A 56,391-nucleotide genomic window follows, 5' to 3' on the forward strand; every position below is an offset into this window, starting at 1 on the left:
TTTCGCTGAGAGGACCCATGCTCCGGGTGCTGATGTTCCTCGTGCCACTCGCGCTGAGCGTGTACGCGTTCATCGACTGCATCAGCACGAAGGAGGATGACATCCGCCACATGCCCAAGCCGCTGTGGGCGATCCTCGTGCTGGTGTTCCCGCTGGTCGGCTCGATCTCCTGGCTGATCGCGGGCAAGAAGCGCAGCCCTGCCGCAGAGGGGTGGGGCGGCGTACGGGACCGCCAGCAGCAGCGCCGGCAGTGGGTGGCTCCGGACGACAACCCAGAGTTCCTGAAGTCGCTGGACCCGGACGACGACAAGGACAACGGCGAGAACGACGGCAAGAAGAAGGACGACTAGCAGGACGAGGGCAGTAAGCGCCTCCGCGCCACGAGCCCTCAAGCCCTCATGTCCATACAGCTTGTACGCCCCTGAGCCGTCCGAAGCGGACAATGCGCCCCTGGGCCGGGACAGTCCCGGACCGGACACTTGTCTCGCATGACGACTGCTCCCGCCGGGCCGGCCGGCACGATCACCCCCGAGTACGGCGACAAGGTCATCGCCGTCGAGACGGCGGGCTCGGAACCCATCCCAGACGCCGAACGCCACGGCGGCCCGCTTCAGTTGCTGTGGACGTGGGCCTCCCCGAACATCGAGTTCGCGACCGTCTACATCGGCGTGATCTCGGTCCTCTTCTTCGGCCTGAGCTTCTGGCAGGCGACGGCCGCACTGCTGCTGGGCACGGCGCTGGGGGCGCTGACGCACGGGATCCTGTCGCTGGACGGCCCACGCTTCGGTGTCCCGCAGATGGCGATAGGCCGCTTCTCCTTCGGCTACCGGGGCAATCTGCTGCCGTCGGGCGTGAACGCACTCGTCGCCGGTGTCGGCTGGTTCGCCGTGAACAGTGTGAGCGCGGCGTTCGCGCTGAACACCCTGACGGGCCTACGACCGCTCCCCTCCCTCTTGCTGGTGGTCGTCGCCGAGATCGTGATCGGCTTTATCGGCCACAACTTCGTGCACGCCTTCGAGAAGTACGCGTTCCCGGCACTCGCGGTGATCTTCCTGCTGGCCGGCGTCTGGACCTTCAAGGAGGCCGACCTGTCCGGCGGCGGCACGGGCGGCGGCATCGGGGGCTTCCTCCTGGCGTTCAGCGCGGCGTGGGGGTACGCGGCGGGCTGGAACCCTGGCGCGTCGGACTACTCGCGTTACCTCCCGCGTACGGCGAACCGCCTCAGGACCGCGCTGTACCCCGCCGTCGGCCTGTTCGTTTCCATCGCAGTGGTCGCGGTGATCGGCGCGGCGTCGGCGACGATCACCGCCCCTGAGGGCGCGACACCGACGGCGGCCTTCACGGGCCATCTCCCGGGCTGGCTCAGCGACTTGGTGCTGATCGCGATCATCCTGGGCGCGATCTCGGCGAACGCCCTGAACGTCTACTCCTCGGCCATGTCCATCACGTCGCTCGGCCTGAAGCTGCCCGCGGGGCTGGGCCGCGGCGCGATCGTCGTGCTGTGCGGGGTCGCCGGTACGGCGGCGGCGTGGGCGTCACTGGCGGACGCGGGGCATGCGTACGAGGCGTTCCTGCTGGTGATCGCCTACTGGGTGGGGCCGTGGCTGGGGGTCGTACTGGTCGAGCGCCTGCTCCGGTCCCGTACGCCGCACGAGGAGCTGTCGGCCCGCCTCACGGACCGGTCGTACGCGAACTGGCCGGGTCTGGCTGCGCTGTTGGCGGGCATCGTGGTGTCGGTTCCGCTCTTCTCCAACCAGGAGAAGTACGTGGGGTGGGTGCCGCAGCGGTGGCCGTCGTTCGGGGACGTGACCTGTCTGGTGGGGTTCGCGGTGAGCGCGGGGGTGTACGCGGTGCTGCGCGCACGCACGGTCACAACTCGTCAAGAGTGAGCGCGAGATGATACATCGTGCCCGGTGAGGGACAGACCTCGGGAAGTTTACCCAGGGAACTTGCCCAACTTTTTTCAGCCTACCCGAGAGTAATAACCACCTTCGTTCTTAAGAGCGTTATTCGAACGCGCCCTATAAATGCAAGGTCCGGGCGCCAGGGTGCGTAGGAATGTCGACTCATCTATTCGAACGCACTCTACACATCCTCAACTCGGCGCCCCCTGCGCACTCATGACGGGGTGTTGACCCACACGAGTGATAGGGGTTCCGAGCCCGACACCCGGTAGTCTCCTCCTAGCTCCTCGCTGTACCGGTGCCCGTGGGCGCCGTACGGGTTCACAAGGCCCGGTACCCAACAGAGAGGAGCGAGGTCCGTGGCTAGCCCTGACCAGCCGAGTGATCGGGACGACGCCGTCCCCCCTGACCCGCAGGATCCGGACCGACCGGCACCGGAGACCACGGGCCGGGACAGCGCCGATCCGCCGCACGGCACTCCAGAGGCGGACCGCGGTGACGCGCCGCGCAGTCGGGCACGCGTGGCCGGCGAGTGCCTGTACTGGCTCGTCCGGTTGATGCTCGACCTGTACGACAACGGCGGATGAGGTAGGGACCTCACCCGCCGTCAGTTACCGAATAGTCGGCACGTGGGCCCGCGGTCAGGTTCCCGCCTCGACGCGGGCCCACAGTCACTTTTCGGTAAGTCGTCACGGAGCACAGCACTCCGGGGACAGTCCCACGGTAGAGATCCCCCCAGAAAGCCACCCCCCGGCGCGCCCATCCTCGCGCTCCGGGCGTGCCACGAAAACCCAAAACAGTTCTGAACGGTACCACGCCATGGCGATTGAGCTGCAGAAAGCCATCAGAGCGGCCCTCGGGAAGAATCCGTGCGCACAATAATGGCCGTGAACGGTACCGCGCGGCTAGCAGAGGTAGTTGACGAGTTAACAAGAGGAGCGAGTGACCGTGGCTCGTGGCACGACGGACTTCGACGGCGAGGCCTTGCGCACGGCACGCCTGACCCTCCCGGTGGACGGCGAACTCCTCAGCGCGGAGGCCGTTGCCAGACGGCTGGGCACCTCCAAGAGCCGCATCCTCGCCTACGAGAACAACACGTCCAAGCCGGACCCCAAGCGCATCGCACAGCTCAGCGACCTCTTCAACATCCCCGCCCGCAGACTGCGCACGAAGCGCGCCCTTGCCGACCTGCACGGGCTGCGCTGCCAGAGCGGACTCACCGTGGCCGAGGCCGCCGCGAAGGTCGGTATCAGCCGCAGCGCTTACACCAACCTCGAACGGCACGCCCTGCTCCCCGTCCGGGATGACGGAACCGTCCGCATGAACCTCGCCCGCGTCTTCGGCGTGACCCCCGCGGTCATCGACCGCGCCCTGCACAAGCATCCCGCGGCGGCGGCCCGCCAGACAGAACTGGCCGAACAGCTCCGCATCGCCTTCCAACGGGCCCACCAGGAGCACACCCGCGCGGTCATCGACGTCGACGACCCCCTGCTCCAGCGGATCGCCCCGCTCCTGCAGCGGCCCCCAAGGGTCGCCTGCCGCCTCGTCAACGCCGAACTCGACACCTACCGCGAGCTGTTGCGGGACCACGCACGCATGAAGGTCGACGAGGCCTTCGCCCAGTCCTCCGCCGACGCGGCCGGCGCCCGCAACCGCCGTATCCGTCTCGAAGCCCTGATCGAGCTGGCCGAACCGGCCGCCGCGAAGAACCTGAGCAGGTTCCTGTCGGAGGCGATGAGCGTGCGTCAGTGGCGGCTCATGGTCGCCCTCACCAGCGCCGGTCTCGACGGCATCGCCCTGTCCAGCATCTCCCGCTACGCATCGGCCGGGGACCTCACTGTCCTCCAGATCCGCCAGTACGCCACGGTCCTGCAACGCGGCGACCAGACGTACGCCACCCCCACCGGGAACGGCCTCAGCACGGTCCGTTCCAACTACGCCCGCTACGGCCTGCTGTACCCGCGGGTGCCCGCACCCAATTTGAGCCGTTACTGGGACCAGCGTCGGCGCCCGAAGGCAGTGGTACGACGGTCGGTCAGCGCAGAGCCGAGGTGAATGCCGACCAGGCGGAGCGGCTGAGGATCAGGACCGGGCCGTCGGGGTTCTTGCTGTCACGGACGGGGACGACGGCGGGGAAATCGGGGGCTGCTTCGATGCACTCGCCGCCGTTTGTGCCGCTGTAGCTGCTCTTGATCCAGGTCGCCGCGCTGAGATCCAGACTGCTCATGGTGCTCGTACCTCTCCATCAAGTCGCCGATCAGAGCGGCTGATTCGCGGGCCGACAGAGCATCCGCCCTGAGCACATCATAGGTCTGACGGTGTCGGGCGAAGAGGGTCGGATCGTCGTTGAAATGGCCACGGTCCAGCGACTCGGAGTACACCCACTGGTGCCCGTCCGGCAGGGTGATCAGCCACATGGTCGTGTTGGGTCGGTCGATGTCGGGGCTGTCGGCGGGCACGACCTGAATGCGGATGTTGGGGCTCCGCCCCGCGGCCAGCAGATGGGCGAACTGGTCCCGCATGATCGCCGCGCTTCCCACCATGGTGCGCAGACAGCTTTCGTCGAGCACCGCGACGAACAGGGGGCCGTCCGGGGCGAGCAAGCGCTGTTGTCGGCTCAGTCGCGCCCTGACACGCTCCTCCACTTCGCCAGCGTTCACAATGTGGCGGGAGAACAGCGCGTGTGCGTAGTCCGGCGTCTGCAACAAGCCCGGCATGACGTGCGTCTGGTACGCAAGCAGAGCAACGGCCTCGGCATCCATGCGGGCCCGCCGCTCGAACCAGTCCGGATGCTCCACCTCCGGATACCAGTCGATCTTCCCCCACAGCCGCAGCAACACCCCACCCGTACCCAGCAGTTCGTCGCACTGCTTGGCAAACGTGTCCTGCGGCACCCGCGTACCCGCCTCGATTCGGGCAATGTGCGAACGGTCGCACGGAATCTGGGCCGCCAACCCCGCCTGCGTGAGCCCTGCGGCCTCGCGGTAGTGCCTGAGCACCTCGCCGAACACGGCCGCCGTACTGGCCCCCGCACCCCCTTCGGCGTTGCGTCGGCTCATGGCTTCCCCCTGTGACAGTCGTTCAGTGACACGCGTTTGCCGTTGTGACCCGGCGTTCCCCTGAGCAACGCTCAGTACACACAGAGTAGTTGGCGATGCGCGGAGTGAGCATGGAATCCATGGCTTTCGAGACGGGGATGCCGGTCTACGACCCGGCGACGGACAAGGTCGGGGAGTACCAGGGCAAGGTGGGCCCCCGCGCGATGCTGCGCCCGGTCGGCGGGGGCCGGGAGTGGGAGGCCGACCCGGCACGGATCCGGCCGGCGACGCGGGAGGAACGGCTGGCGGCGGAGGTGCGGGCAGCCAATGCACGCTCCCGAGGCGGCGCGATGACGGCTCCCGACCTGGAGGAACTCGGGCGCCCTCCCGCGCCGGTGGCGGGCTGTGCGGAGTGCGAGGCGCTGGCCGTGCGCCGGGCTCAGGCGCGGGCGGAGTTCGACGGCAGCGCGGAGACGGACGCGAACGTGTTGCTGCGCCAGCACCAGCGCAGGGAGCATCAGGACGCCTCCGACGGCCGCCGGATCTTCCGTTTCGTGCCGTACTCGCTCGTGCAGGACGCGTCGGCGCTGCCGGAGTACGAGGCGTCGTGCGTGTCAGGGGACGAGGCCGACTGCGGCGCCGCGTCCGGGCCGTGCGGCCACCCGGCCGACGTCGAGGAGTGGCAGCGCAGGCACACGCAGGAGACGCGGCACACCCGGTACCGCCGCAGCTTCATGGACTACGCGGTGCTGGAGAGGAAGCCCGTCACACCTGACCGGGAGCCCGCCTGACACCGAGCAGCCCGAGAAGCTCGTCGAGCATGCGATTGAAGAGGGGTACGGGGTCGTCGAACGCGGTTGCCAGGTGGCTGTAGACGGCCATGCAGGTCAGGCCGTAGATCTGACGCCAGCAGGAGATCATCAGGAAGACGACGCCGAGCGGGAGCTCGGATTCCTGGCCCATCAGACGTCGATAGGCGGCCAGTTGGCGGCTCAGGACGGGGTCGAACCCGTCGTCGGGCGGACAGGCCGGGACTCCCCTGTCTTGCAGCCGGGCGAACAGGGCCGCGTACAGGCCGCCCAGTTCCCGCAGCAGCAGCGAGTCAAGGGCCTCAACGGAGGCGGCCAGCCGGGCGTAACCGGATCCCATCAGCAGGTCGAACTCGGCGGGATGGGCCAGGGACCAGTCGAAGAGGGCCCGGGTGGCCGCGTAGAGCTGTGCGCCGAGATCCTGTGGATCCTCTCGGCCGGCCGCTTCGGCCACGATGGAGACGAACTCTATGAGCAGGTCCTCGTAGACGGCGAGGGCCAGGCCCTTCTTGCCGTCGAAGTACCGGTAGAGGGCGGGCGGAGTGACGCCGATGCCCCGGGCCACGGCGGACAGGCTCAGCCCGTCGACGCCGTGCGCGGCGGTGAGCCGGCGGGCCTCGGCGCGGGCTTCCCGCTCCAACTCGGCACGGAGCCGGTCACGCCGCTTCATGTCGCTTCATCCATCGTCAACTCTCCACAACAGCACGACACTTCATGGTGCGAATCGACTTGCCCTGAAAGCATGTTACGTAGTTAATGGTCTTCACCAGGTGACGGGTATCACCCGGAAGTCAATCAACCTCAGGGGGACTTGATGACATCGTCAGAGCCGGCGGGGCACTTCGACATCCCGCCACCGCCAGCCGCTCCACCGCAAGCGTTACGCGGCGTCGATCTGCGGGTGAGCAGACGCCTGCTGTGGGTCGGCGGGGCCGCCTACCCACTGGAGAACATCACGCGGGTGTACACCTTCACCCTCACACCGAAGCGCAAGGAAGCCACCCTGACGTTCCTGAAGCGCGTCGGGATCATCCTGTCCGTGGCGTTCACCCTGACGATCCTCGGCGCCGTGACGGCGCTCGGGAGCCAGAGCGCGGCCGGCGGGATCATCACGTTCGTCTGGATGGGCGCCGTGGTCGCACTGGTCCTCAGCCTGGTGGAACTGATGTCCGTCCTGACGGCGCCCACGCACTACGTCCTGGGCGTCGAGACGAACGGCCCGTCCATCGCGATGGTGACCAGCTCCGATCCGCGCCATCTGGACTCGCTCGTCGGCACCGTCGCGCACGCGATCGACAACCCCGAGGCGGAGTTCCAGGTCAGGGTGGACACCCTCTCGATCAATCCCAGGAACTACTACTTCGGCGACAACGTCAACATGTACGGCGGCACGGGCAACGTGGGGATGGCGAGCGCATGAGCACGAACAACTACTACGGCGACAACGTCAACATCCATGGCGGGCACGGCCACACCGGCATGATCAAGAACCAAGTGACGACCGCCACACCCGTGTCTCCCGAACTCCAGGCAGCGATCGAGCAACTACTCATGCTGATACGAGAGTTGCGCGCACAGGTTCCCCAGGTCAGCGCGGAGATCATCGACGACTCCCTGCAGGTCATCACCACCGACGCAGCCACACCGCCGAGGGAGCGACACCGCGCGCTCATGGCCATCACCGGCGTCGCCACGGCGGTCGGAGCCGTCGGTCAGCCGGTCGTGGACGCGGTCAACCAGATCCTCGCACTGCTGAGCGCGTAGCAGGCATCCGAGGCGGCCGGGCGCCGGCGGCACGTCCTGCGCCCCGGCAGCGTGGTCTCCTCTGGACCCTGGACATTCGGCGGCGAATTTTGGCACCGTGAGGACCATCGACCCGGAATCGAATACATACTCGATTACGCTTGGGGACCCCTCATGGCCGCGCACCCGCACACCGTCGCCTTCTATGCCGCCCAGAGCACCTTCTCCGATCCCGGCGAACTCGCCCACGTCTACGCCGATCTGCCCACCGATCCCACGGAACTTGCCTGTATCGCCCGTGACTTGACGATCCACCGGTTGGAGGACGAGCAGTTCGGCCACACTCATCCGACCGACCGGCTGCACAACGACGCCGAGACCCGCTATATCGACGACATCCTGCGGATCGTGGTCGAGCGGAACAGTGCCCCGCTCTCCCAACGGCGAGAACTCGGCGACCGGTTCGTGGGGACCTGCCGCGACTTCACGTTGCTGCACGTCTCGTTCCTGCGCCAGGCGGGCATCCCGGCCCGTCTCCGGATCGGCTTCGCCGACTACTGGGGGTCGAGCGGCTTCCATTCCGACCACGTCGTCACCGAGTACTGGGACGAGGAGCGCGGCTGGTTGTTCGCCGACGCCCAGCTCGCCGATCCCTTCGTCACCGACCACTGGAAGGTGGACTTCGACCCGATGGACGTCCCCCGCGACCGCTTCCTCGTCGCGGGTGAGGCATGGCAGGCGATACGGGAGCGCGGCGCCGCCCCGGAGACCTTCGGGCTGCACCCTCCCGCCGAAGGTCCGTTCTGGGGCGAGCGATACGTGGCCGGCAACATCCGCCTCGACCTCGCCGCCCTCAACAAGGTCGAGACGCTGCTGTGGGATGTATGGGGCGAGGACGAGGGAGAGCCCGGGGAGCCGTTGCCGGAGGCGTCGCGTGAGTTCTACGACCGTGTCGCTCCTGTCGTCTGCGGCGAGGTGTCCTTCGAGGCGACACGGAAGCTGTTCGCCGAGAACGACGTCCTGCGCACCCCGCGGACGGTGACCTGCTTCGCGCCCTTCAACGGCCCGAGCCTCGTCACCCTGCGCTAGGGCCTGTCCGGCGGATCAGGCCGGCTGCAAGGAACGGCACCTCATCGACGCAGGTGAGCGGGGCCTGGTGCGTCCAGCTGCAAGGCGGAGGAGGGCGCCGACGCGATGGGGGGTCCCCCGCGCGAGGTTGTTCGAGCGTGGGGGAGTCGGCAACCGACGACAACGCCGCTGGGGGTCCCCCCTCTGGGGGAGGGCGTGCCAGGCCCCGCGACGCCGGCATGATCCGCCGGACAGGCCCTAGGCCACCGTCCGCAACCCGCCCACCGAGGCGGCCCTGGTCCCCCGCACCACCCGATGCGCACAGGCCGCCGCCAGCAACTCCCCCAGCAGATCCGGATCGCCGATCTCCAGCCCGAGCAGCGACTCGATCCGCTCCAGCCGCTGATAGAGCGACTGCCGGCCGATGTGCAGGAGGGCGGCGGTGCGGGTGGGTGAGCAGCCGTGGCGCAGGTGTACCTCCAGGGTGCGGACAAGGTCGCTCGGGTGGGCCGCCTCCCACTCCAGCAGCGGGCCCAGCGTGTGCTGGACCATCCCGGCGAGGCGCTCCCGGTTGGCGTCCACGCCGCCCCGGGTCAGCTCCCGTTCGAGTGCCAGCGCACGCGACGACGTCACCAACGGCCCCTCGGGTATGCCCGGTTCAGCGGGCGGAACGGTCAGCGCCAGCTCCAGCGTCGTACGGGCCGCGCGCAGGGTGTCGCTCCAGCGCAGCCAGCCGCCGCCCGCGTCGACGGCATGCCCGACGGCGACGGTCAGGCCCGGCTCGGCGGCTGCCGCGCGGAAGGCGTCCTGGACCGCGCGTACGGGGTCGCGGCGGGGGCGCGAGGCCCCGGGGAGTGCCAGGAGCGCCAGGACGTCTCCCGGGAAGGCGGCCCGCAGCACCCCCGCCCCGCCCAGCAGCCGTACGGCACGGTCGACGACGCCCACCTCGCGCGTGCCGTGCGCGGACACGCCGATCAGCCGGGCGCCCGGCCCCGGATGGAAGCCCACGAGGGCCGCCCGTGCCTCCACCTCCGGCTGGTTCAGCGCCGCCCGGTCCGCCAGGTCCGCCAGCAGGGCCGCCGTATGGTCTTCGCCCCACGGCCGTACCGCCGACCGCCCGGACAGCCCGCGCGCGACGATCGCCCGGTTCGCCGCCTCCGTGATCCGTACGAAGGGCACCACCCGGTGCAGGGCCAGCAGCGGCAGCCCCACCCGGCGGGCCTCGTCGATCACCTCCGCCGGCATGTGCGGCAGGGAGCGGCCGACCTCCACCGCGAGGCCTGCGGCCGCGCGGGCGGCCAGCTCGCGGACGTACCGGCGGCGTACCTCCTCGTCGGGGTTGGTCAGCCCAAAGCCATTGGTGAGGAGCAGCTCGCCACCGTCGAGGAAGTTGGCGCCCTCGTACACCTCGCTGGAGTGGACCCAACGGACCGGGCGGTCCAGTGCGGACTCCCCGGCGAGTAGCTCGGGACCTGCGGCGCGGACGGGGTCGAGGTCAAGTACTTCGCGGAGGGTGAGTGCGGGCACGGGGACCTCCAGGGCGCTGACAGTTCGTCCGCGGGCGGGCTGCCGGGAGATTACTTTCCGCACGTTGCCCTCGTGTTTCCGCCACAGCAGAGTGGAGGCATGGATCTACCGGACGGCATCGATCACACGGACGGCATGGAACAACCGGACCTGCGCATCTGGCTCGCCACCGCCGTCGCGGAGGCCCGTGCCGGGCTGGCAGAGGGCGGCATCCCGATCGGCGCCGCCCTCTACGGCGCCGACGGCACCCTGCTGGGCCGCGGCCACAACCGGCGGGTGCAGGACGACGACCCCTCGATGCACGCGGAGACGGCGGCGTTCCGGGCGGCGGGGCGGCAGCGGTCGTACCGTGGCACGACGATGGTGACCACCCTCTCGCCGTGCTGGTACTGCTCCGGGCTGGTCCGGCAGTTCGGGATCTCCCGGGTCGTGGTCGGCGAGGCGGCCACCTTCCACGGCGGGCACGACTGGCTGGCCGAGCACGGCGTGCAGATCGTGCTCCTGGACGACGCCGAGTGCGTCGCGATGATGCGCGACTTCATCGAGAAGAACCCGGCTCTCTGGAACGAGGACATCGGTGTCTGAACCCCGTATCCCCACCATCGACCTGCGGCCCTGGCTCGACGGCGACGCCGAGGCCCGCGCGGCCATCGCCCGCACCGTCGACGAGGCCCTGCGGACCGCCGGCTTCCTCCTGGTCACCGGGCACGGGGTGGACCCGGTCCTGCGCACCCGCATCCGGGAGGTGGCCCGCGCCTTCTTCCTCCTCCCGGCGGACGTCAAGCAGGCCTACGCCGTGAAGGTCGGCGGGCGCGGGTGGCTCGGTCCCGGGGCGGAGGCCAACGGCTACTCGGAGGGGACCGAGACCCCGCCGGACCTGAAGGAGTCGCTGAGCTTCGCGACACACGAGCCCTTCGACGACCCGGTGATCAACGCCGAGTGGTACGCGCCGAACGTGTGGCCGGCCGAGGTGCCCGGGCTGCAGGCGCTGTGCGAGGAGTACCTGGCGCGGATGGCCGAGCTGGAGAAGGAGCTGCTGTCCCTGCTCGGCGAGGCCCTGGGCCTCGAACCGGACTTCTTCTCCCGGCACATGGACCACCCGACGTACGGCTTCAACATCAACTGGTACCCGGGGACCGAGGTCGTCGGGGAACCGGCGCCGGGCCAGTTCCGCATCGGTCCGCACACCGACTTCGGCACGGTGACGATCCTCGACCGGCAGGCGGGGAAGGGCGGGCTGCAGGTCTACACGGACGAGGGCGGGTGGGAGGACGCGCCGTACGACCCGGACGCCTTCACCATCAACATCGGTGACCTGATGGCCCGTTGGACCGGTGACCGGTGGCGGTCGGGCCGGCATCGCGTGCTGCCGCCGCCCGCCGACGCGCCCGCCGAGGAGCTGATGTCCCTCGTCTACTTCGGGGAGTGCACGCCCGGGACGCTCGTGGAATCCGTGCCCGCGCCGGTGGGGCGGGTGGCGTACGCGCCGGTCTCCTCGCATGTGTACCTGCGGGAGAAGCTGGACTCGATCACCGTCGACTGATCACGTCGGGCTCACCGTCGACTGATCGCAGCGAACCGTTTCTGAGCAAGGGTTGCCTCGTTGGGCGGGATACCACCCTTTCGGGTGTCCCCCGCCGCGAACGGAGCCGCCTGTGCGAATCACTGACATCCAGCGCTGCGAGGTCCGGCCCGGACGTCTCGTCGAATGGACGCTCAGCCCGGCGACCGTCGCGACCGCGACCGACCTGCCCGAGGACACGCGGCCACCGGCGTACATCCAGGAGTCGCACATCAGGACCGCCCGGTCCGTGCGCGACGGCGGTCTGTTCGTGCCGACCTGGCTGGGTGCCGCCTTCGACCTCCCGGGCGGGGCCGACCTCGACGCGCTGCAGGAGGCGCTGCGCGGCTGGACGCTGCGGCACGAGACGCTGCGCAGCGGCTTTCGCTGGTCCGGCGAGCACGGCGACGAGATGCGCCGGTTCACGCTCGACCCCGACGCCGTGTCCCTGCGGCGCGTGGAGGTCGGCGACTTCACCGACCCGGCCGCGCTGGTCGGGCACCTCCAGGACCGCTTCGACGTCACGGCGGACGCGTTGCGCTGGCCCAACCTGATCTACACGGCCGTCGTCCGGGACGACTCCACCAGCGTGTACATGGCCTTCGACCACAGCAACGTCGACGGCCACTCCATCCACCGCATCCCCGGCGAGATCCACGAGCTGTACGCGGCGGCCGTCGCGGGCCGGGCGATGGAGCTGGAGCCGGTCAGCAGCTACGTCGACTTCTGCGAGATCGAGCGGACGGACGCCGACCGGATCGACGACAGCCACGACATCGTGGCCCGCTGGCGGGAGTTCGTCGGCCGCTGCGACGGCCGGCTGCCGAACTTCCCCATCGACCTCGGCCTGGACCCCGAAGCCGGTCTGCCCACCCAGAAGTTCCTGCGCGAGCAGCTCACGGACCCGGACACCGCCGCCGCGTTCGACGCGCACTGCCGTCCCTACGGCGGCAGCGCGGTCGGCGTGCTGGCCGCCACCGCCCTCATCGTCCACGAGATCGGCGGCGAGCCCGTCTACCGCACCGTCGTGCCCTTCCACACCCGGGTGAAGTCCCGCTGGTCGGACTCCGTGGGCTGGTACGTGGGCGGCGCCCCCATCGAGATCCCGATGTCCGAGGCCCGCGACTTCCCCAGCGCCCTGCGGACGGTACGCGCCGCGCTGCACGCCAACCGGCACATGGCCCGCATGCCGCTCGCCCGGGTGCTGCGCCTGCTCGGCGCCGACTTCCGGCCCACGTCACCCGACCTGTACTCGATCGTCTCCTACGTCGACGCGCGCGGCGTCCCCGGCTCCGGACACTGGGCCGACCAGAAGGCGTACGGGCTGATCAGGGTGTCGTACGGCGACCAGGTGTGCGCCTGGATCACCCGGCTCCACGAGGGCCTGTGGTTCGCGGGCCGGTACCCGGACACCGACGTCGCGGGCAAGAACATGCGGCTGTACGTGGAGCGGTTGCGGGACGTCATCGCCTCGACGACCCGGTCGGCGGCGCCGCCGGTTTCGTAGGCCGGTTTTCGTAGGCCGGTTTCGTAGGCGTCCCGACATTTTCGTAACCCAACGGACATCACGCGATCTAGTCCGAACCAACTCCCCCTCCTTACCCTTGAGTTGAGAGCCTTTGGGGGGAGGTGCGGGTGGGCAGACGGTTGCACGGGCGTGGTGCCCTCTTCGACGCGGACCCCGCCGGTCTCGCCGCACGGCTCGTGGGCCTGCGTCCGCACCAGCACCGGACCACGAAGGCCGAGCATCCGCAGGAGCTGCCGTTCGTGGTGCTCACCGGTGCGCGCGGCCTCGGAAAGTCGGCGGTGCTGCGGGAGCTGCGGGACGCCTACAAGGGGCACACCCCGGTCGCGCTGATCGACTGCGAGCGCGCCGAGTTCGCCGCCCCGCCGTCCGGGCGGCCCGCCGAGGCCTGGTCGCCGGTGTCGCAGGCGCTGCTGGTGATCGCCGAGCAGCTCGCCGAGCCGGTCACCGGGGCCGGGCGGATCCAGTTCCCGCGGCTGATGTCGGGGTTGGTCGCGGTGGCCGCGGGCGGCTGGCGGGACGCCGACTCCGAGCGCATCCGGCGCGAGGTGGAGCGGATCCTGCTGCTGAACGAGAGCGGGTCGTGGGTCGCCGGGTTCGCGGGGCGGTGGGCCGGGCGGGTCGCCGCCAAGGTGGTCGCGGCGGCGACCGGTGGCGGGCCCCTGCTGTCGTCCGCCGTGGAGGCCACGCTGGAGGCCATCTCCGACAGCGTCGTGCACCGGCGCCGGCAGCGGGCGTCCACCTGGTACCGGGACTACCCGAACGCGGGCGGCAACGCCCGGCGCGGTCTGATGCTGCTCTCCGACCACTTCCGGGCGGGCGGCACCTCCCGCGAGCACGCCGAGCGCCATCTCGTACGGGCCCTGCTCGCCGACCTGGGCGAGGCGTACGCGGGGGTGCTGCCCAGGATGCAGCGCATCGGCCGGCCGCTCGTCCTGCTGGACAACGCGCAGTCGGCGCCCGGTCCCGGGCTCGTCGAGGCCGTGCTGCGGGACCGCTCCGAGGGCCTTACCGACCAGGTCGTGTTCGTCGGCGGCCTGCGCGGCGACCGCCGCCCCGCCCTGCGCAACGCCGTCCGCCGCGCCCTGCCCGAGGTCGCCCGGCGCAGCGACTGGACGCCCGACCCGGCCGCCCCCTCCTCTCGGGCGCTGCTCGTCTCGCTGCCGCCGCTCAGCCCCGACGACACCCTGCACATCATCGGCGCCGTCTGCGCCGAGGTCCGGGTGCCGCCCCAACTCCCGCACGCCACCCACCGCCTGACCGGCGGCAACCCGCTGGGCATCGCCCTGCTGGCCGAGTCCGCCGCCCAGCACCTGCCGGACGCGGCCTCCCTCGGCGAGCTGCTCACCGCGCCCGTACGGCTGCGGGAGGACCAGGACTCGGAGCCCACGTATCTCGCGCTCCTCGACCGCCTCGTCCCCGCCGACCGCCTCGCCGAGCTGACCGTCCTGGCCGCCGCCCACGACCACGACTCGGCCTGTGCCCTGGCCGACGAGCTCCTGCCGGACGACTTCGGCCCGGCGGACGTACGGGCGCTGCAGACCCGGCTCGTGGCGGAGGGACTGCCCGAGGTGCCGGGGCAGTTCGTCGGGGACCGCTTCGTGCGGACCCTGCTGCTGCTCCGGCTGCATCATGGCGACGCCGACCACGCGCAGTGGCGCACGGCGCACGAGACGCTGATCGCGTACTACGCCGCCGATGACGGCGAGGGCGCGGACGGCCGTGTGCCGTACCGGCTGCACCACGAACTCGCCCTCGGGGCGGACGAGTCGGCGGTGGCGCATCTGCGGGACACCTTCCACACGGTCGACACGCGCGCGTGGCTGCGTTCGCTGCGCTTCATCGCCTCCGCGCCCTACTTCCACGCGCACGACAGCGAAGGCCACGACTTCGACGGCCGGGACGATCGCCGTACCGCCGTCGCGCTCGGCCGCACCGACGCCGACCACGAGCCGCCGACGGGCGTCGACGCCGCGCTGCACCTGCGGACACGGCGACTGCTGCACGCCGTATGGCAGCTGACCGACCCCCTGACGCTGCCCGACCAGAAGGTGTGCGACCGGCTGCGCTTCGAGCTGGAGCAGCTGTCCAACCTGCGGCCCGCGGGCAACGCGCTGCTGTGGCGGGCCTCGCGGGACTGGCCCGAGGACGCGCTCGCCGGACGGCCGCTCAGGGTTCCGGACGAGGACGACGAGGACGGGGACGGGGAGGCGTGATGGCGGTGAGAGGTGTCGGGGTGTGGCTGCGGGAGCACGTCTGGGAGATACCGCTGCGCCGGTACGTCGCCCTGCTCGTCGGTGCCGGGGTGGTGGCCGGGGCCGTCCTCGGCATACGGGTGCTCCTGCACGACGACCGCTCGTGCGCGCCCGGGGTGATGATGCCCGAGGGCAGCGACGAGTGCGTGGGCGTGTCGACGACCGACTACGCCTTCGGCCGGGACCGGCTGCGGGACACCGTACGGGCGATCGACCGGGAGAACCGCTCCATCAAGGGCGACTACGTCACCGTCGCCCTGTTCGAGCCCTTCACCGCGACCGACCCCGACAACCTCAACGACACCCTGCACGAGCTCCAGGGCGCCTATCTCGCGCAGTACCAGGCCAACCACGACTCCAACGGCGAGTCCCCGGCGATCCGGCTGGTGCTGGCGAACCCGGGCGCGACCGGGAAGCACTGGCAGCACACGGTCGAGCAGCTGGAGCGGATGGCCGACGGGCCGGAGCGGCTGCGGGCGGTCACGGGCATCGGGCTCAGCACCGCGAACAACAAGCTGGCCGTCGAGGAGCTCACCCGACGCGGGATACCGGTGGTCGGCACCTCCATCACGGCCGACAACCTTGCCAACGGCCAGAACGGCAAGGACCCTTACCCCGGGCTGGCCCGCGTCTCCCCCACCAACACCGACGAGGCCCGGGCCCTGACCTCCTTCGCCAAGGTGAAGGCGGGCGAGGCGGTGCTGGTCTACGACAAGCCGGGCGATCCGTACACGACGACGTTGCAGGAGTCGTTCGAGAAGCTGCTGAAGGGGTCGCCGTACCAGCCGTGGGCGTTCACCCCGCCCGACGACCGCAGCCAGGAGGGCTCCACCGCCAACGACTTCCGGCAGATCACCCACCTGGTCTGCGACACGGCCGAGGAGACCGACACGATCCTCTTCGCCGGGCGGCACACCCAGCTGCGCCAGTTCATCAACGCGCTCGGCGAACGCGGCTGCCAGGACCGGGCGTTCACCCTGCTCACCGGGGACGAGGGCTCGTACCTCACCGGCGACAAGGACCTCGACCGGGACGCCCTGAAGCACAAGCTCTCCGTCCGCTACACGGCCCTCGCGCATCCGGACGCCTGGCTGACGAAGAACCCGCCCGCGACCGGCGGCTCCGCGGAGGACGCGAGGCGCCTGGCGGACCTGGCGCGCGCGGCGCAGGAGCCTCAGGCGGAGGGCTCCGGGGCACAGGGCGGGCAGCGGGTCGGGCCCATCGGCGAGGCCACCCTGGAGGACGGCCAGCTGATCACCGCCTACGACGCGATGACCCTGACCTACCAGGGCATCCGCGAGGCCAAGCCAGACGGCGAGGACGCCCCGACGCTCGCCGACGTCCACGACCAGTGGGAGCTGATGACGGGCTCGCAGCGGGTGAACGGGGCGAGCGGCTGGATCTGCCTGGACAAGCACGGCAACCCGTACGACAAGGCGGTACCGATCGTCGAGGTGACCTCCGAGGGCCGGGCACGCTTCGTCACCCTGGCGTGGCCGGAGGGCAAGCCGCCGGCGAAGGAGTGCCTGCCGCCGGCGTCGTAGCGATCACGCTTCCCAGGTGTCACGGGCCCGCTTCGAGGTGTCACGGTCCCGCTTCGAGTACGTCGATCAGCCGCTCGAAGCGCGCCCGCCACCGCTCCTCCGACTCCTCCCCGCCCCGGAACTCATGGGTGAAGCGCAGCGCGCTGCCCGCGTCCCCGTCCCGCTCCAGATGGAACCGGAGCCGGCCGCCGCCCTCCACCGTGTACTCGACGACCCGCTCCACGTCCCACGCGGTGACCCGCCCGGACCCGACGTCACGCAGCGTGACCGCACCGCCCAGCCGGGGTTCCAGGACGTCGACGGGCGTGAACCACGCCGCGAGCCCCTCCCGGGTGGCCAGGGCCGGCCAGACCGTCTCCATGGGCCGGGGAAACCGCACCAGGAAATGCAGGATGTGCGTGTTCCCACGGGCCTGGCCGGCGCCCTGTTCGATGGAACCGCTCATGGGACCAGCGTGACTCGGGCGGGGGCGATCCGCGACCCTTGGGCCCTGTTCTTCGGGCGTGCGGGCGAGAGCGTGATCAGGCGGGCCGGGGCGGCACGACCGCCGCGCGCAGCGGGGCGAGGAGCTGATTCGTCTCCGCCACACCTGCGGGTGAGCCCATGTCCGGGATGCCATGGCCCGGCACCACGGCGAGAGGCTCGTCCGCACACCGGTCGTGGAAGAGAACCGATGCGAGGCGGGGCCGGTTGCGCCGGGACTGCCAGATCAGGCCCATGGCCTGCGGTGTCTGGGCCCGGATCTCGCTCGCCCAGCGACGCGTCTTGGCGTAACGCTCGCCCTCCGCTTCGAGCAGCCACGAGTCCTGGCAGACGGCCGCCAGGTCCGCCTCGGTGATCAGCGAGACGAGGATCAGTTCGCACTGGGTGCGCAGCAGGGTCAGCGACTTGCCCCGTACGGCGGCGTACGGGACGAGACGCATCCCGGTCCCGGGGTCGAACTCAAGGGAACGCAGCAGGGTCTCGGCGAGTGCGGTGGTGGGAGTGTCGGCCAGGTAGAGGTACTGGTACGGGTCCGACTCGGTGGCGTCGAAACGGTTGCCGCCGAAGTGGGCGTCCACCGGCATCGGGTTGAACTGGTCGCCCGGCCGCTTCGTCTTGTGCATCCGCCACAGCAGCGTGCCGGCGGGAAGCAGGCGACTGTTGGGCCGCATCACGAAGTCGGACGGGGGAAGGGTGCCGGTCATCAGTCCCCCTCCACCAGTGCCGCGGCCGCGCCGACCAGCTGCTCGTCAGGGAGTGCTCCGAGCAGCGAGGCGGGCCTCGCGCCGAGCCAGGTGTTGCCGCTCAGCCACCAGTCGGCGGCGCCCCAGGGGTCGATGCCGGCGAGGAGGATGCGGTTGATGCGCAGGACGACGGGGATCGGCCCGCCGGCCGCACCGGCGAACTGGAAGGCCGGGTAGCGGTCACCGCGTTCCACGTCGTCGAGGCGGATCAGGTCCGGCGGCGGTTCTTCGAGGCCCGCGGAGTGGCACCGTGCGTGCGCGACAGGGCGGTTCAGCGCGGGCTCCGCCAGCAGACGGGCCTGTACCGCGCGGATGATCTCGGCCGGCTCCGGGACGGGCGGCGTCTGCGAGAGCCGCCCGAGGAGGTCCCGCGCGCTGGTCACGGTGGCCGGCCCGATCACGGCCCCGATGAGCCGCGGGGGGTCCAGAGCCGAACTCACCGGGTGGTCGAACGGCAGCCGAAGCAGGGCGAGTTTGACGCCTTGCAAGGCCTTACTCACCGCCTTCAGGTCGGCCTCCGACGCCTCGGCCAGCGCACCCAGCCGCTCCAGGAGCAGCGCGTACTGTTCGTCGTCGAGGGCCTCGCGGATGCTGTCTCGGTGTTCGCCGACGAGGCCGAGCAGCTCTTCCGGGGTCATGCGGCTCCCTCCTCGGACGCGGTCCGGGCCGCCGCTGTCGTCGCCCGTCCCGGGCCGGGGTGTCCCTGGTGGATGAACGCCGCCCAGACCGAGAGGCGTTCGAGTCCCGGGCGCCGCATCTCGCGCAGCAGCTCGCCGGTGAGCGAGCCCGGATTCGTGCGGTCCGGGTCGAGCATCCACAACTGCGCGGCCCTGAGCGCGTCCGCGGGCCCTTGTCCCTCGACGGCCAGGTAGTGGTGGAACACCGCCATCATCAGCGCCGAGGCCCCGTCCTGAGCGGTCCAGCGCGATCCCACGACGTTGCGTGCCCCACCCGAGACGAAGGCCGTCGTCAGGGTCAGGGCCTCGTCGTGGTCACGGGTGCTGAGGTCGGTCTCGCAGGCACTCAGGACCACCAACGGGCCCTGCGGGGCGGGTGCTTCGTCCCACGGCCGGTCGAGGAGCCGGGTCACGGTCAGCATGCCCAGGTCCGGCTCGGCCCCGGGACCGCCCTGCTCGGCCGGCAGTGCGTCGGCGCCGTCCGGGAAGGCGAGATGCAGCGCCGACACCGTCGGGCGCACTCCCGCGGAGCCGTGCGAGGCCACGTGCAGCAGCGTGGGCGATTCGGACAGCAGCGCGCACACCTCGTCGGGCGTGCCGGTCGCCGCCGGTTCCACGGGCGGTTCGTAGAACTCGCCGTAGAGCCGCGCCTGCGGGTAGAAAGCCTCGTAGAGCGCCGTTGCCTCCCGCTCGGCGTGGGTCAGCTCCTGCCGGGGATCGGCGATCAGGACCGGGGCTGCGGCCGCGTCGCCCTGGGCGCGCTTCACCGTCTGCAGCAACTGGCCACCGGACGCCGCGTAGCTGATGACGACGCTCTGGAAGAGGTAGTCGTGGGGCGCCGCCGCGGGCAGGCGTGCCGCGTGCCAGGGCACGACCCCCAGCCGCCCGCACGGCACCAGGACGATCCTGAGGGGGCCTGGGCGGGGGTCGCGGCGGCGTGCATTGGCTTCGAGCCGCTCTTGCAAGCCGTCGAGAACCGGTTCGAGCCCGGCGCGATACGCCCAGTCGCACAGCTCCGACAGGGCCTCCTCCCACGCCTGTTCGGCGGCCGGATCGCCGAGGTGCCGGGAGCGTTCGGCGGCCGCGTCGAGGTAGCGCTCCAGCGGTGCGCTCCCCGTGCCCGACAGGAGAGGGAGCCCTCCCACCCCGACGCTGTGGTCCGGGCCCACGACGAGGCCCACCCCTGGGGCCTCGCCCTCGCCGGGAATCAGGTAGACGAGCGCGTCCGCTCCGGCCTCGGCGAGGCCGTCCGCCAACTCGTGCACGGTGGGTGTCGTGAACAGACCCTGCTGCCGGTGGCCGAGCGCTTCCAGGGCGCGGTGGCGCAGCGTGCTCGGCAGTTCCCCGGGCGGGCCGTCTTCGGTGCCGCCCTCCGGCGTGCCGGCCTCCCGCGTGCCGGAGGTCCGCCATGCCGCGGCGAGCTCCTTGTGCCCGCGTGCTTCGAGAAGCTCCGGTACGGCTCGTGACGTGGACGCCGCGTGCAGCACCAGGGCGCGGCCCAGTTCCAGCGCGGTCAGCGCATCCTCCACGCGGTTCTGCGAGGCGGCCCAGACGGCGGTTCGTAGGCCGCGTTCGGCGCCGGAGCGTGCCGTCAGCAGGCCGTGTTCGGCGCCGCGCTGGAGGATGACGTCACCCGCCAGCGTGTGCAGCGCTTCCAGCGCGGTGTCCGTGGCCGCGGCCTGAGCCGTCGTGTCCTCGGTGTGATGCCACCGGGCACGGTAGGCCTCCGCCAGCTGCCACAGCGCGTCGGCGGCGAACCAGGGTTCCCGGCCCTGCCGTATCTCGTCGCGGATCCGCTCCAGTTCACCGATGAGCGGATCGAGTGTCTCCGGGTCGTGGGTGTTGCGGTACCGAAGGGCCTGGGACTGCCAGGAGAACCACTGCTGCCCCCTCGGTGCGTCAGGGGGTGCGGGGGTGTGGTTCCGGAGCAGTGTCGCGTCGTTGGTGACCGCGGCGCGCAGGGCGTCGGGAGCGATCGCGCCCTGGTCGAGCCAATTCCTGAGGAGCGGGGGCAACGAGTCCGCGGCCGCGATCACCTCTTCGAAGTGGTCGGCGCCGAGGAGCATCATGTCGCCGTCCTTCGTCAGCCTGCCGAGCGTCACGCATGCCTGGGCGAGGCCCGCCAGAACGATGGGACGGAGCTTGTGGTCCCGTGGGGTGTCCGCTTCGAGTGCGGTGAGTTCGGCGTGGACGGCGCGCGCGGACTCGACGTCCTCCGACTCGTGGGCGGCGCGGAGCCGGAGGCTGAGGGGCATCACGCGCAGGAGAACCGCGAATTCCCGGTCCACCGGATGCGCGGGATCCGGTGTGAACAGGCCGTTCTGGTCACCGAGCGTCTCCATGTACCTACGGCCGAACGCCTCGTCGTCGATGTTGCCGCCGACCGTAGGCCCCAGCTGGAGCAGGGTGGCGATGAGCATCTCCATCTGGGGTCCCAGTTCATGGCCGGGCGGCATCCGCTCGTGCCCGTCGCGCAGTCGGCCGATGGCCCGGTTGAGCTCCTCCGCATCGCCGCTCTGGGCCGCTCGCAGTGCCTCGAACAGTGAGGGGACGACGGCGTTCACGGCGATGAAGGGCTCGGTGCCGCCGGGGGACGGATCGGGGGCGGTGGGGGTTGTCGTGTGTGCGGACGGTGCCGGCTTCCCGGGCGGGTCGGAGATGCCCGACAGCAGATCCGTCATGCGCTGAAATTCCTCGCTGTGCGCGAATCCACCGGACATCGAGTCCATGAACCGGCGCATGGCCTGGACGGGCGAGTCGGGCCCGGCCAGCTGCCCGAGCACGGTGCTCGTCTGCCGCAACTGCGCGCGCTGCTCCGGTGGCAGAGGCAGCTCCTCGACCTCGTCCAGCAGCTCCCGTATCTCGGCCACGGCCTCCGCCATCCCCGCGGGGCCCAGCTTGGCGTGCCAGTCGAGCAGGCCGGAGAAGGCGGGCGGCAGATCGCTCCGACCCCCCGTCTGCGGCAAGGGCAGCACGAGGGACAGCAGCGACAGCGCGGCCCAACGCCTGTCCTCCGCGTCCGTCGCCGCCCCGGCCGCCGTCCTCGGGTCCCGGGCCTCCCGCAGCAGTCGCTGGGCCCGCTCCCTGTCCTTCGGCACACCGCCCGCGGCGAGGTGACGCATCGTGAGGACGGAGCCGAGCTGGACGGTCACCGCGGCGCGCAGTTCCGCGTCGTGCTCCAGCAGCCGCATCAGCTCTTCGAGTTCGGTGATCGAGCTGTCGTACAGGTCCGGGGCGCCGGCTCCGGGGCCGGGCGGGGGCAGGCGCAGGGCCCGCTTCATGGCGGCCATCACCCAGGCGCGCAGCGCCCTGACGCCCCCGCTCTCCCCGCTCTCCCCGCTCTCCCCGCTCTCCATGTCGGTCACATGTCCCCCTCGGTCTGACAGGCATCGCTGCCTGCTTCTCTCAGTTCTTCTCGCATTTCCCGGCGCAAGGTGCGCAGCCGGGCCCACAGGGCGTCGATGTCGGCCTTCGCGGCGCCCGGTGAGTCATCAGGGCGCGGTATCCCGTCGGCGAGGCGCCGCAGCCTGCCGTACAGCGCGCCCAGACCGTGGCTGACGTCGCCCGCGACGCCGAGGACCGGCTCGGACAACCGCAGCTGGGCCTCCGCGTGGACCTCCCGGTGCAGATCACGGGCCTCGACTAGCCGGCGCCGTACATCTCCTGGGTCCTCGGTGCCGCCGAGCGCGTGGAACTGGTCGGTGAGGGCGGCCAGGTACTGCCGCGCGGCCGTGTTGAGCGCGACACAGGTCGAGCGCCGCGCCTCGGCCTCGCTGCGCCGAGCCCGCAGACGTTCCGCACGCGCGTGCTCGCGCTGTCGGCTGCGGTCCGCGGCGCGCTGGGTCAGGAGGGCGGACAGCAGGGTGCCGACGACTCCGATGAGCGCCACCGCCGCGGCGGTCACGCTACCGACGTCCACGCTGCCCCGGCCGGGGTGCTCGCACCTGGCTGATTCCGCCCATCTGACCAGCGAAGCAGCACGCTCCGCGCGGGGTGAAGCCCTGTCCCAGAGATCGCCCGGTTCACAACCGGCATGCGCCCGATGCGGCCGGGGACTCACTTCGGCCTCCAGCACACCGTGTAGGCGAGCGCCGGAAAGTCCGAGGGCCTCCACGTGGTCCAGCCGTAGCTTCCGCAGAAGGCGCGCGCGCCGTACTGGCTGGTGCGTCCGGTCACCACCACGTTCGAGGCGGCGCAGGAGCCGACGTTGGTGAAGGTCGCGTGCTGTTCGCTGCCGGACTTGAAAAGGCATTGGTTCTGCTTCGCGTATCCGGCGTCGTCGGGGTAGTTCATGGACAGGCAGAGCAGCACGTCCAGTCCTGAGTCGGATGCGACGCCGAAGCGCTTCCATTGGTTGTAGTGCGGCCAGGAGTCGCACTTCGAGTGGTCGCTGGTGCCTCGGTAGACGGCCAGCACCTTGAAGTTCCCGGTCTGGCAGGTCTGCGTACTCCATGGGCCGGTGCCGTGGGAGCCGTAGACGCAGTCACCCTGGTCCGCGTGGTAGGCGGTGCCGCCGGGACTCTGATAGCTCAGGCACAGCACGCGGTCGTGGCGCGCGGAGGACACGCTCTCGTCGCTGTCGGTGACGTCGTCACAGCTGGACAGGTCGGTCGTGTCGGAGTAGATCCGCACGACCTTGAACGCCCCGTCCGTGCAGTCGGTCGCGACGAGGTCGGCGCGGCCGGTGGTCCCGTTGTCGTAGAAGCAGGACCCGACCTGGGCGTCGGCGATGGCGTCGGGGGTCGGCGTTGCTGACGGCGTGTCGGGTTCGGAGGTCGCGGGTTCGGAGGTCGCGGGGTCGAGGTCTGTGGGGTCGGGGTCGGTGAAGGTGAGGTCGGTGGGTGTGGAGTCGGGCACGGTCGGGAAATCCGACGCGGCCGAGGAGACCGACTCCGAAGTCGACCCGGAATCACCCCCGTTGGAGTGCGTGACGGCGAGAGCGAGAAGCGCGACGAGTACGACTGCGATGCTCGCGGCGAAGCCGGCTCCGGTTTTGGATGTGGGTTTGGCTTTGGATGTGGGTTTGGTTCTGGCTGGACTCCTGGCGGGGGCGGTCCCTGCGGGCATGGGGTTGCCCGGCGCGTGCGGGGTTCGCTGAGTTCGCCGGGTTCGTCGACCTGTCGCCGACGCCGACGCCGACGCAGGAACGGTCGACGCTGTGGTGCCGGCTGCTGCGAGGGTTTCCGCCCACTGGGCCGGAGTCGGGCGCCTCACCGGATCGGCATCGAGGCTGCTGCGGGCCAGTGCGGCGAGTGCCGGGCTGACGGGTGTCAGCACGGTGGGGTCGGTGGCGGTCTGGTCACGGGCGATGAGGCGTACGGCGAGCAGCGCCAGCTTGTAGATGTCGCTGGCGCAGGTCGCCTTCTCCTCGCCGTCGGGGATCTGCCAGTCGGGGGTCTCGGCCTGTGGGAGGACGGTGTCACCCCGAAGGCGCATGGCATCGGCGTCGATGAGGAAGCACTCGGGGTGCGGGGCGGTGGCGAACAGCAGGTTCTTCGGGGAGAGGTCTCCGACGGTGATGCCGAGGCCGTGGAGCCGGCTGAGCGTCGTGGCCAGGTCGCCCAGGAGGGCGAGACGGTCCCGGACGCTGATGGTCAGGCCGATGCCGGCCACGTAGGCGTCGTCGTTGAGGAGATACTCCATGCTGGCGAGTCGCTGGGTTCCGGTCGCTCCGCCGAGGTTGCGGAACGCGAACCGGAAGCGTGCGGGAACGGCGCGCATGAGGAACCCGCAGGTGTGCCCGTGCCGTTGGACCACGGCCGCGGGCCATGCGGTCCTCTCGCACAGCCACTTGGCGTCCGCCGCCTTCAACTCGCCGATCAGCTCGGCCCTCGACGCGAGCGCGTCCGCGCGCAGGGCGGGCAGTACGGCAGGGCCGTACTCCTTGTAGACCACGTCCCAGCCGTCGCCCGCCGCCTCGTTGATCTTCCGGTTCGTGACTTCGTGGACCGTGCCCTGGCCGCCCTGGCCCAGTTGCTTTCCCAGGGTGAGCTTGTGGTGTTCGACCATGGGGGCCGGCGAGGGGCTCACGGCTGCCCCTCAGGTGTCGTGGGCCAGATCGTCAGCAGGGTCCTGTCGTCGTCGAAGGTCTCCCGGGAGAAGTCCAGCAGGTGCGCGAGCCACAGAGGCGGCGGCGGGTGCGCGAGGTGACGGGCGAAGAGGGAGCCGACCTGGCCGTCGCCGTCGCCGAGCGGGTCGGCGAAGCCGTCGGTTCCGATCAGCAGCGCCTCGTGCGAGGACAGGCGCCTGCTGGTCCGCTCAAGCGGATCGGGTACATGGGGCAGGGGCGTCACCGTGCTGGACACCAGGAGGACGTCCGACCCTGTCTTGGTGGAGAACAGGGGCAGGAACCGTCCGCCCGAGCGGTCCAGGGCCCATGCGCCCGAGTCCCCGATACGGCACAACTCGACCAGTGGCCCCTCGGGTTGAGGGCGGACCACGCCCGCCACGAGCGTCGTCGCGTACAGGCCCGCCACCTCGCTGAACTCCGGGTCCCGTCCGCCAAGGCGCCACCGGGTCAGCTCCCGCAGCCGATCGGCCGCGTGGCATGCCACGTCACGCAGGTCGAGGGGCCCTCCTGCCTGGTCGAGCAGGTGGAGCATCCGCTCCAGGGCGGCCCGGCAGGCCGCTACGGCGCCCTGCTCGGAACTGGACGCACTGGAGACGCCGTCGGCGACCGCGAAGACGATGCTGCCGGTGGCGGTGTGGACCGTCGCCCGTGCGGCGTCCTGACGCGGTTGCCGGTAGTAGCGGTGCCTGGCACCGCGGACCGACGCGAACCGCAGGGCCAGCTCCGCGGTCGACCAGCCGTCGCATTCGGTGTCCGGGAAGTCGAAGTCGTACTGGCCAGGAGGCAGCGCCTCGAACTCGGGCCCCGGGGTTCCGATCGCGATCGGGTGCCAAGGCGCGGGCTGAGCCGGGTCTACCGACGCGTTCTGTGTCCCAGCGGACGTGAGGGCGTTCTCCGGGTTCACGGTCACACCTCGTCGATCGCCATGGTGAACTGGTCCGGCCGGTTGACCACGAGCTGCGGGTTCGCGGAATTCAGCGCGTGCCCGGAGGCGACGAGGCTGGCGGTCAGCGAGTGGAAGAACTCGGAAATGGCCCGGCCGATGTCGGTCCCGGCCTTCGCGACGAAGGCGAATTCGGGGCGCGTCGCCACTTCGAGCATGGTGTCGGCCCGGGCATCGCCGATGCCGCAGGCGATGATGTTCGGGGCCGTCGGGGTCTGCTCCTTGTCGGTCAGCCTGGCGTGGGGGCCGCGCCAGGACCCGCCGTCGGTGGGCTGTCCGTCGCTCAGGAGGAACACCACGGGGCGGTGCACCTTGTATCCCTCACCGCGCAGCCACTGCACATCAGACGGAATCCGATGCAGCAGATCCTCGAACACGGCCTTGTAGTTGGTGACCCCACGGATCGTCACCTGGGGCAGGCTGCCCTCGGTACGCATGTCGGCCACGGCAAGCCGCACCTGCACGTCGTCGGAGAACCCCAGCACCGCAAGCCGCAGCTTCGCCGCGACCATCGGCTCCGCCCGAAGTCCCTCACACAACGACACCAGGCCGTTGGACAGTTCCTCCAGGTACGGACTCATCGAGCCCGACTCGTCCGCCAGCACATAGGCCGGCAGCAGGACGCCCTTCGTTTCGGACATCTCGAATTCCCCTCTTGCGTGAATGATTGGTCAGTTCCCGAGGTTGGGTCCGCCGCCGGCCGGGACGTTCTGGATGGTGACCGGGAAGAAGAGGGGCCAGGTCGATCCGTCCGGCTGCTGGATCATGGCCGTCATCGTGATGGCCCTCGGAATGGTGCTCTTGTCGTTCTTGTACTCGGGGGTCACCTCGTAGAGCACGGCCAGCCCCTTCTCCAGGCCCGCGTAGGGCCCGACCCGCATGACCGCCTTGTGCACCAGTTGCTCGTAGGGCCGCATACCGAAGCTGGTGGTGTTCGTTCCGCGCTGCCAGCACGGGACGAGGTTCCGCTCCTGGTCCTGCCGCGCTGTGCCTCGGCCTCCGAGCTCCCTGGAGATCAGGTGGCAACGGGCGCGCTTGCCGGCGGCCTTCTTGGCCGCGTCCGCCCAGCCGGTGATGTCGCCCGTGGCTGTGGTTCCCTTGTCGAGGGACTTTGTCAGACAGGCCGTGGCCCCCTCGGCCCTGACACCGCGCGTGCCCTTCGGGGGCCCCTGGTTGATGTGGTCCACACCCTTGGTGGTGTACTCGATCCATCCGTCGCCGCTGTTCTCCCCTCGGGGGCGGGTCAGGCAGTCGGCCTTGCTGTTGCGGCGAGGCGATGTGGGGCTGCCGCCGGGAACCGGGGCCGGCCGGACGGGTGTGACGTTGGAGATGACGTAGGTCTTGTCGTCGATCGTGACCTGGGCCGTCCCGCCGTTCGCAATGGCGGCCCTGAAGGCCGCCTGCCTCGGCGTGCTGACCGCACCGGGCCTCCGGACCTCCAGCGCGGTGTACTGACCGTTGGGCCGGCGGACCAGTCCGTCGTACGTGCCGGACGGGCTGCCCAGCTGTGCCGCCTGGGCGGCGGGGAGTGCGCGGACGGCGCCGGGCGTCAGGTACGCGGTGCCCGGCCGCATGTCGACCGTGGTGCCGGTGCGCTTCGCGTACGACTGCAGCGCGGCGTTCTGAGAGAGCCTCGACGGAGTGTCGCCGCCGCCGGCGGTGTCGGCTCCCTGTTCCGTGGTCTGGTCGGCCTGCTGCGGCGGGACGGCCGCGTCGCCGCCCTGGTCCATCGTCGCCGCCGGGTCCGGCGGATCGGCGGCGAGGCTCTGCAAGGCCTCGGCTATCTGTTGCTGCAACTGCTGGCCCTCGGCGTCAAGTTGCCGCTCCTTGCCCTCAAGCTCGCTGACCTTCGCGTCATGTGCCCTGGTTTCGGCGGCGAGTTGGGCCTGCTGGGCACTGAGAGCGGACTGCCACTGGCTGAGTCGCGCCTGCTGGGCCCGGAGGCTGCTCTGCTCGGACCTGAGCTGGGACTGCTCGGCCCTGAGCTGGTTCGCTTCGGCCTCGTAGGCGTTGGCCGCGGCGGCCTGCGCGGGCAGCTGGAATCTGTTCGGCTTGCTGTTGTGGGCGTCGATCTTGGAGGACAGGGCATTCGCTCGCGTGTTGAAGGCGTCGGCCTTCTTGTTCACGGCGGTGGCCTCGGCCTCGGCGGCCTTCTTCTTCTTGTCCAAGGCGGCGGCGACCTTGGTGATCTTCTCCGCTGCGGCGACGACTTCCCGCCCCTGCCGCGCCAGCTCCGCTTGCTTCCGAAGGTGCTCCTCGACCTCCTCGACGAGGGTCGCCGATGAGGCCGCGATGCCAGAGGACGTAGTCATCGGGGCGGTGCCGGACTGAACCGCGACGGCCGGAACACCGGTGGCCGCGGCGCTCGCCGGTGCTCCTGTGATGAGGATCTGCGCCAGTGCCGCCACCAGCAGGAGACAGGCACGGCGCAGTGCCCTGCGCCTGACGCGTGCGGCGATCCCGCGCGTGGGCCCGGTCATCCGGTCACCTTCCCGGAGAGTGCCTCGGCGATCTTCGAGACGGCCGGCCGACCGTTGCCCGCCTCACAGACGCCGACCTGGATCAGGCTCGTGCCCTTCAAGTGCGCCTGGCGGTAGCAGGCCCATCCCGAACCGGCGTCCTGTGTCGCGGTCCATACGACGGCTGCCGGGGTGGCGGGATACGTGGTGTAGGCCCAGGTCGTGGTACGCCCGGCCTGGTCGGTGCGCGTCGCGGAGGTGCACCGGGTGAGACCGGTGGTGAGGGTCCGGAAGGCCGCGCGAGCCTTGGCGCTGTCCGGGAACACGCCGATGACCTGGTTCACGGCGTAGGCGCCGGCGCCCCCGGCGTCCTGGTAGGTCGCCGAGAGGAACGCGGTCCACTCGTTCCCGTAGACCGACTGGGTCGCCGGCCCGACCGCCACCGCACACTTCGCCGCACTGGCGGTCATCGCGGCCGGCGGCTGATTCGACCGGGGACCGGACACCAGGGTCGTCCCGGCCAGGCGGCTCGCCTCGTCCGGAGTGAGGAGCGCGGCGTGAACCGTCCCGTCGACCAAGTGCAAGGGAACGGGCGCGGGTTCGCCGGGCCAGTACCACCAGCCGATACCGGCCAGCGTGAGGCACGGCAGCACGGCGGCGAGCGGCAGCCGCCATCGACGTAGCGCTGCTCCGATGCGGCCCCGAGTGCGGGGTGCCTGCGGTGCGGACGGCCGAGGTGTTCCGGTCGAGGCGCTCGGACCGGTGCCGGTGCCGGGCCCGTTCGGCCTGGCTGCCGGGGTTGGCTGCGTGGTCGTCGGCGTGGGCGGGGCGGGCGGGGTGGGCGCGGTCAACTGGGTGGGTCGCGCCGGTGCCTTGGGAGCCGGTGCCTTGAGAGGCGCAGGTCGTCCCATGGGGGGCGGTGTGGCCCGGGGGGTCTGCTGCCAGGTGGGAAGTTCCGTCTTCCCGGATCCGCCGCGCGCTCCGGCCGTAGGAGCCCCTTGCCAAGTGGCCTGGTCGGTCGACGCGCTCGGACCGGTCGCCTCCTGCTCGGGCTCGGGCACAGTCACTGCGTCCCTCCGCTCTGGCTCTTGTTCAGCAGCAGCAGGCCGGTGACGATCCGGTAGATGCCGTACAGCGCCGGGCCCCAGGCGACGACGTACACGCCCCCGCCCTGGGCCTGGGAGTAGGTGATCGTGGTGATGAGCACGCCGCCGATGAGCCATGCGGCGCCGAAGCCGAGGGCGCGCTTGCCCTTCGTTTCCCAGATGGCCCGCTGTTCGGCGGTAACGACCTGGTACGGCGCGGGAGCGGTCGCGTACGGAGGCTGGGAGGCGGCCGGGTCGGTCTGCCCGGCGGTGCTGTTGCTGTTGCTGTCGGTCATCGTGAACTCCTAGACGATCGGGCGGTTGTGCGCGCGGAGGGCCGCGACGATCCGGTCCACGAAGGCGTCGCGGCCCTCCGACAGGACCAGCGGAATGAGCACTGACGTGCCGTCATGGGCTTCCAGCCGGTAGCCGACGACCTCGCCCACGGCGGACCGGTCGCCGCGCCGGTGGTGGACGCTCCTGAGCTGGGCGACGTTCGGCCATGCGACGGCGCGGAGGCCGGACCTGCGCCGGTGCACGATCCCGCCGGCGTACAGGTAGTGCGCCTGAGCACCGGCGACGAGACCGCGGATGCCGTGGACGACCCCGGCGACGAACATGAGCAGGAAGCCGAGGTGGACGGCGCGCAGCACCGAGTACGAGAAGGAGAAGGCCGACGCGTCGGAGAGCGGCCCGTGCAGCACGAACATGAACGCGAGCGCGATGGCCGCCATGACCGCCCCGGTCGCCAGTGCGCGTGACGGCGAGCCCGCCTGACGGACGGTGATGTACTCGCCGAGCCCCTGTTCGGCCGCCAGTCGGTCGACCTCCGGGGGTGCGGTCTTCGCGGGAAGTGGTGCGGTGGCAGGCTGCTCCGGACCCTGCGCGGTGTCTGTCATGCGGGATGTCTCCATTACGTCGACGGCTGAGACGACTCTGCTGCCGCCCGCGGCCTCACGTAACCTGAGGGCTCTCAGGGTCTCCGCGATCTCGGGTGCGGATGACGTGGATGACATGGGGCGCGCAGCATGGAGACGGTCATCGTTCAGCTCCCGGAGCCCTCGGGGGCGGCTGCCGTGCGGCACGGCCGGCCGCGGCAACTCACGCTCGGACCGGGGCAGATGGCCACGTTCGGGCGCGGGTCCGGAGAACGGCCGGTCGACATCGCCCTCTTCGGCGAGGGTGTCTCGCGCTACGCGGGGGAACTCACCGCGAGCGGCGACCACTGGCGGCTGACCAACTTCAGCCCGCGCACCACGTACGTGGTGGAGAACCTGGAGGGCGGCGGCGAGTACGTGAAGGTCGCCCCGCGCCGAATGGGCACGCCCATCCCGTTCGAACTCTCCCGCGTCGTACTGCCGTTGACCGACGGGTTCGTCCGGTTCACCGTGTTCGCCCCGCGTCACACCTTCCTCGACCCGGGACCGGAGGCTCCCACGGGCCTCTCGGCCGAGCTGACCCTCATGCCCTTCGTGCTCGATCCCACGGCCAAGTACTTCCTGGTGCTGCTCGCCCTCTGCGAACCCCGGCTGCGCGACCCGTCCAGCCTCGCCATCCCCAGCGTCAACGACGTCGTCAACCGACTGCGTACGCTGCCCAGTTGCGCCGACCTGACCGTGCCGGCCGTCAACTTCCACATCGACTACCTGGCGAACTCCAAGCTCAAGGTGCGCGAGCGCACCGGCACGCAGGACAGTCCGCGCCTCGACTGGAAGCGCGAGGCCCTCGTCTCACTCGCCCTCCGCTTCGACCTGGTCCAGGAGAAGCACCTGCAGACCTTCTGGGACTCGACGCGTGAGTGAGGGCCCTGCTGCCCTCGGCCTGCCCGCAGAGCGAGTGACGCTCCGTCAGGCCTGTGGTGTCCGACGGGGTTTGTTGGTTGTTCCCGTTCGAATCTGGCAGACTTCTCGCCCTTGACGGCTGTTGACCGGGTGAGCTCTGGGGGACGGTGTGTGGGATCGGGGCACCGTGCTCGGTGGGCGCTACTCGCTGGCCGCACGGATCGGTGGCGGTGCCATGGGCGACGTCTGGCGGGCCGACGACACTGTGCTCGAACGCCGGGTCGCGGTCAAGATCCTGCGCCAGGAGCTGCTGGACGACGCCAGGTTCGCCAAGCGTTTCCGCAGTGAGGCCCTGATCCTCGCCGCGCTGGACCACCCCGGCATCGTCGACGTCCATGACTACGGTGAGAACGCCCTCGGCGACGGAAGCCGGGTCGCCTACATCGTCATGGAACTCGTCGAGGGGCGGCCGCTCGACGAACTCCTCAAGGAGAGCGGGCCGTTGCCGCTCGCGGAGGCGCTGGCCACCACCGCCGAAGCTCTTGAGGCGCTGCACGCCGCGCACCGGCGGCAGGTCGTGCACCGTGACATCAAGCCGTCCAACCTGTTGGTCTGCGCCGACGGCCGGGTGAAGGTCACCGACTTCGGCCTCGCCCGCGACCTCGCCACCTCCAAGATCACACCCGAGCACGCCGTCGTCGGCACCGCGCGCTACATCGCCCCGGAGCAGGTCGAGGGCCACGGCACCACCCCGGCGGCCGACCTCTACTCCATGGGTGTCGTCTGCTACAAGATGCTCACCGGGAAACTGCCCTTCGACGGTGAGCATGCCCTGGAGGTCCTGGTCAAGCACGTCCAGGAGCCGGTGCCGGACCTGCCCGCCGACTTCCCGCAGCCTGTGCGCGAATTAGTCGCCACCGCCCTCGCCAAGAAACCCGAGGACCGTTTCCCCGACGCCGCGACGATGGCCGCCGCGGCCCGTGCCGCGGTCCCTGCGACGCCGATCGGCACGGTGGCCGAGGGCGCGGTGGCCGGCGGCGAGGTCGTTCCCCCGGAGTCCGGTGACGCGGCCGAGGCCACGGTCACCACCCGGCAGGGACGCTCGGGTCGTGGGCGCCGCCGCGTACTCATCCCCTTGCTCGTGGCCTGCGTTGTCACGGCGGTCGGCGGAAGTGTCGCGCTCGTCGACCCCTCGTTTTTCCGCTCCGACGCGAGCGCGCGAGGGAGCGGGGCCTCCGCGACCGCGACCACGTCCGCGTCCGGTGCCCACAGACCCACCACTTCGCCCTCGGCCTCCCGCTCACCCAGCGCCAAGCCGTCGTCCTCCGCCACGGCGAAGGACACCGCCGAACCGGTGGACCCCCCACCCTCGTCCCCGCCCACCTCGCCGACGGCGGGAGGCTCGTCCGCCGCACGCCCGACCGCGCCCACGACCCGGGAGCCGAGCGCGTACCCGGTCGCGGGCGTGAGCATGAGCGACGACCCCGCGGCGATCAAGGGCTCCGGGGCCTCCGCCGGGCCCGCCGGCGGCTGCACGGCCTGGCTCGACGACGCCGGCTCCGGCAACCTCTACGGGATGCTGAACACCAGCTACTTCGAGACGTGCCGCGCCGAGTTGATCCGGAACGACGGGCTGTCCGTCGGCCTCGCGGCCTCGTACGGTGCGGCACGCACCAGCGTGATCTCGGGCGTCGGTCACACCACGCGGATCTGCGTCTGGCAGCAGGGCGCGGCTGACGACAAGCAGTGTTCCGCCACGGTCGTCATCCACAACGGCTCTCCCGCCGTGCAGTGACTATACGACGAAGGCCGGTTCCCGTGACTCAGGTCACGGGAACCGGCCTTCACTGTTCGGGACTCACACCCCGGCGTACGAGTGCTTGCCGGAGACGAAGATGTTGACGCCGTAGTAGTTGAACAGCCAGCAGCCGAAGGCGATGAGGGCCAGGTAGGCGGCCTTGCGGCCCTTCCAGCCGGCCGTGGCGCGGGCGTGCAGGTAGCAGGCGTAGGCGACCCAGGTGATGAAGGACCAGGTCTCCTTGGGGTCCCAGCCCCAGTAGCGGCCCCAGGCGTCGCCCGCCCAGATCGCGCCCGCGATGATCGTGAACGTCCACAGCGGGAAGACCGCGGCGTTGACGCGGTAGGAGAACTTGTCGAGGGACGCCGAGGCGGGCAGCCGGTCCAGGACGGAGTTGGCGAAACGGCCCGGGGTGCCGCCGCCGGCCAGCTTGTTCTCGTAGCTGTCCTTGAAGAGGTAGAGCAGCGTGGAGACGGCGCCGACGTAGAAGACCGCGCCGCAGAAGATCGCCGTGGAGACGTGGATGTACAGCCAGTACGAGTGAAGGGCGGGAACCAACTGGTCGCTCGCGGTGTACAAGACAGTGACGGCGAGGCCGAGATCGAGGAGGACCGTGGTGATCAGGAACAGCCCGAGCCAGCGCACGTTCTTCCGCAGCGCGAGCAGCGCGAGGTACACACCGACCGCGACGGTGGAGAAGGTGATGTTGAACTCGTACATGTTGCCCCACGGCGCCCGCTGCACCGACAGAGCCCGCGTGAGCACCCCACCGAACTCGATCAGAAACGCGAGGACGGTGAGGGAGATGGCGATACGCCCGTAGAGGTCGCCCTGCGCGTCCCCGCCATGCGCCCCGGGCCCGTCCGGCACGTCCCGCTGCCCGGCCGTGGCCCGCACGACGACCTTCGGCCGTTCCAGTACGGCGGTGGAGCCGCCCTTCTTCACGGTGACCGCCGGCGCGGCGGCCTTCTCGGCCTTCCCCGGGGTGAGCGCGGCGGCCGTGCGGCCGACCTTGCTGCGACTGCCGAGGAGCCATTCGGCGATGTACGCGAAGAAGGCCAGCGTGTAGACGGCCATCGACGAGTAGATCAGCGTGTTGCTGATGTTCGCGAGGTTTTCGTTGGTGGCGGCGGCCAGCTCGGTCGCGGCGGCGAGAGTCACTTGGGCTCAGCCCCTTCGGCGGGTGCGACTTGGGGGTCGGGGGATGAAGGATCTGCGGGTTCGTCGTCGGGGTCGGCTGCCCCCGGCGCCTGCTCGAAGAGGATCCCGGCGAGGTCGCCGAGTTCCTCGGGGACCTTGGCGGACTCGCTGCGGCCGAGGCCGGCCATCTCGACGACGGTGACGCCGTCGGGGCCGGGTGCGGCCCGCACCCACACGCGGCGGCGCTGGATGAAGAGGGAGGCGGCGAGGCCGAAGATCGCGGCGAGGGCACCGGCGAGCGCCCAGCCGCTGCCGGGCTGGCGGGCGACCTGGAAGCCGGCCCACTCCTTGATCTCCTTCTCGAAGGTGATCGAGCCGGCGCCGTTCGGGAGCTTCATGGTCTCGCCGGGCTTGAGGTTCTCGCGGAGCTGCTTGCCCTTGGAGTCCTTGAAGCCCTTCAGCTTCTGCTTGTCGAGCTGGTACACGCTCTGCGGGAGCCCGGCGTTGACGCCGAGGCTGCCGTGGTAGGCCTCCAGGTTCAGCACCGGGTTCAGGAGCGCCGGGAACTGCGAGACCACCGCGGTGCCGGCGCCGCCGTACGACGGCAGGAAGAAGGCCTGGAAGCCGAGTTGGTCCCACTTGCCCTGGGCGTCGCGGTAGCCGTCCATGACCTTGATCGCACCGGTCGAGGTGACATTGCCGTCGAGCGGAAGGAGGGGGACGGCATCTTGGAAGACGATGGCGCCCTTGCCGTCGCGGACCGTGATGACGGGGGCGTAGCCGTGGCTGACGAGATAGACCTTCGAGTCGCCGATCTCCAGCGGCTCGTTGACCTTGACGGTGGTCTTCTTGTCCTTGCCGTCGGCGCCCGTGCTGTAGGTGAGGTCGGCCTCGTAGGTGCGCGGGGTGCCGCGGTTGGGGCCGCTCACCTCGTAGGTGCCCTTGAAGTCCTTGAGGGTGAAGCTGAACGGGTCGAGGTCGTCCTGGGAGAAGAGGCTGCCGGCCTTGAAGTCGTCGTACTGGGTGAGGGTGTTGGAGAACCCGTCGCCCTCGACGATCAGCTTGTTGCCCTCGGACTTGAACAACTGGCCCCAGGCGAAGGCGATCAGCATCACGATCAGCGCGATGTGGAAGGCGAGGTTGCCGACCTCGCGCAGATAGCCCTTCTCGGCGGCGACGGCGTCACCGGCGAGGTGGGCGCGGAAGCGGCGCTTCTTCAGCAGGGCGAGCGCGGCCTCGCGGACCTGCTCGGGCTCGGCCTCGGTGCGCCAGGTGGTGTAGGCGGGCAGCCGGGTCAGGCGCCTCGGGGCACCCGGCGGGCGGCCGCGGAGCTGGCCGACGAACTGCCAGGTGCGCGGGACGATACAGCCGATGAGGGAGACGAACAGCAGGATGTAGATCGCGGAGAACCACACCGAGCTGTAGACGTGGAAGAGGCCGAGCTTGTCGTAGATCGGCGCGAGCGTCTCGTGCGCCTGACGGAACTCGGCGACCTTCGCCTCGTCGATGCCGGTCTGCGGGATGAGCGAGCCGGGGATCGCGCCGAGCGACAGCAGCAGGAGCAGCAGCAGCGCGACCCGCATCGAGGTGAGCTGCCGCCAGAACCAGCGGGCCCAGCCGATGACACCAAGGGAGGGAAGATTGGCGATCTCGTCGGCGGGGGCGGTGGAGAGCTGGGAGCCGGCGGCGCCCAGGTCCTCGTCACCGGTGGCCGGGGTCGACTCGGGCGCGCTGGTCTTCGTCTTGCTCATCGATCAGATCCCCACAGTGAAGCCGTTGGACCAGACCTGCATCTCCTGCACGATGCGGTCCCACGCGCCGGTCAGCAGCAGCACACCGGTCACGATCATCATGGTGCCGCCGATGCGCATCACCCAGACGTAGTGGCGCTTGACCCAGGCGAAGGCGCCGAGGGCCCTGCGGAAGGCTACTGCGGCGAGCACGAAGGGGATGCCGAGGCCCAGGCAGTAGGCGACGGTGAGTATGGCGCCGCGTCCGGCGCTGGCCTCGTTGATGGCGAGCGTCTGCACGGAGGACAGGGTCGGGCCGATGCACGGCGTCCAGCCGATGCCGAAGAGGGCACCGAGGAAGGGGGCGCCGGCCAGCCCGGTGGCGGGCCTGGTGTGGAAGCGGAACTCCCGCTGGGTGAGCCAGGGCATCAGGCCCATGAAGAAGACGCCCATGAGGATCATGAGGACGCCGAGGATCTTCGTCAGGACGTCCTTGTTCTCCTGGAGGGTCGAGCCCCAGTAGCCGAACAGCGCCCCGCCGGAGACGAACACGACGGTGAAGCCGAGCACGAAGAGGGAGGCACCGGCGACCATGCGCCCACGTCGGGCCTCGGCCAGGTCGGTGCCGCTGACTCCGGTGACGTACGACAGATAGCCGGGGACCAGCGGCAGGACGCAGGGCGAGAAGAAGGACACGAGCCCGCCGAGTACGGCGATGGGCAGCGCCAGCAGCAGGGCACCGTTCATCACGGTGCCGTTGTAGGCCGGTTCCGCGGCGAGTGTGAGCACTGCGGTCACCGGTTCACTTCTCCGCGAGGACGGGCTTGATCATGCTGCGCAGTGTCTCTTCGCTGAGGGGCTGCAGCGTGCGCGCCGCGATCCCGCCCTTGCGGTCGATGATGAGCGTGGACGGGATCGCCTGCGGGTTGAGCGTGCCCTTCTTGAAGCGGAGCATCTGCTTGCCCGTGGGGTCGTACAGGCTCGGGTAGGTGACCCCGAACTCCTTCTCGAAGGCCTTCGCCGGGGTGGTGCTGGTGTCCCGGGTGTTGATGCCGACGAACTCGACGCCCTGGCCCTTGAGGTCCTCGTAGACGGTCTGGAAGTTCTTCGCCTCGGCCCGGCAGGGCGGGCACCACGATCCCCAGACGTTGATGACGAGGATCTTGCCCTTGTACGCGGCGGTGCTGAGCTGCTTGCCGTCGATGGTCTCGCCGGACAGGTCCGGCGCCGCGGCGCGCTTGCCCTGCGCGACCGTGTCGATGCCGTTGCTCCCGGGCACGAAGTTGGCCCCGCCACCGCCGCCCGACGTACCCGATCCACACGCGGACAGGGTCAGCGCGGCAACGGCGGCGCCGGTGACGGCGAGCAGGGCGGAACGGCTACGGGCGCGACGGGCGGCACTCATGTGAAAAGTTTCGCATGTCCGTTCCGGGGATCTTGCGCACCCCCCGCTCGGACGTAAACCCGCATTTCAGGCGGCGTTTGAGGGGTTCGCAGAGGAGGTCGCCCCCAGGAACTCCTTCCAGCCACCGAGCGGCTGCTGCCCCTTCCCCAGGGTCCGCAGCTTGGCGAGGACTTCCGGCTTCTGTACGTCCAGCCAGTCCACGAACTGCCGGAAGGAGACGAGCCGTACGTCGGCCCCCTTCTCCTTCTCCCGCGCGATGTGCTTGAAGGCCTGCTCGACGGCGTCCATGTAGATGCCGCCGTTCCACTGCTCGAAGTGGTTGCCGACGAAGAAGGGCGCGCGGTTTGTCTCGTATGCCCGCTTGAAGCCCGCTATGTAGGACTCGGTGGCCTGCTTGCGCCAGCTCGGGTAGTTGTAGGAGGGCGCGTTGGTGGAGTTGATCGACTGGTTGGCCAGCATGTTGTAGTCCATCGACAGGACCTCGAAGCTGCGGCCGGGGAAAGGTATCCCCTGCAGCGGCAGGTCCCACAGCCCCTGCTTCTTCTGCGGCCACACCTGCAGGCCCCCGGACGAGGAGGCGTCGTAACGCCAGCCCAGTTCACGGGCGGTGGGCAGCAGATTGTCCTGGCCGAGGAGGCAGGGCGTACGGCCGCCGACGAGTTCCTTCTCGTAGTCGAAGGGCAGGGACGGCAGGTCGGTCCAGCCGCTGTTGGTCCGCCACTCCTTGACGAAGGCCTTCGCCTGCTGGATCTCACTGGCCCACTGCTTCGGCGTCCAGTTGCCGACGGTGCCGGTGCCGGCGCAGAAGTGGCCGTTGAAGTGGGTGCCTATCTCGTGGCCTTCGAGCCAGGCGCGCCGGACGTTGGTCAGCGTGGCCTTGACGTGCTCGTCGGTGAGGTAGCCGATGTCGGAGGCGCCGCGCGGGTTGTTCGGGGGGTCGTAGAGCCGCTTCTTCGACTCGGGCAGCAGATACAGCCCGGAGAGGAAGAAGGTCATGGACGCGTCGTGCTCCTTGGCCAGGTCAAGGAAGCGCGGGAAGAGGCCGTTGCCGACCTCGCCGGCCCCGTCCCAGGAGAAGACGACGAACTGCGGCGGCTCCTGTCCGGGCTCCAGCGGCTCGGGCTTGCCGGGCTGGCGGGGCTGCTTGCCGGTGTAGGAGGTGGAGCCGTCGCCTATGGGGCGGGCGCGGTTCGTGTGCGTTCCGGGCTTGTTGGCTCCGCCGTTTCCGGAACCCGAGGACTGGTTCGACCCGTCTGACGACGTGAGAGTGCCGCATCCGGCAAGCCCCACGGTGGCGGCCGCCCCCACACCGAGCCCGATGACTCCCCTTCGGCTGAAGTTGCCCATGTCCGCCCAATCCGTCGCACTTCTCTGGTGGTCACCCAGTCAGAGGGCGCGACGAACGGGCGGGTTCCTCCGCATCACGGAGGTTTGGCAACAAATATTACAAACGTGTATCAGGCGCCGAATGCCTTGTCCTTCCCCTTCACCGGCTTGGCACCGGCGCGGAGATGGGCGGGCACGAGATCGATGGCGGGCTCGGAGTAGCCGACGGACACGACCCTGTCGCCCTGGTACGTGAAGCTCGTCAGGGACGCGAGCGTGCACTGCCGCTTGCGCGGGTCGTGCCACAGCCGCCGCTTCTCGACATAGCTCCGCACGATCCAGATCGGCAGCTGATGGCTGACCAGCACGGCCTCGCGCCCACGCGCCTGGTCCTTGGCGGAGTCGAGCGCCCCCATCATCCGCACGACCTGGTCGACGTACGGCTCACCCCAGGACGGCTTGAAGGGGTTGACGAGATGCTTCCAGTTCTCCGGCTTCTTGAGCGCCCCGTCCCCCACGCCGAAGGTCTTGCCCTGGAAGACGTTGTCGGCCTCGATGAGCCGCCCGTCGGTCGCGAGGTCAAGACCGTGCGCCTTGGCGATCGGCGTCGCGGACTCCTGCGCCCGCTCCAGCGGGGAGGCGCAGACGTAGGCGACGTCACGGGAGGCGAGATGCTCGGCGACCCGGTCCGCCATCTGCCGCCCGAGCTCGGAGAGGTGGTACCCGGCGAGCCGGCCGTAGAGGATCCCGTCCGGGTTGGCGACCTCGCCGTGCCGCATGACGTGGACGACGGTGATGTCGCTGTTGTCGCTGTCGCTCTTGTTGCCGTCGCTGTTGCTGCTGCTGTCGTTGGTCATGGCGTTGTCGGTCATGCCGCCGTGGCCTCCGCCGCCGCTCGGGCCGCCGCCGGGAGGGCGTCGGCGATCCTCTGGACGGCCCGCTCGTCGTGGGCCGTGGAGACGAACCAGGACTCGAAGGACGAGGGCGGCAGATAGACGCCCTGCGCCAGCATCGAATGGAAGAAGGCGTTGAAGCGGAAGGACTCCTGCCGCTTGGCGTCCTCGTAGGTGCGGACCTCCCGGTCCGTGAAGAACACGGAGAACATGTTGGAGGCGTTCTGCAGCCGGTGCACGACGCCCTCCTTGGTGAGGGCCTCGGTGACGAGCGACTGGATGGCCGCCGACACCGCGTCGACCTTGTCGTACGCCGCCTGGTCGAGGAGCCGCAGCTGGGCGAGGCCGGCGGCGGTGGCGATCGGGTTCCCGGAGAGGGTGCCGGCCTGGTAGACGGGCCCGGCGGGCGCGAGGTGCGCCATCACATCCGCACGCCCACCGAAGGCGGCGGCGGGGAAGCCACCCCCCATCACCTTGCCGAAGGTCATCAGGTCGGGCTTGACCCCGTCGATGCCGTACCACCCGGCGCGGCTGGTCCGGAACCCCGTCATGACCTCGTCGGAGATGAACAGGGCGCCGTTCTTTCGGCAGGCGTCCTTGAGCCCCTCGTTGAAGCCGGGCAGCGGCGGGACGACGCCCATGTTGCCGGGCGAGGCCTCGGTGATCACGCAGGCGATCTCACCGGGGTAGCGGTGGAAGGCCTCGTGCACGGACTCAAGATCGTTGTACGTAAGGACGATGGTGTCGCCGGCCTGGGCGCCGGTGACGCCCGGGGTGTCGGGAAGGGCGAAAGTGGCAACACCGGACCCCGCCGCGGCGAGCAGCGAATCGACATGCCCGTGGTAACACCCGGCGAACTTGATCACCTTGGACCGCTGGGTGAACCCGCGGGCGAGCCGGATGGCGGACATGGTGGCCTCGGTGCCACTGGAGACGAGCCGGACCTGGTCGACGGGCTCGATCCTGGCGACGATCTCCTCGGCGAGCTCGACTTCCCCCTCCCCCGGCGTACCGAAGGAGGTGCCGCGGGAGACGGCGTCCTGGACCGCGGCGATGACCTCCGGGTGGGAGTGCCCGAGGATCATGGGCCCCCACGAGCAGACGAGGTCGACGTACTCGCGCCCGTCGGCGTCGGTCAGATACGGACCGGTGCCGGACACCATGAACCGGGGCGTACCGCCCACGGCACGGAAGGCGCGGACCGGGGAGTTCACGCCGCCGGGTGTGACGGCGGCCGCACGGTCGAACAGAGCCTGCGAGGCAGGCGCATCGTATGGATAGGGCGTACCTGAAGAGGGCGCTTCGCTCATGACCTGCGACTACTCCGACCTTCTCTGACCTTCTCCGATGATCTCGGACTCCGGTTGCCAGTGACCTCCTCAGGGTAGGCCAGCGGGCGGAAACGGCAGCGGGGGCTACTGACCCCGCCCTTCCGCACGCCCTCCGGCACGCTTCCGCACCCCCTCCCCCTTCACCCCCTCCACTCCCCTTCACCCCCGCTCCCTGTCCGCGATCTGCGAGACTGGACGTGATACACACAGCTCATGCGGGGTGTGGTGGTCGGGGACTGAAAAGATCCTGCGGACAGGTGTTTCAGCGCACGTTTCGGCGGGCGGCCGTGGGGGAGGTCACTGACACGATGATCGGGTTGCGCGGCGGGGGCCACGCGTCCTAGAAAAGCAGTCGGGTGGAGATATGCATCGCGGTGGCGGACTGGGCGAGGGGACTGATGACCTGGGTCCTCGACGTGCCCGGCGAGGAAAGCACCGGCGCGACGCGGAGGATTCGAACGAAGCACGTCAGGGACACGTAGTACCGGATATGCCGGGTGTACCGAACGAGTCAGAGCGGGCCGACCGACGCAGCGAACGCAGCGATCGGCTGAGGGTGAGCAGGAATGGTGGTCGGGTGGGGGTGACGTACAAGTACTTCGGCGCGCCCGACGGCGCGACCGCGGCCCGGGTCCCGATCTCGATGCGCCCCGAGGAACTCGGCGGCGACGAGCTCGGCATGAACGGCATGTTCACCAAGATCAAGCCGGAGACGATGGCCGCGATGGTCCTGACGGGCATCGAAGGCGTCCCCCTGCACAAGGTCCCGCCCCTGGAACTGGTCGTCCTGCACCCCGACTACGCGGTGGTCAAGCTCCCGATGACGGTGGTGGACCCCCTGCGGGGCATAGGAGAGGAAGCGGTCGGCGCGGCCGCGTTCATCTGGTCCACGGTGCCGGATCGGGGTGGGCCCCGGGATGCGTTCAATGTGTATCAGTTGCTGCATGAGTGGCAGGACTTCAGCCATCGGCTTCATGAGGCGGGGCATCAGCCTTATTGCCTTGTTTGGCCCTGAGCTGGGGTTGCTCGGCGTCTCCGCCTCCCGGCACCTCGCCCCCCAAGACAGCACCGCCCCCAGCCCACATCTCGCCACCAGCCCCTCAGGCGTAGCCTCGAAATGATCAGCACGCCGGTATTCGGACCGGCTGCGGCCAAGGCCAAGGGGCATATGGGCCGTCCGCTCGTAGGTCGGCGTCAGTCAAGATAGGCCCTCCCGCCGTGCGGCACTCGTGCAGGCCCCGCAGTCGGTGCCAGCGCCCGCGCCCGCGCAAGGGAGGTCGGTCGAGTGGACGGCTATCTGCGCGGTGCTGCTGTCGTCGCGGCTGCCGTGTGTCTGGCTGCGGGCCTCGGTGCCTGCGGGACGGGCGGGGAGTCCGGTGGGAACGCCTCCGGCGGGGGCGGGATGAGGATCGGTCTGCTGCTCCCGGAGAACCAGACCGCTCGCTACGAGCAGTTCGACCGGCCTCTTGTCGAGAGGAAGGTCAAGGAGCTCTGCGGGGACTGCGTGGTGGAGTACGCCAATGGCCGGGGGGACGCGGCCACCCAGATTCGGCAGATGGATTCCATGATCAACAATGGGGTCGAGGTCGTGATCCTCGGCGCCGTCGACGTCAGGTCTCTGCGCTCCGCGGTGGAGGAGGCGCGGGATGCGGATGTTCCCGTCGTCGCCTACGACCGGCCCGTCGAGGGCCCGGTCTCCGCCTACGTCTCCTATGAGAGCGAGACGATCGGCAGGGTTCAGGGCGAGGCCCTTCTCAAGGCTCTGGGCGACCGGGCGAACGGCGGCCAGGTGGTCAGGTGGTCAGGGTGGAGGGCCCCGCGATGACGCCCGAGGCGATCTTCGTCCTGGAGGGCAAGGTGAAGATCAGGACCTATCAGGCCCCGGCATGGGACGCAGGCGAGGCCAACGCCCTCATGTCCCGTGCCGTCGCCGAGCTGGGCGCCGACAACATCGACGGCGTCCGGGCCGCCAACGACGCCATTGCCACCGGCGTCATCTCGGCCCTCAGAGCCGCGCACATCGAGCCGCTGCCGCCCGTCGCCGGGCAGGATGCCGAACTCTCGGCCGTGCAGCGCATCGTGAGCGGCGATCAGTACTCGACCGTCTACAAGCCCTACAAGCCCGAAGCGGACGCCGCCACCGAACTGGCCGTTGCCCTGGGACGCGGTGAAAGCATCGACGGCCTGGCCGAGGACAGGATCAATACCGCCACCAGCAAGGACATCCCGGCTGTGCTGCTGCAGGCGAGCTCCGTGACCGCCGACAACGTCGGGAGCACCGTCGTCAAGGACGGCATGTACACCATCGATCAGATCTGCACCCCGAAGTACCGGCTCGCTTGCGGGGAGGCCGGGCTCACGCCGTAGCAAGGCGGCGCCGGTTCGGCGGTCAAGGGGAGGAGTGTGGCTGTCGTGCACCTGCCGCGTTCCCGTTCGCCCCGTTCGCCCCGTGCCCCGTTCGCCCCTCCTCGTCGCTCCCGGCGGTCGGCCGGGGGAGGGAATCCGGGGCGCGGTAGCCGGTTGGCCGGGGCTCGCTGCGGTGTACTGCGGTGGGAGGTGGGCCGATGGCCGGGCGAGCGGGCGGTGTCGCAGTGTGCGTTCTGCTGGTCGTCGGCGGCATCGGCGGCATCGGTGGGTGCGGCACCGCGGACGGGCGGCGGGCCGACGTACGCGATACCGCGACCGCCTTCCAGGCCGCGCTGGGTGCGCGAGCGTACGACCGGGCGTGTGCGTTCCTCGCGCCGGGCACCGTGGAGGAGCTGGAGCAGTCGACCGGTGGTCCGTGTGCGCGGTCGCTGCGTGAGGAGTCGCCGGCGCCGGGCGGTGCCGTGCGGCGGACCGATGTGTACGGCAATCAGGCGCGGGCGGTGCTCTCCGCCGACACCCTCTTCCTCTCCCGCTTCACCTCCGGTTGGAAGGTCGTGGCCGCCGGCTGCGAACAGCGGCCGCGGGAGCCGTATCAGTGCCGGATCAAGGGCGGGTGAGGGATGCGGGTCATGTTCACCGTCGTCCTAGGGATCATCACGGTCGGCCTCGTCTATCTGGCGGCCCTGGGGCTGATGCACCGATGACCGAGCACTCGTCCCGGAGCGGCGCGCCGACCCACCGGGGCCTGCGGGGCTTCGTGCGGGACAACGGGCTCGGGCTGTTCTTCACCGTCACGTTCGTGCTCGCGCTGGTCGGGCAGGCCATCGCGGGCCACGCCGACTTCAACAACCAGCTGGCCGTGGACGGACTCCAGCAGATCTCCCTCGGCGAGTACCTCACCACGTCCGACTTCGCCGTCGACGTGTCCGAGAACTGGCAGTCGGAGTACCTGCAGTTCTTCCTGTACGTCGGCGTGACGGTCTGGCTGCTGCAACGCGGCTCCCCGGAGTCCAAGGAGCTGCACAAGGGCGGCACCGAGTCCGACGAGGAGCAGCTGGTCGGCGCGTACGCCAAGGAGAGTTCGCCCAAGTGGGCCGGGGCGGGCGGATGGCGTCAGGCGGTGTACTCGCACTCGCTGCTGCTGGTCATGGGGACGATCTTCCTGCTGTCCTGGCTGGTCCAGTCGATCACCGGCGTGGCCGCCTACAACGAACAGCGGCTACGGCAGCTGGAGGCCCCGCTGAGCTGGTCCGGCTACCTCGGCGCCGCGGACTTCTGGAACCGCACCCTGCAGAACTGGCAGTCCGAACTGCTCGCCGTCGCCTCGATGGCCGTGCTCTCGATCTATCTGCGGCAACGCGGCTCCCCGGAGTCGAAACCGGTGGGAGCGGCCCACGGCGCCACGGGCGTGGAGGGCTGAGTACGGGCAGGAGCTGCTCCGAGCGTCGCGTCAGCCGCCGGTCGTCAGCCGTCGGTCGTCAGTCGTCGCTCGTCAGTCGTCAGTCGTCAGTCGTCAGTCGTCAGTCGTCAGTCGTCAGTCAGAGATGACCGGGCTGCGCCTGCTCCACTCGCCACCGTGCACCGCCTGGTGCATGAACGCGGCGACGTCCGCTCGGCTGATCGACGGGTTGCCCTTCATCGGCAGCCGGTCGTCCGCGTGGTACGTGCCCTTGGCCGGGCCGTTGGTCAGCTTGGTCGGGAGGACGATCGTCCAGTCCAGGCCGCTGGTGCGGATGCTCTCGTCGGCGATCGCCTTGTCGGCGTAGAGCGACCGCAGCAGGGTGCTGTAGATCAGCTTCTGCGGCGTGCTCGACCAGGCGAAGGTGTCTCCGACGCCGAACGACGACAGCCAGACCAGGCGCGATACGCCCGCTTCCCGCGCCGCGCCGATCGCGGCCGCCGAGGCACGCGTGAAGAGGCCGTCGGCGCGCACCGAGTTGCCCCTGCCGAGGGCGGAGACGATCGCGTCGCGCCCGGTCGCGGCGGCAGAGACGTCGCGCGGCGACGTGGCGTCTCCGGTGATCGGCGTGACCTGGTCCGCGAGGTCACCCAGACGCGCAGGGTTTCGCACCAGGGCGGTGACCGAGTCGCCGGCTCGCAGGGCCAGGTCCACGAGATGGCGGCCGGTGGGGCCGGTCGCTCCGAGGATGAGCAGCTTCATGGCCAGGACCTCCGAGACGGGAAAGCATAAGCGGACAGCTGTCCGATACGGGGAAACGTAACGGACAGCTGTCCGCTCAGCAAGGCACACGCGCCACCACGCGTCCCACCCCGGCCCGGCCAGGCCCGGGACGCATCGCGCCTCAGGACCGCGTCCCCGGCCCCGTCGCCAACAGCCCGTTGACCACCAGCGTCGCCAGCGTTTCGGCCGTTTCGGCGAGCTGTTGCGGCGAGGTGTGCTCGGGCCTGCCCAGGCGCCGGGCCAACGGCACCTCCACCATTCCCGAGATGGGCGGGACGATGGCGAAGAACAGCACGTCCATCGGCACGGGTTCCATGCGCCCGTCGGCCACGAGGCGATCGACGATGCCGCCCAGGGTCTGCACGGTCGGGGCCATGTACTTCTCGTAGAGGTAATCCAACCGTTCGCTGTCCAGGGTGAATTCGTTGACGAGGAGCCGTCCGACCAGCGGCGCGTCCGCGGCGCCCCGGTAGAAGCCGACGATGATCTGCCGCAGTCGCTCGGCGTCGTCGAGCGAGGGGTCCACCTGCGCCATGCCCGCCAGCTGCCCCCCGAGCGAGTGGTCCACCACCGCGCGCCAGAACGCCGCCTTGGATCCGTACCGGTCGTTGATGAAGTTGTGGCTGACGCCCAGGCGGCGGGCCAGCTCGCGCGCCGAGGCATGGTCGTAGCCCAGCTCCGCGAAGGCCTCGACCCCGCGCCGCAGGATGACCGCCTCGTCGGGCACCGCGGGAGCGCCCGCGCCCGGACGCCCCGCCGGACGTCCCGGCCGTCGAGCGGATTCGGCTCTTGCACCCACCTCTGCCTCCTTCACTGCGTCACCCCGGCCCGCCTCTTGTCCCGGGTTCCCAGGGCTCTCCAGCACTTTACTTGACACCTGTCAGACGCGAGCTAATCTGACAGACGTCAGGCAAATCTGACAACCGTCAGGAGAGGGCGCATGGCCATGACCGCACACGACCCCCGGAACAGCACCGACCCCTGGGCGACCCCGCGCACCTGCGGTGACCCGCTCGCCGACGCCGTCGTAGCCGAGCTGGACCGCCTCGGCACCCCCGCGCGGCAGGCCCTCGACGCCGGCCTCCGGCACGGTCCGGCCGGCCTGGACGGTCTGGACGAGCCGCCGCCCGACGCCGTCGCCGCGCTGCTGGAGCACCTGGAGTCCGGCCCCTCCCGGGTCGACCCCCTGATGCTCCACCGGGGAGACGTCGTGAGCCTGTCCGTGCCGCCCCTGTGGTTCGGGCTCTGCTCGATCACGAGCGCGCTGGCGTACATCTCCGCGTCCCCGGACGTCGCACGGCTGCTGACCCTCGCGGGCAGGCCGGCGGACACGGCGTCGCGGCGCCTCGTGGAAACCGGCGTGTGGGCGCGGCAGACCATACGGCCGGGCGGGCGGGAATTTGACGACAGGCCCTAAGCCCAGGCGGCGCGGCGCCGGGCGCTCCAGGGGCCTGCGCCCGAGCTGATCGCGGCCGTCCTCCCGGCGGCCTGATCCGCCGGACTCCCCTCCGCAACCGCCTCTCTGCTCCCGCCTGTTCACACCTTCTGATCCGGAGTCCTCGTCATGCCCAACCACTCCACCGACGCACCCACCGCCACGGGCACCGTGTCCACCCTCCCTCCCGCCGAGGCGCCGCCCGCGCCACCCCGCCATCGCTGGTGGATCCTCTCCGTGATCGGTCTGGCCCAGCTGATGGTGGTGCTGGACGCGACCATCGTGAACATCGCCCTGCCCTCGGCCCAGCAGGACCTGGGCTTCTCCGACGGCGACCGGCAGTGGGTCGTCACCGCCTACGCGCTCGCCTTCGGCAGCCTGCTGCTGCTCGGCGGACGGATAGCCGATCTCTTCGGCCGCAAGATGACCTTCCTGGTCGGCCTGGTCGGCTTCGCGGGCGCCTCCGCCGTGGGCGGCGCGGCCACCAGCTTCGAGATGCTCATCGTCGCCCGCGCCGGACAGGGCGTGTTCGGCGCCCTGCTCGCCCCGGCCGCGCTGTCGCTGCTCACCGTGACCTTCACCGACGCCAGGGAACGCGCCAAGGCCTTCGGCGTGTACGGCGCCATCGCCGGCGCGGGCGGTGCCATCGGCCTGCTGCTCGGCGGTGTCCTGACCGAGTACCTCGACTGGCGCTGGACCTTGTACGTCAACCTCGCCTTCGCGGCCGTCGCCTTCGTCGGCGGCGTGATCCTGCTGCAGCGCACCGTCCGCGACAAGAACGCCAAGATCGACATCCCCGGCGCGTTTCTGGTCGGCAGCGGCCTGTTCTGCCTGGTCTACGGCTTCTCCAACGCCGAGAGCCATGACTGGAGCTCGGTGGCCACCTGGGGCTTCCTCGTCGCCGGTGCCGTACTGCTCGCCGCGTTCACCTGGTGGCAGACCCGCGCCGAGCACCCCCTGCTGCCGCTGCGGATCCTGCTGGACCGCAACCGCGGCGCCTCCTTCGTCTCAGTGCTGATCATCGGCGCGGGCATGTTCGGTGTGTTCCTCTTCCTCACCTACTACCTGCAGCAGAGCCTCGGCTACACGCCCATCGAGACGGGGCTGGCCTTCCTGCCCATGATCGCCGCGCTGATGGTCACCTCCACCCTCGCCACCACCGCGCTCGTCCCCCGGTTCGGCCCCAAGCCCGTCGTGCCGCTCGGCATGGGCATCGCGGCCGCCGGCATGGTCTGGCTGACCGGCCTCGACCTCGGCAGCGGCTACGTCGCGCACATCCTGCCGCCGCTGATCGTCGCGGGCCTGGGCTTCGGTCTGGTGATGGCGCCCGCGATGAGCCTGGCCACCAGCGGTGTCGCCGCCGAGGACTCCGGTGTCGCCTCCGCCGCCGTCAACACGATGCAGCAGGTCGGCGGTTCGCTCGGGACCGCCCTGCTCAACACCCTGTTCTCCAGCGCCCTCACCGACTACCTGGCCGACAAGGACCCCAGGGACCCCGCGGTTCTGGCGCAGGCCAGTCTGGAGGGCTACTCCACCGCCTACTGGTGGTCCGCCGTCTTCTTCGCGGTCGGCCTGGTCATCAGCGTGCTCCTCTACCGGCGCGGCGCACCCGCCCAGGACCCGGACGCCGCCCCCGTCGTCCACATGTGAGGTACGACGGACGGAACCCGGCGCGGCACCCGAGTCGCGCCGGGTTCCTACCATGAGAGCAACCATGAGAGCCATGAAGGAGACGAAGGAGACCGTCACCGCCATGAAGGAGCCCGTCGAGCCGCCGATCCCGCCCGCGCCGGGCGCGGAGCAGTACCCGTCGCTCGCCCTCGTCAACAGCGTGATCGCGCTGCCGGGCGGGCAGTTCGTCGACTTCCTCGGCACTCCGGCGGCGGCGAACCAGTGGCTCGTCGAGCGGGACCTCGCCCCCGTCGACGCCGGTATGCGGGAGATGTGCGCCGCGCAGCTGCGCTCGCTGCGGGAACAGATCCGGTCCCTGTTCGACTCGCGGGTCGCGGCGCTGCCCGCCCTCCCCGCCGCCCTGGCCGCCGTGAACGACGCGCTGACCAGGGTCCCGACGGCCCCACTCCTGCGGTGGGACGACAAGGACGGGCCGTATCGCGCCGCCTCGCACCCCACCACCGAGATCGTCGACCACGCCCTGGCGACCCTCGCCGCCGACGCCGCCGACCTGCTCACCTCACCCGACGCCGAACGCCTCACCGCCTGCGGCTCCGCCCCCTGCAACCGCTACCTGCTCCGGCACGGCCGCCGCCACTGGTGCTCCACCCGCTGCGGCGACCGCGCCCGCGCGGCCCGCGCCTACGCCCGCCGCACCCGGCCCGAGAACGGCTAGGCCCTGTCGCTCAGGGCGCCCCGCCCGGTTCCGGTCCCACATGGCCCGGCCGGTTCCGGTCCCACTTGGCCCGGCCGCGACGACTCGTCGATGCCGACCGTCGATCGGCGCCACGCCCACCCGTCACGCCCCGTCGATCACCACCAGGTCCATCGGCACCAGCGTCGTCGACGCCATCAGCGCCCGGATCAGGTGGTCGTTGAGCGCGTTGCCGACGGGTTCGCCGACCTCCTCGCGGGTCAGCCCGGGCACCCCGTCGTGGGACAGCCGCATGCGCACGCCGTTGACGAGGTGCTCGACGCGTTTGTCCGTCCAGTTCTCGGCGGGCCGCACCTCGGCCAGCAGAGCGGCGGTCTGCCGCCAGGTCAGGGGCTGTGGGCGGGGTTCGTGCAGCAGATACCGGCGGCCGAGGGCGACGAGGGCGAGCCGCTCCTGGTCGGTGAGCGTCCACACCCTCGGCGGCCTGGTGACGTCCTCGTGCCTCGGCGCCCGGTGGCCGCCCTCGGAGTCGGTGACGAAGACCTCCAGCAGATGCTCGCGGCCCCGCGAACCGCCGATGAACAGCGGGGTGTAGCCGGTGTCCAGGGGCAGCGGCTCCTCACCCCGGAACAGCAGCCGGCCCCCCGAGCAACGGATGGGCAGGCGCCCGGTGTTGCTCACCCACCAGCGCCCGTCGCGGTGGGTGAGCGTGCCCTGGTGGCGGCTGACCTGCGGGTCGTCCTCGCCCAAACAGACGTGCACCTCGGGCCGGTTGCGCCCGAACAGCACCTCGCGGCCCTCGCCGGGACCCAGCGTCATACCGCCGCCGAGCGCGAGGGCGAAGAGCGTGCCGGGCACGAGGGCGGAGGCGCCGCGGGCGAGGCTGCCGTAGGTGGGGGGCAGGGCGCGGCCGTCGGGGAGGGCCCGTGCGTGGCCGGCGGGGACGGGTCCGGTGCGTCCCGCGGGAACGGAACCCGTACGACCCGCGGGAACGGATCCTGTACGACCCGGGGGAACGGGTCCGGTACGACCCGGGGGAACGGGTCCGGTACGACCGACGGTCATGTCCCCTCCGGGAGTTGCTCGGCGATGTTCTTCAGCGCGGTGGCCGTCAGCGCCTCGGCCATGGCGCACTCCTTCTCGGTGGGCCGCTGCCCGTGCACGGTGAGCCGGAACAGTTCGACCGTCGGGTCGCCGACGGAGTTGGTGTAGGTGCGGTGCGGCGCGTACACGGCGCAGCTGCGGTCACCCTCGTCGTCCGGTGCGACGTACGTCGTCGTCCCGGCGATACGTGTCGGCCGCCCGTTGTCCTCCGGCTGATTGTCCCGGTTGAACGCCAGCCGCACAAAGGCCCGGTCGCCGTCCGGGCTCGCCCATTCGCAGGTCCAGTCGGCGAAACCGTGGTCCGACGGCCGGGTCCGCAGGTCCGGCACCCGCTTGAGCGCGGCGGTGTCGAGCAGCGCGCAGGCGTTGAGCCGGGCCAGGGAGGTGGCGGGCCACGACGCCGGGCGCCGGGGCACCGGGCCCCGGTCCAGCACCGTGACCGCGTGGTCGGTGGCGGCGTCCGCCAGGGCGCAGGGGTCGGGCGCGTCGACCTCCCGCCGCTTCCCGATGACCACGATCCCCCGGCGATCGGAGGTGGCGATGTACCGCTCGCAGTCGTCGCCGTCCCGCGTCATGCTCGCGATCTCGATGTTGCCGACCCGGCGGACCGGCACACTGCCGTCGAACTCCCGGGCCTCGCTCAGGAAGTTGACCTCGACGCCGGCGAGTTCGTCCCCGTCGTCGCTCAGCAGCAGCACGTCACAGCGGTCCAACTCGCCGTAGTCCGGGTCGAGTTCGGTGTCCCCGAAGCGGCTCAGCGAGGCGGCGTCGAGCAGCTCGCAGGGGTCGGCGGTGGTGACGTCGCCGATCGCGCCGGCCTGCGCGGTGACCGTGGCGGAGGGCTTCGCGTCGGACGCCTGGCCCTTCTCGCGCGCGTCGCCGCCCGCCGTGAGGCCGATGATCCCGGCCGTGACGGCGGCCGCCGCGACCAGCGCCCCCGCCGTGATCGCCAGGGGCCGCCGCCGACGCCGTACGGCACGCGGCAGCCGCAGGGTGAGCGAGGCGAGGTGCGGGGTGGGGCGGTCGGGCAGCCTGCCCTGGAGGTCCGGGGGCGGTGGGGCGGCCCGGGTCAGCAGCCGGTGCGCCTCGACGGCGTCGGGGCGGCGCCGGGAGTCCGGCTCCAGCAGCGCGGCCAGCGGGGCGGTGAGCAGTCCGGCCCGCTCAGCGGGTTCGAGGTGCCCCTCGACTGCTCGGGCGACGTAGGCCATGGGGTGCTCGGCCTCGCCGTACGGCGACTGCCCCTCGACGGCCGCGAACAGGCTGGCGCCGAGGGAGAACACGTCGGCCTTCTCGTCGGCGGGCCGCCCCTTGGCCAGTTCGGGCGCCAGGTACTTGGGCTTGCCGCGCACCACGCCCGACGTGATCGTGTGCGTCTGCGTGACGTCGCTCCACAGCGCGCGGGCGATCCCGAAGTCGGTCAGCCGGGCGACGCCGTCCTCGGTGACCAGGACGTTCTCCGGGGTGACGTCGCCGTGCACCACGCCCATGGAGTGGGATTTCGCCAGCGCGGCCGCGATCTGGCTGCCGACCGAGCCGGCGTCCTCGGGCGAGAGCAGGCCGCTGTCCTTCACGACCTGGGCGAGGCTGCGGGAGGGGACGTACTCCATGACGATCCAGCAGGCGGCCTCGCCGCCGGCCGTCCCGTCCGGCCCCTCATCCTCGACGAAGTCGAAGACCGGCACGATGTTCGGATGGTGCAGCCGCGCCGCGTACTGCGCCTCCTTCTTCAGTCTCCGGGCGGCCTGTTCGTCGTCCGGGCGCGCGCACTTGACCGCGACGGTCCGCCTCAGCGTCTCGTCCCAGGCCCGCCACACCACGCCCATTCCGCCGCGACCGATGGGTTCCTGAAGGAGGTAGCGGCCGGCGACCTCGTGCCCGGCCCGTAGCGTCAACACGGTCACGGAGTGTACGGAGCGGTGGTCCAACAGTGACTGTTTTCACGGGACTTCATACGGACGAGCACAGGACCCCCCCTTGGGGCCCCGACCGGCCTCCTCCCCTCCCCTCCGCTCGCCGCACCCGGCCTCACTTCGTCCCGACCGTCCGCAGCACCGTCACCGCCACCGTCCGCGCCACCTCCACCACCTCGGCGACCGACACCCTCTCCCGCGCGCTGTGCGCCACCCGGATGTCCCCCGGCCCGAACTGCAGCGTCGGGATGCCCGCCCCCGTGTACAACCGCAGATCACTCCCGTACGGCGCCCCGCACTCCCGCAACCCCCCGGCTCCCACGGCGTCGCCGTACGCACCCCGGATCACCTCCGGCAGCGGATGGCCCTCCGGCAGCCGCCCACTGGCGAACTGCCCGCCGGGCCAGGTCACGGTCGGCGGATGGTCCCGCAGCCACGGATCGTCGGCGCACGCCTGCGCCACGCACCGCTCGAAGGCCGCGCGTGCCTGCGCCGGGTCCTCGCCCAGCCGTACCCCCAACCGTCCCTCCGCGACCAGCAGATCGGGCACGCTGCTCGCCCAGTCCCCGGCGCGGACCGTCCCCACCGACAGGGCGTACGGGATCGGATGCTCGGCCATCAGGGGATGCGGGTCCCGGTTGCGCTCGGCCTCCAACCGCGCCAGTGCCCGGTGCAGCGGCAGGTACGCGTCGATCGCGCTCACGCCCTGATCCCGTGCGCTGCCGTGCGCCGCCAGGCCGGGCACGGCGATGCGGAAGGTCAGCGCGCCGGCGTTGGCGGTGACGAGGGTGCCGCCCGTCGGCTCGGTGATGACGCAGACGTCGCCCCGGTGGCCCCGCCGCAGCGTGCCGAAGGCGCCGAGGCCGCCGTCCTCCTCGCCCACGACGAAGTGCACGCCGACGCGCCCGCGCAGCCGCACCCCGGCGGCCCGCAGCGCGGAGAGCGCGGCGAGGTGGGCCACCAGGCCGGCCTTCATGTCACAGGCGCCCCGGCCGTGTACGACATCGCCGGTCACCCTGGGCACGAACGGATCGCCGTCCCAGGCGTCCGGATCCCCGGGCGGTACGACGTCCACGTGGCCCTGGAGGACGAAGGTCGGCCCGTCGCCACCGTCCGGCGTCACTCCGACGAGCCCCCAGGCCTCCTCGCGCTCCGTCTCCGCCCCCGGGAAGTCGGGTTGTGCGCGCAGCTCGTCCAGGTCCATGGACCACAGGTCGACCGCCAGCCCGAGCCGTTCCAGCCGCCCCGCCAGCAGCTGCTGAAGCTCCGACTCGGCCGCGCTCCCGGTCACGCTCGGCACCGCGATCAGCTCCAGCAGCGTGCGTCCGATCCAGGCCTCGTCGATCTCCGCCAGGACGGCGCCCTCCACGTCACTCAGCACGATGACGTTCCTCCCCTCGCCCACGGGTCACCGACCCGATAGTCACCCATACCCGGGGAGAACGGGGAGCGAAGCCGCCCTACGCGGAACCCCCCACCGTGAACCCGATCACCGCCCCGCCCCCGTCCCGCCGGATGGCGAACGGCGCTCCCCCGTGCGACAGCGCCACCTCCCGCACGATCGACAGCCCGAGCCCCGACCCGGGCAGCGACCGCGCGTCGGCGGCGCGGTAGAAGCGGTCGAAGACCCGGATCAGATCGTCCTCGGCGATACCGGGCCCCCGGTCGAGGACCTCGACGCGCACCGTCCCCGGCCGGGCGGGACCGGCGACGTTGATCTCGATCGGCGCGGTGCCGTCGCGGTCGAACTTCGCCGCGTTCTCGACGAGGTTGGTCACCGCGCGCTGGAGCATCCCCGGCCGTCCGTCCGTCGTCGTCTCACCGCTCGCCCGGACCTGGATCCGCCGTCCCGTACGCCGCCGTGCCAGCCCCGCGACGTCCTCGGCGATCTCGGCGAGGTCCACCCGCTGGACCGGCCCGGTGTCGGACTGCCCGGCCGCCAGATCGACCAACTCGTTGACGAGATCGGTGAGTTCGCGGGCCTCCTGGCCCAGGTCGGCCACCAGTTCGTCGCGGGTGGCGGGAGGCAGCTCGTCAATGCGCCGCAGCAAGGAGATGTTCGTACGCAGTGAGGTCAACGGCGTACGCAGTTCATGCCCCGCGTCCTGCACCAGCCTGCGCTGGTCCTCCTCCGACTGCGCCAGCCGCCCCAGCATGCGGTCGAAGGCCCGGCCCAGGCGGCCCACCTCGTCGTATCCGGTGACCGGTACCTGGATTCCGAGCCGCCGGGTGCGGGCGACGTCCTCGGCGGCGGCGGTGAGGACGACCAGGCGGCGGGTGATGCGCCGGGCCAGCCACCAGCCGAAGAGTCCCGCGAGGGTGACCACGGCCGCCATCAGCAGCAGCGTCCGCTGCTGGAGCGCCCGCAGCAGGTCCTCGGTGTCGCTGAACTCCTGCGCCACCTGCACCGCGCCCCGCCCGCCGCCGAGCGCGACGGTCGCGACGCGGTAGACGTCGCTGCCGACGCCGACGTCCTTGTACTGGACCATCCGCCCGGCCGTCGCGTCCGCCGCGATCCGCCGGTCGCCGGCCGTGACCGGCAGCCCCGGCCGCCCGGGGTCGACGACTGCACCGTCCGGGCCCAGCACCTGCACATCGGTGCGGGCAGGCCGTACGAGATCGTGCCCGGGCGCGGACGACGAGAAGTCCTCCGGGGCCATCGGCCGCTGCCGCACCTCGCCCCGCAGATCCTGTACGACCTCGTCGAACACGGATTCCTGGTCCACCCGCACCAGCCGGGCGGCGGCGGTGTACGACAGCAAGCCGACCAGGACCGTGACCACGGCGGTCACGGCCGCGAAGGACAGGGCGAAGGTGGTGCCGAGTCCCGTCCTGCGCCGACCCGTCAGCAGGCGCCCGAGCCGACGGCGGACCGAGCCCACTCAGTCCTCCCGCAGCACGTAACCCACCCCGCGCACCGTGTGGATCAGCTGCGGCGCGCCCGGCTCGTCGAGCTTGCGGCGCAGGTAGCCGACGTAGACGGCGAGGTTCTTGGAGCCGGGGCCGAAGTCGTAGCCCCAGATGCGGTCGTAGATGGTGGAGTGGTCCAGGACGATGCCGGCATTGCGCACCAGCAGCTCCAGCAGCTCGAACTCGGTCCGCGTCAGCTCCAGCTCCCGCACGCCCCGCCACGCGCGGCGCGCCTGCGGGTCCATCCGCAGCCCGGCCGCCTGGATCAGCCGGTCGGCCGGCCCGGGCATCCCGGGCGTCTCGGGGGTCTCAGGGGCCTGCTTCGGTACGCCGGCGAGGGGGCCGTTCGCCTCACTGGTGCGGCGCAGCAGGGCGCGCAGCCGGGCGAAGACCTCCTCGACGTCGAAGGGCTTCACGACGTAGTCGTCGGCGCCCGCGTCCAGGCCGGCGATCCGGTCCTGGGTCTCCACGAGCGCCGTCAGCATCAGGATCGGGGTGCGGTCGCCCTCGGCGCGCAGCACCCGGCAGACCTGAAGTCCGTCGATGCCGGGCATCATCACGTCGAGCAGGAGCACGTCCGGCGGCGTCCGGTGGGCCTGCGCCAGCGCCTCGACGCCGTCGGCGACCGCGGTGACCTGGTAGCCCTCCAGCGTCAGCGCGCGCTCCAGCGCGTTGCGGATGGCGCGGTCGTCTTCGGCGAGGAGAACAGTCTGGGGCACGGGTTCATACTGCCAAGGCCTCCGGCGGTTGAGCCGTGATGAGGGACATACGATCACCCTTCTTACTGGGCTCTCACCCTCACGGAGCCGCCCGGGGGCTGCCGCCCCCGGGCCCCTGCTCCGGCCCTGAAGGGGCCTTGTCCTCAGACGCCGGACGGGCTGGAGAGTGCCGCCAGCTGCTCCGCGAACGGCACGACCTCTGTCGCCGGCCCCTTCTTCGCAGGCCGACCGGCCATCAACCCCACCAGCTCCCCCGCGGCCCGCTCGATCCGCCCGTCCAGCCCCGCCGCACCCCAGTCCTCCGAGGCGGCGTACACGCCGGTCGGGACGACGACGGCCCGCAGGTGGGCGAAGAGCGGACGCAGGGCGTGCTCCAGGACCAGGGAGTGCCGGGCCGTTCCGCCGGTCGCGGCGATCAGCACGGGCAGGCCCGCGAGCGCGTCCTTGTCGATCACGTCGAAGAACGACTTGAAGAGCCCGCTGTACGACGCCGAGAACACCGGCGTGACCACGATCAGCCCATCGGCCCCGGTCACGGCGTCGATCGCGGCGGAGAGCTGCCGTCCCGGGAACCCGTTCGTGAAGTTGTGCGCGATCTCG

Annotated in this window: 54 protein-coding genes (1 of these 54 cut by a window edge); 23 read left to right on the forward strand and 31 right to left on the reverse strand. The window is 70.8% G+C overall.

Annotated elements, in window-relative coordinates; genetic code table 11:
• Positions 1–17 precede the first annotated feature (17 nt).
• The 4 genes from ACIA8X_RS36260 (at position 18) to ACIA8X_RS36275 (ending at position 3,959) form a co-directional block, all read left to right on the forward strand.
• The gene (locus tag ACIA8X_RS36260) at positions 18–350 is read left to right on the forward strand and encodes a PLD nuclease N-terminal domain-containing protein (RefSeq protein ID WP_393458483.1); all 333 of its coding nucleotides are present in this window, start codon (positions 18–20) and stop codon (positions 348–350) included.
• A gap of 138 nt (positions 351–488) precedes the next feature.
• Complete coding sequence (locus tag ACIA8X_RS36265; RefSeq protein ID WP_393458480.1) at positions 489–1,889, forward strand: purine-cytosine permease family protein; 1,401 nt, start codon at positions 489–491, stop codon at positions 1,887–1,889.
• A gap of 374 nt (positions 1,890–2,263) precedes the next feature.
• The gene (locus ACIA8X_RS36270) at positions 2,264–2,491 is read left to right on the forward strand and encodes a hypothetical protein (protein WP_393458477.1); all 228 of its coding nucleotides are present in this window, start codon (positions 2,264–2,266) and stop codon (positions 2,489–2,491) included.
• A 361-nt stretch (positions 2,492–2,852) separates the two neighbouring features.
• Positions 2,853–3,959: a helix-turn-helix transcriptional regulator gene (locus ACIA8X_RS36275; RefSeq protein ID WP_393458474.1), complete on the forward strand. Its 1,107-nt coding sequence runs from the start codon at positions 2,853–2,855 to the stop codon at positions 3,957–3,959.
• On the opposite strand, the gene ACIA8X_RS36280 is transcribed toward ACIA8X_RS36275, so the two are convergent.
• Together ACIA8X_RS36280 and ACIA8X_RS36285 are read right to left on the reverse strand one after the other, a co-directional pair.
• On the reverse strand, positions 3,940–4,059 hold the full coding sequence (locus ACIA8X_RS36280) for a DUF397 domain-containing protein (RefSeq protein ID WP_393458779.1): 120 nt from the start codon (positions 4,057–4,059) through the stop codon (positions 3,940–3,942). The genes ACIA8X_RS36275 and ACIA8X_RS36280 overlap by 20 nt on opposite strands.
• Entirely contained in the window at positions 4,016–4,963 is a 948-nt protein-coding gene (locus ACIA8X_RS36285) for a Scr1 family TA system antitoxin-like transcriptional regulator (protein ID WP_393458471.1), read from the reverse strand. Before ACIA8X_RS36285 ends, ACIA8X_RS36280 begins: the two co-directional genes overlap by 44 nt.
• Positions 4,964–5,082: 119 nt before the next feature.
• Between ACIA8X_RS36285 and ACIA8X_RS36290 the strand changes: the two genes are divergently transcribed.
• Entirely contained in the window at positions 5,083–5,733 is a 651-nt protein-coding gene (locus ACIA8X_RS36290) for a hypothetical protein (RefSeq protein ID WP_393458468.1), read from the forward strand.
• Here the strand turns inward: ACIA8X_RS36290 and ACIA8X_RS36295 are convergent.
• Entirely contained in the window at positions 5,708–6,421 is a 714-nt protein-coding gene (locus ACIA8X_RS36295; RefSeq protein WP_393458465.1) for a TetR/AcrR family transcriptional regulator, read from the reverse strand. The two genes, ACIA8X_RS36290 and ACIA8X_RS36295, sit on opposite strands and share 26 nt — an antisense overlap.
• 231 nt (positions 6,422–6,652) lie before the next feature.
• Here ACIA8X_RS36295 and ACIA8X_RS36300 point away from each other — a divergent pair, with 231 nt between their 5' ends.
• From ACIA8X_RS36300 to ACIA8X_RS36310, 3 genes are all read left to right on the forward strand, one after another.
• On the forward strand, positions 6,653–7,171 hold the full coding sequence (locus ACIA8X_RS36300; RefSeq protein ID WP_393458462.1) for a DUF6232 family protein: 519 nt from the start codon (positions 6,653–6,655) through the stop codon (positions 7,169–7,171).
• On the forward strand, positions 7,168–7,515 hold the full coding sequence (locus tag ACIA8X_RS36305) for a hypothetical protein (RefSeq protein ID WP_393458459.1): 348 nt from the start codon (positions 7,168–7,170) through the stop codon (positions 7,513–7,515). The genes ACIA8X_RS36300 and ACIA8X_RS36305 overlap by 4 nt, the downstream gene beginning before the upstream one ends.
• Before the next feature lie 153 nt (positions 7,516–7,668).
• Complete coding sequence (locus ACIA8X_RS36310; protein WP_399460071.1) at positions 7,669–8,583, forward strand: transglutaminase-like domain-containing protein; 915 nt, start codon at positions 7,669–7,671, stop codon at positions 8,581–8,583.
• A gap of 237 nt (positions 8,584–8,820) precedes the next feature.
• Here ACIA8X_RS36310 and ACIA8X_RS36315 read toward each other — a convergent pair whose 3' ends face one another.
• Positions 8,821–10,089: a PucR family transcriptional regulator gene (locus tag ACIA8X_RS36315; protein ID WP_393458453.1), complete on the reverse strand. Its 1,269-nt coding sequence runs from the start codon at positions 10,087–10,089 to the stop codon at positions 8,821–8,823.
• A gap of 99 nt (positions 10,090–10,188) precedes the next feature.
• Between ACIA8X_RS36315 and ACIA8X_RS36320 the strand changes: the two genes are divergently transcribed.
• The 5 genes from ACIA8X_RS36320 (at position 10,189) to ACIA8X_RS36340 (ending at position 16,974) form a co-directional block, all read left to right on the forward strand.
• Entirely contained in the window at positions 10,189–10,674 is a 486-nt protein-coding gene (locus ACIA8X_RS36320) for a nucleoside deaminase (RefSeq protein ID WP_393458450.1), read from the forward strand.
• Positions 10,667–11,632, forward strand: a complete 966-nt coding sequence (locus ACIA8X_RS36325; protein WP_399460072.1) for an isopenicillin N synthase family dioxygenase — start codon at positions 10,667–10,669, stop codon at positions 11,630–11,632. Before ACIA8X_RS36320 ends, ACIA8X_RS36325 begins: the two co-directional genes overlap by 8 nt.
• A gap of 112 nt (positions 11,633–11,744) precedes the next feature.
• A complete protein-coding gene (locus tag ACIA8X_RS36330) occupies positions 11,745–13,157 on the forward strand; it encodes a condensation domain-containing protein (protein ID WP_399460073.1) in 1,413 nt (470 codons plus the stop codon).
• 122 nt (positions 13,158–13,279) lie between these two features.
• Positions 13,280–15,391: a hypothetical protein gene (locus tag ACIA8X_RS36335; protein ID WP_399460074.1), complete on the forward strand. Its 2,112-nt coding sequence runs from the start codon at positions 13,280–13,282 to the stop codon at positions 15,389–15,391.
• Positions 15,391–16,974 (forward strand): hypothetical protein, encoded by a 1,584-nt coding sequence (locus ACIA8X_RS36340; RefSeq protein ID WP_399460075.1) that lies wholly within the window; start codon positions 15,391–15,393, stop codon positions 16,972–16,974. Before ACIA8X_RS36335 ends, ACIA8X_RS36340 begins: the two co-directional genes overlap by 1 nt.
• Positions 16,975–17,014: 40 nt before the next feature.
• Here the strand turns inward: ACIA8X_RS36340 and ACIA8X_RS36345 are convergent, their stop codons facing one another.
• From ACIA8X_RS36345 to ACIA8X_RS36400, 12 genes are all read right to left on the reverse strand, one after another.
• The gene (locus ACIA8X_RS36345) at positions 17,015–17,419 is read right to left on the reverse strand and encodes an SRPBCC family protein (protein WP_393458435.1); all 405 of its coding nucleotides are present in this window, start codon (positions 17,417–17,419) and stop codon (positions 17,015–17,017) included.
• A gap of 76 nt (positions 17,420–17,495) precedes the next feature.
• Entirely contained in the window at positions 17,496–18,161 is a 666-nt protein-coding gene (locus tag ACIA8X_RS36350) for an RES family NAD+ phosphorylase (protein ID WP_399460076.1), read from the reverse strand.
• The gene (locus tag ACIA8X_RS36355; RefSeq protein ID WP_393458429.1) at positions 18,161–18,838 is read right to left on the reverse strand and encodes a hypothetical protein; all 678 of its coding nucleotides are present in this window, start codon (positions 18,836–18,838) and stop codon (positions 18,161–18,163) included. The genes ACIA8X_RS36350 and ACIA8X_RS36355 overlap by 1 nt, the downstream gene beginning before the upstream one ends.
• Positions 18,835–22,233, reverse strand: coding sequence for a CHAT domain-containing protein (locus ACIA8X_RS36360; protein ID WP_399460115.1), 3,399 nt, complete (start codon positions 22,231–22,233; stop codon positions 18,835–18,837). The genes ACIA8X_RS36355 and ACIA8X_RS36360 overlap by 4 nt, the downstream gene beginning before the upstream one ends.
• Before the next feature lie 5 nt (positions 22,234–22,238).
• The gene (locus ACIA8X_RS36365; RefSeq protein WP_399460078.1) at positions 22,239–22,781 is read right to left on the reverse strand and encodes a hypothetical protein; all 543 of its coding nucleotides are present in this window, start codon (positions 22,779–22,781) and stop codon (positions 22,239–22,241) included.
• Between the two features lie 152 nt (positions 22,782–22,933).
• On the reverse strand, positions 22,934–24,907 hold the full coding sequence (locus tag ACIA8X_RS36370; protein ID WP_399460079.1) for a hypothetical protein: 1,974 nt from the start codon (positions 24,905–24,907) through the stop codon (positions 22,934–22,936).
• A complete protein-coding gene (locus tag ACIA8X_RS36375; protein WP_399460080.1) occupies positions 24,904–25,851 on the reverse strand; it encodes a protein phosphatase 2C domain-containing protein in 948 nt (315 codons plus the stop codon). Before ACIA8X_RS36375 ends, ACIA8X_RS36370 begins: the two co-directional genes overlap by 4 nt.
• 2 nt (positions 25,852–25,853) lie before the next feature.
• Complete coding sequence (locus ACIA8X_RS36380; RefSeq protein ID WP_393458417.1) at positions 25,854–26,531, reverse strand: hypothetical protein; 678 nt, start codon at positions 26,529–26,531, stop codon at positions 25,854–25,856.
• A gap of 30 nt (positions 26,532–26,561) precedes the next feature.
• Positions 26,562–28,370: a DNA/RNA non-specific endonuclease gene (locus tag ACIA8X_RS36385; protein WP_399460081.1), complete on the reverse strand. Its 1,809-nt coding sequence runs from the start codon at positions 28,368–28,370 to the stop codon at positions 26,562–26,564.
• The gene (locus tag ACIA8X_RS36390) at positions 28,367–29,002 is read right to left on the reverse strand and encodes a sensor domain-containing protein (RefSeq protein WP_399460082.1); all 636 of its coding nucleotides are present in this window, start codon (positions 29,000–29,002) and stop codon (positions 28,367–28,369) included. The genes ACIA8X_RS36385 and ACIA8X_RS36390 overlap by 4 nt, the downstream gene beginning before the upstream one ends.
• 410 nt (positions 29,003–29,412) lie before the next feature.
• Positions 29,413–29,730, reverse strand: a complete 318-nt coding sequence (locus tag ACIA8X_RS36395; RefSeq protein ID WP_399460083.1) for a hypothetical protein — start codon at positions 29,728–29,730, stop codon at positions 29,413–29,415.
• 9 nt (positions 29,731–29,739) lie between these two features.
• Positions 29,740–30,333, reverse strand: a complete 594-nt coding sequence (locus ACIA8X_RS36400; RefSeq protein ID WP_399460084.1) for a hypothetical protein — start codon at positions 30,331–30,333, stop codon at positions 29,740–29,742.
• Positions 30,334–30,462: 129 nt separating this feature from the next.
• On the opposite strand from ACIA8X_RS36400, the gene ACIA8X_RS36405 reads away from it, so the two are divergent.
• Positions 30,463–31,236 (forward strand): serine/threonine protein kinase, encoded by a 774-nt coding sequence (locus ACIA8X_RS36405; RefSeq protein ID WP_399460085.1) that lies wholly within the window; start codon positions 30,463–30,465, stop codon positions 31,234–31,236.
• Positions 31,237–31,402: 166 nt separating this feature from the next.
• Positions 31,403–33,010 carry a serine/threonine-protein kinase gene (locus ACIA8X_RS36410; protein WP_399460086.1) on the forward strand — a complete coding sequence of 536 codons (1,608 nt, stop codon included), beginning with the start codon at positions 31,403–31,405 and terminating at the stop codon, positions 33,008–33,010.
• Positions 33,011–33,073: 63 nt separating this feature from the next.
• Here ACIA8X_RS36410 and ccsB read toward each other — a convergent pair whose 3' ends face one another.
• The 7 genes from ccsB to hemL form a co-directional block, all read right to left on the reverse strand.
• Entirely contained in the window at positions 33,074–34,174 is a 1,101-nt protein-coding gene (gene ccsB / locus ACIA8X_RS36415) for a c-type cytochrome biogenesis protein CcsB (protein WP_393458396.1), read from the reverse strand.
• On the reverse strand, positions 34,171–35,904 hold the full coding sequence (locus ACIA8X_RS36420; RefSeq protein WP_399460087.1) for a cytochrome c biogenesis protein ResB: 1,734 nt from the start codon (positions 35,902–35,904) through the stop codon (positions 34,171–34,173). Before ACIA8X_RS36420 ends, ccsB begins: the two co-directional genes overlap by 4 nt.
• Before the next feature lie 3 nt (positions 35,905–35,907).
• The gene (locus ACIA8X_RS36425) at positions 35,908–36,681 is read right to left on the reverse strand and encodes a cytochrome c biogenesis CcdA family protein (RefSeq protein ID WP_393458390.1); all 774 of its coding nucleotides are present in this window, start codon (positions 36,679–36,681) and stop codon (positions 35,908–35,910) included.
• Between the two features lie 4 nt (positions 36,682–36,685).
• Complete coding sequence (locus ACIA8X_RS36430) at positions 36,686–37,288, reverse strand: TlpA family protein disulfide reductase (RefSeq protein WP_393458387.1); 603 nt, start codon at positions 37,286–37,288, stop codon at positions 36,686–36,688.
• A gap of 66 nt (positions 37,289–37,354) precedes the next feature.
• Positions 37,355–38,635: a hypothetical protein gene (locus tag ACIA8X_RS36435; RefSeq protein ID WP_399460088.1), complete on the reverse strand. Its 1,281-nt coding sequence runs from the start codon at positions 38,633–38,635 to the stop codon at positions 37,355–37,357.
• Positions 38,636–38,745: 110 nt separating this feature from the next.
• Complete coding sequence (locus ACIA8X_RS36440) at positions 38,746–39,471, reverse strand: histidine phosphatase family protein (protein WP_399460116.1); 726 nt, start codon at positions 39,469–39,471, stop codon at positions 38,746–38,748.
• 11 nt (positions 39,472–39,482) lie between these two features.
• On the reverse strand, positions 39,483–40,817 hold the full coding sequence (hemL, locus tag ACIA8X_RS36445) for a glutamate-1-semialdehyde 2,1-aminomutase (RefSeq protein ID WP_393458381.1): 1,335 nt from the start codon (positions 40,815–40,817) through the stop codon (positions 39,483–39,485).
• Between the two features lie 598 nt (positions 40,818–41,415).
• Between hemL and ACIA8X_RS36450 the strand changes: the two genes are divergently transcribed.
• The 5 genes from ACIA8X_RS36450 (at position 41,416) to ACIA8X_RS36470 (ending at position 44,625) form a co-directional block, all read left to right on the forward strand.
• On the forward strand, positions 41,416–41,853 hold the full coding sequence (locus ACIA8X_RS36450; RefSeq protein ID WP_003974483.1) for a hypothetical protein: 438 nt from the start codon (positions 41,416–41,418) through the stop codon (positions 41,851–41,853).
• A 270-nt stretch (positions 41,854–42,123) separates the two neighbouring features.
• Positions 42,124–42,663, forward strand: a complete 540-nt coding sequence (locus tag ACIA8X_RS36455; RefSeq protein WP_399460090.1) for a substrate-binding domain-containing protein — start codon at positions 42,124–42,126, stop codon at positions 42,661–42,663.
• On the forward strand, positions 42,660–43,205 hold the full coding sequence (locus ACIA8X_RS36460; RefSeq protein ID WP_399460091.1) for a substrate-binding domain-containing protein: 546 nt from the start codon (positions 42,660–42,662) through the stop codon (positions 43,203–43,205). The genes ACIA8X_RS36455 and ACIA8X_RS36460 overlap by 4 nt, the downstream gene beginning before the upstream one ends.
• Positions 43,206–43,402: 197 nt before the next feature.
• The gene (locus ACIA8X_RS36465; protein ID WP_399460092.1) at positions 43,403–43,822 is read left to right on the forward strand and encodes a hypothetical protein; all 420 of its coding nucleotides are present in this window, start codon (positions 43,403–43,405) and stop codon (positions 43,820–43,822) included.
• Positions 43,823–43,905: 83 nt separating this feature from the next.
• Positions 43,906–44,625, forward strand: a complete 720-nt coding sequence (locus tag ACIA8X_RS36470) for a DUF6766 family protein (protein ID WP_393458369.1) — start codon at positions 43,906–43,908, stop codon at positions 44,623–44,625.
• A 114-nt stretch (positions 44,626–44,739) separates the two neighbouring features.
• Here the strand turns inward: ACIA8X_RS36470 and ACIA8X_RS36475 are convergent, their stop codons facing one another.
• The gene (locus ACIA8X_RS36475; protein WP_393458367.1) at positions 44,740–45,366 is read right to left on the reverse strand and encodes an NAD(P)-dependent oxidoreductase; all 627 of its coding nucleotides are present in this window, start codon (positions 45,364–45,366) and stop codon (positions 44,740–44,742) included.
• A gap of 142 nt (positions 45,367–45,508) precedes the next feature.
• Positions 45,509–46,114: a TetR/AcrR family transcriptional regulator gene (locus ACIA8X_RS36480; protein ID WP_399460093.1), complete on the reverse strand. Its 606-nt coding sequence runs from the start codon at positions 46,112–46,114 to the stop codon at positions 45,509–45,511.
• 213 nt (positions 46,115–46,327) lie between these two features.
• Here ACIA8X_RS36480 and ACIA8X_RS36485 point away from each other — a divergent pair, with 213 nt between their 5' ends.
• The 3 genes from ACIA8X_RS36485 (at position 46,328) to ACIA8X_RS36495 (ending at position 49,169) form a co-directional block, all read left to right on the forward strand.
• A complete protein-coding gene (locus ACIA8X_RS36485) occupies positions 46,328–46,804 on the forward strand; it encodes a hypothetical protein (protein WP_399460094.1) in 477 nt (158 codons plus the stop codon).
• 147 nt (positions 46,805–46,951) lie between these two features.
• On the forward strand, positions 46,952–48,472 hold the full coding sequence (locus ACIA8X_RS36490) for an MFS transporter (RefSeq protein WP_399460096.1): 1,521 nt from the start codon (positions 46,952–46,954) through the stop codon (positions 48,470–48,472).
• A gap of 73 nt (positions 48,473–48,545) precedes the next feature.
• Complete coding sequence (locus ACIA8X_RS36495; protein ID WP_393458352.1) at positions 48,546–49,169, forward strand: ABATE domain-containing protein; 624 nt, start codon at positions 48,546–48,548, stop codon at positions 49,167–49,169.
• Between the two features lie 123 nt (positions 49,170–49,292).
• On the opposite strand, the gene ACIA8X_RS36500 is transcribed toward ACIA8X_RS36495, so the two are convergent.
• The 6 genes from ACIA8X_RS36500 to ACIA8X_RS36525 form a co-directional block, all read right to left on the reverse strand.
• A complete protein-coding gene (locus tag ACIA8X_RS36500; protein ID WP_399460097.1) occupies positions 49,293–50,213 on the reverse strand; it encodes an FHA domain-containing protein in 921 nt (306 codons plus the stop codon).
• Positions 50,210–52,147, reverse strand: a complete 1,938-nt coding sequence (locus ACIA8X_RS36505) for a protein kinase (protein WP_399460098.1) — start codon at positions 52,145–52,147, stop codon at positions 50,210–50,212. Before ACIA8X_RS36505 ends, ACIA8X_RS36500 begins: the two co-directional genes overlap by 4 nt.
• 130 nt (positions 52,148–52,277) lie before the next feature.
• Complete coding sequence (locus ACIA8X_RS36510; RefSeq protein ID WP_399460100.1) at positions 52,278–53,543, reverse strand: ArgE/DapE family deacylase; 1,266 nt, start codon at positions 53,541–53,543, stop codon at positions 52,278–52,280.
• A 79-nt stretch (positions 53,544–53,622) separates the two neighbouring features.
• Entirely contained in the window at positions 53,623–55,044 is a 1,422-nt protein-coding gene (locus ACIA8X_RS36515) for an ATP-binding protein (protein WP_399460101.1), read from the reverse strand.
• On the reverse strand, positions 55,045–55,791 hold the full coding sequence (locus ACIA8X_RS36520; protein ID WP_393458337.1) for a response regulator transcription factor: 747 nt from the start codon (positions 55,789–55,791) through the stop codon (positions 55,045–55,047).
• Between the two features lie 143 nt (positions 55,792–55,934).
• On the reverse strand, positions 55,935–56,391 hold the 3' portion of the coding sequence (locus tag ACIA8X_RS36525; RefSeq protein WP_393458334.1) for a CE1759 family FMN reductase. Its footprint extends 134 nt past the window's final position; 457 of the gene's 591 nt are visible here — the last part of the coding sequence; its start codon lies off the right edge, out of view — the gene reads right to left on this strand; the stop codon is at positions 55,935–55,937.

This window comes from Streptomyces sp. NPDC051738, assembly GCF_044453205.1.
In the GTDB taxonomy this organism is placed as follows: domain Bacteria; phylum Actinomycetota; class Actinomycetes; order Streptomycetales; family Streptomycetaceae; genus Streptomyces.

Excerpts from the sequence above, each read along its gene's own strand:
- ACIA8X_RS36305 (WP_393458459.1), top strand. The coding sequence starts at position 7,168 with ATGAGCACGAACAACTACTACGGCGACAACGTCAACATCCATGGCGGG.
- ACIA8X_RS36385 (WP_399460081.1), bottom strand. The coding sequence starts at position 28,370 with ATGACCGGGCCCACGCGCGGGATCGCCGCACGCGTCAGGCGCAGGGCA.
- ACIA8X_RS36500 (WP_399460097.1), bottom strand. The coding sequence starts at position 50,213 with ATGACCGTCGGTCGTACCGGACCCGTTCCCCCGGGTCGTACCGGACCC.
- ACIA8X_RS36405 (WP_399460085.1), top strand. The coding sequence starts at position 30,463 with ATGGAGACGGTCATCGTTCAGCTCCCGGAGCCCTCGGGGGCGGCTGCC.
- ACIA8X_RS36395 (WP_399460083.1), bottom strand. The coding sequence starts at position 29,730 with ATGACCGACAGCAACAGCAACAGCACCGCCGGGCAGACCGACCCGGCC.
- ACIA8X_RS36490 (WP_399460096.1), top strand. The coding sequence starts at position 46,952 with ATGCCCAACCACTCCACCGACGCACCCACCGCCACGGGCACCGTGTCC.
- ACIA8X_RS36460 (WP_399460091.1), top strand. The coding sequence starts at position 42,660 with ATGACGCCCGAGGCGATCTTCGTCCTGGAGGGCAAGGTGAAGATCAGG.
- hemL (WP_393458381.1), bottom strand. The coding sequence starts at position 40,817 with ATGAGCGAAGCGCCCTCTTCAGGTACGCCCTATCCATACGATGCGCCT.
- ACIA8X_RS36260 (WP_393458483.1), top strand. The coding sequence starts at position 18 with ATGCTCCGGGTGCTGATGTTCCTCGTGCCACTCGCGCTGAGCGTGTAC.
- ACIA8X_RS36485 (WP_399460094.1), top strand. The coding sequence starts at position 46,328 with ATGGCCATGACCGCACACGACCCCCGGAACAGCACCGACCCCTGGGCG.
- ACIA8X_RS36440 (WP_399460116.1), bottom strand. The coding sequence starts at position 39,471 with ATGACCAACGACAGCAGCAGCAACAGCGACGGCAACAAGAGCGACAGC.
- ACIA8X_RS36345 (WP_393458435.1), bottom strand. The coding sequence starts at position 17,419 with ATGAGCGGTTCCATCGAACAGGGCGCCGGCCAGGCCCGTGGGAACACG.
- ACIA8X_RS36465 (WP_399460092.1), top strand. The coding sequence starts at position 43,403 with ATGGCCGGGCGAGCGGGCGGTGTCGCAGTGTGCGTTCTGCTGGTCGTC.
- ACIA8X_RS36495 (WP_393458352.1), top strand. The coding sequence starts at position 48,546 with ATGAAGGAGACGAAGGAGACCGTCACCGCCATGAAGGAGCCCGTCGAG.
- ACIA8X_RS36420 (WP_399460087.1), bottom strand. The coding sequence starts at position 35,904 with ATGAGCAAGACGAAGACCAGCGCGCCCGAGTCGACCCCGGCCACCGGT.
- ACIA8X_RS36340 (WP_399460075.1), top strand. The coding sequence starts at position 15,391 with ATGGCGGTGAGAGGTGTCGGGGTGTGGCTGCGGGAGCACGTCTGGGAG.
- ACIA8X_RS36475 (WP_393458367.1), bottom strand. The coding sequence starts at position 45,366 with ATGAAGCTGCTCATCCTCGGAGCGACCGGCCCCACCGGCCGCCATCTC.
- ACIA8X_RS36435 (WP_399460088.1), bottom strand. The coding sequence starts at position 38,635 with ATGGGCAACTTCAGCCGAAGGGGAGTCATCGGGCTCGGTGTGGGGGCG.
- ACIA8X_RS36355 (WP_393458429.1), bottom strand. The coding sequence starts at position 18,838 with ATGACCCCGGAAGAGCTGCTCGGCCTCGTCGGCGAACACCGAGACAGC.
- ACIA8X_RS36265 (WP_393458480.1), top strand. The coding sequence starts at position 489 with ATGACGACTGCTCCCGCCGGGCCGGCCGGCACGATCACCCCCGAGTAC.
- ACIA8X_RS36400 (WP_399460084.1), bottom strand. The coding sequence starts at position 30,333 with ATGACAGACACCGCGCAGGGTCCGGAGCAGCCTGCCACCGCACCACTT.
- ACIA8X_RS36430 (WP_393458387.1), bottom strand. The coding sequence starts at position 37,288 with ATGAGTGCCGCCCGTCGCGCCCGTAGCCGTTCCGCCCTGCTCGCCGTC.
- ACIA8X_RS36290 (WP_393458468.1), top strand. The coding sequence starts at position 5,083 with ATGGCTTTCGAGACGGGGATGCCGGTCTACGACCCGGCGACGGACAAG.
- ACIA8X_RS36350 (WP_399460076.1), bottom strand. The coding sequence starts at position 18,161 with ATGACCGGCACCCTTCCCCCGTCCGACTTCGTGATGCGGCCCAACAGT.
- ACIA8X_RS36285 (WP_393458471.1), bottom strand. The coding sequence starts at position 4,963 with ATGAGCCGACGCAACGCCGAAGGGGGTGCGGGGGCCAGTACGGCGGCC.
- ACIA8X_RS36320 (WP_393458450.1), top strand. The coding sequence starts at position 10,189 with ATGGATCTACCGGACGGCATCGATCACACGGACGGCATGGAACAACCG.
- ACIA8X_RS36360 (WP_399460115.1), bottom strand. The coding sequence starts at position 22,233 with ATGGAGAGCGGGGAGAGCGGGGAGAGCGGGGAGAGCGGGGGCGTCAGG.
- ACIA8X_RS36295 (WP_393458465.1), bottom strand. The coding sequence starts at position 6,421 with ATGAAGCGGCGTGACCGGCTCCGTGCCGAGTTGGAGCGGGAAGCCCGC.
- ACIA8X_RS36310 (WP_399460071.1), top strand. The coding sequence starts at position 7,669 with ATGGCCGCGCACCCGCACACCGTCGCCTTCTATGCCGCCCAGAGCACC.
- ACIA8X_RS36380 (WP_393458417.1), bottom strand. The coding sequence starts at position 26,531 with ATGTCCGAAACGAAGGGCGTCCTGCTGCCGGCCTATGTGCTGGCGGAC.
- ACIA8X_RS36470 (WP_393458369.1), top strand. The coding sequence starts at position 43,906 with ATGACCGAGCACTCGTCCCGGAGCGGCGCGCCGACCCACCGGGGCCTG.